Annotated in this window: 55 protein-coding genes and 2 pseudogenes (2 of these 57 running past the window's edge); 28 read left to right on the top strand and 29 right to left on the bottom strand. The window is 72.1% G+C overall.

Annotated features, from left to right (window positions below; all coding sequences use genetic code 11):
* A protein-coding gene (locus tag ACYVPE_RS04380; RefSeq protein ID WP_132815308.1) for an ATP-dependent 6-phosphofructokinase crosses the window boundary here: on the bottom strand, positions 1-110 show its beginning. The gene continues 916 nt to the left of window position 1, outside the view; 110 of the gene's 1026 nt are visible here — the first part of the coding sequence; it begins with the start codon at positions 108-110; its stop codon lies off the left edge, out of view.
* Between the two features lie 251 nt (positions 111-361).
* Here ACYVPE_RS04380 and pta point away from each other — a divergent pair, with 251 nt between their 5' ends.
* Genes pta through pyk form a run of 3 tightly spaced genes read left to right on the top strand, consistent with a single transcriptional unit; the run spans position 362 to position 5183 of the window.
* Positions 362-2503, top strand: a complete 2142-nt coding sequence (pta, locus tag ACYVPE_RS04375) for a phosphate acetyltransferase (RefSeq protein WP_461032028.1) — start codon at positions 362-364, stop codon at positions 2501-2503.
* Positions 2500-3705, top strand: coding sequence for an acetate kinase (locus ACYVPE_RS04370; protein ID WP_461032027.1), 1206 nt, complete (start codon positions 2500-2502; stop codon positions 3703-3705). The genes pta and ACYVPE_RS04370 overlap by 4 nt, the downstream gene beginning before the upstream one ends.
* 47 nt (positions 3706-3752) lie before the next feature.
* Positions 3753-5183 carry a pyruvate kinase gene (pyk, locus tag ACYVPE_RS04365; RefSeq protein WP_461032026.1) on the top strand — a complete coding sequence of 477 codons (1431 nt, stop codon included), beginning with the start codon at positions 3753-3755 and terminating at the stop codon, positions 5181-5183.
* 84 nt (positions 5184-5267) lie between these two features.
* Here pyk and ACYVPE_RS04360 read toward each other — a convergent pair whose 3' ends face one another.
* The 8 genes from ACYVPE_RS04360 to ACYVPE_RS04325 all read right to left on the bottom strand — a co-directional run bounded on the left by ACYVPE_RS04360 (position 5268) and on the right by ACYVPE_RS04325 (position 14683).
* Entirely contained in the window at positions 5268-6653 is a 1386-nt protein-coding gene (locus ACYVPE_RS04360; protein ID WP_461032025.1) for a prolipoprotein diacylglyceryl transferase, read from the bottom strand.
* Complete coding sequence (locus ACYVPE_RS04355; RefSeq protein WP_461032042.1) at positions 6643-7167, bottom strand: DUF6114 domain-containing protein; 525 nt, start codon at positions 7165-7167, stop codon at positions 6643-6645. Before ACYVPE_RS04355 ends, ACYVPE_RS04360 begins: the two co-directional genes overlap by 11 nt.
* A 131-nt stretch (positions 7168-7298) precedes the next feature.
* Entirely contained in the window at positions 7299-7919 is a 621-nt protein-coding gene (locus ACYVPE_RS04350; protein ID WP_461032041.1) for a DUF6230 family protein, read from the bottom strand.
* Positions 7920-8397: 478 nt separating this feature from the next.
* Positions 8398-9375, bottom strand: a complete 978-nt coding sequence (locus tag ACYVPE_RS04345; protein ID WP_461032024.1) for a tetratricopeptide repeat protein — start codon at positions 9373-9375, stop codon at positions 8398-8400.
* 157 nt (positions 9376-9532) lie between these two features.
* Positions 9533-9865 (bottom strand): ankyrin repeat domain-containing protein, encoded by a 333-nt coding sequence (locus ACYVPE_RS04340; RefSeq protein ID WP_461032040.1) that lies wholly within the window; start codon positions 9863-9865, stop codon positions 9533-9535.
* A 5-nt stretch (positions 9866-9870) separates the two neighbouring features.
* The gene (locus tag ACYVPE_RS04335; protein ID WP_461032023.1) at positions 9871-13773 is read right to left on the bottom strand and encodes a deaminase domain-containing protein; all 3903 of its coding nucleotides are present in this window, start codon (positions 13771-13773) and stop codon (positions 9871-9873) included.
* Positions 13774-14132: 359 nt separating this feature from the next.
* A complete protein-coding gene (locus ACYVPE_RS04330; protein ID WP_461032022.1) occupies positions 14133-14465 on the bottom strand; it encodes a DUF7848 domain-containing protein in 333 nt (110 codons plus the stop codon).
* The gene (locus tag ACYVPE_RS04325; RefSeq protein ID WP_461032021.1) at positions 14462-14683 is read right to left on the bottom strand and encodes a hypothetical protein; all 222 of its coding nucleotides are present in this window, start codon (positions 14681-14683) and stop codon (positions 14462-14464) included. Before ACYVPE_RS04325 ends, ACYVPE_RS04330 begins: the two co-directional genes overlap by 4 nt.
* Before the next feature lie 260 nt (positions 14684-14943).
* Here ACYVPE_RS04325 and ACYVPE_RS04320 point away from each other — a divergent pair, with 260 nt between their 5' ends.
* The 3 genes from ACYVPE_RS04320 to ACYVPE_RS04310 are packed head-to-tail and all read left to right on the top strand — an operon-like array spanning position 14944 to position 16642.
* Positions 14944-15594 (top strand): helix-turn-helix domain-containing protein, encoded by a 651-nt coding sequence (locus tag ACYVPE_RS04320; RefSeq protein ID WP_461032020.1) that lies wholly within the window; start codon positions 14944-14946, stop codon positions 15592-15594.
* On the top strand, positions 15594-16130 hold the full coding sequence (locus ACYVPE_RS04315) for a hypothetical protein (RefSeq protein ID WP_461032019.1): 537 nt from the start codon (positions 15594-15596) through the stop codon (positions 16128-16130). The genes ACYVPE_RS04320 and ACYVPE_RS04315 overlap by 1 nt, the downstream gene beginning before the upstream one ends.
* Positions 16127-16642, top strand: coding sequence for an NUDIX domain-containing protein (locus ACYVPE_RS04310; protein WP_461032018.1), 516 nt, complete (start codon positions 16127-16129; stop codon positions 16640-16642). The genes ACYVPE_RS04315 and ACYVPE_RS04310 overlap by 4 nt, the downstream gene beginning before the upstream one ends.
* A 447-nt stretch (positions 16643-17089) precedes the next feature.
* Here the strand turns inward: ACYVPE_RS04310 and ACYVPE_RS04305 are convergent, their stop codons facing one another.
* The 6 genes from ACYVPE_RS04305 to ACYVPE_RS04280 all read right to left on the bottom strand — a co-directional run bounded on the left by ACYVPE_RS04305 (position 17090) and on the right by ACYVPE_RS04280 (position 22791).
* Entirely contained in the window at positions 17090-18343 is a 1254-nt protein-coding gene (locus tag ACYVPE_RS04305) for an ATP-binding protein (RefSeq protein WP_461032017.1), read from the bottom strand.
* Positions 18344-18813: 470 nt separating this feature from the next.
* Entirely contained in the window at positions 18814-19551 is a 738-nt protein-coding gene (locus tag ACYVPE_RS04300) for an SGNH/GDSL hydrolase family protein (protein ID WP_461032016.1), read from the bottom strand.
* Positions 19552-19676: 125 nt separating this feature from the next.
* The gene (locus ACYVPE_RS04295; RefSeq protein ID WP_461032015.1) at positions 19677-21377 is read right to left on the bottom strand and encodes an acyl-CoA mutase large subunit family protein; all 1701 of its coding nucleotides are present in this window, start codon (positions 21375-21377) and stop codon (positions 19677-19679) included.
* A 111-nt stretch (positions 21378-21488) separates the two neighbouring features.
* Entirely contained in the window at positions 21489-21824 is a 336-nt protein-coding gene (locus ACYVPE_RS04290; protein WP_461032014.1) for a DUF3817 domain-containing protein, read from the bottom strand.
* 19 nt (positions 21825-21843) lie between these two features.
* Positions 21844-22404, bottom strand: a complete 561-nt coding sequence (locus ACYVPE_RS04285) for a MarR family winged helix-turn-helix transcriptional regulator (RefSeq protein WP_461032013.1) — start codon at positions 22402-22404, stop codon at positions 21844-21846.
* Positions 22405-22446: 42 nt separating this feature from the next.
* Complete coding sequence (locus tag ACYVPE_RS04280) at positions 22447-22791, bottom strand: DUF3817 domain-containing protein (protein ID WP_461032012.1); 345 nt, start codon at positions 22789-22791, stop codon at positions 22447-22449.
* Positions 22792-22860: 69 nt separating this feature from the next.
* Here ACYVPE_RS04280 and ACYVPE_RS04275 point away from each other — a divergent pair, with 69 nt between their 5' ends.
* Entirely contained in the window at positions 22861-23382 is a 522-nt protein-coding gene (locus ACYVPE_RS04275; RefSeq protein WP_461032011.1) for a MarR family winged helix-turn-helix transcriptional regulator, read from the top strand.
* Between the two features lie 622 nt (positions 23383-24004).
* Here the strand turns inward: ACYVPE_RS04275 and ACYVPE_RS04270 are convergent.
* A complete protein-coding gene (locus tag ACYVPE_RS04270) occupies positions 24005-25462 on the bottom strand; it encodes a sensor histidine kinase (RefSeq protein ID WP_461032010.1) in 1458 nt (485 codons plus the stop codon).
* Complete coding sequence (locus ACYVPE_RS04265; protein ID WP_461032009.1) at positions 25455-26123, bottom strand: response regulator transcription factor; 669 nt, start codon at positions 26121-26123, stop codon at positions 25455-25457. Before ACYVPE_RS04265 ends, ACYVPE_RS04270 begins: the two co-directional genes overlap by 8 nt.
* A gap of 119 nt (positions 26124-26242) precedes the next feature.
* Between ACYVPE_RS04265 and ACYVPE_RS04260 the strand changes: the two genes are divergently transcribed.
* The 3 genes from ACYVPE_RS04260 (at position 26243) to pknB (ending at position 29641) form a co-directional block, all read left to right on the top strand.
* Entirely contained in the window at positions 26243-27016 is a 774-nt protein-coding gene (locus tag ACYVPE_RS04260) for a PepSY domain-containing protein (RefSeq protein ID WP_461032008.1), read from the top strand.
* Between the two features lie 88 nt (positions 27017-27104).
* Complete coding sequence (locus tag ACYVPE_RS04255; protein WP_461032007.1) at positions 27105-27545, top strand: GNAT family N-acetyltransferase; 441 nt, start codon at positions 27105-27107, stop codon at positions 27543-27545.
* Positions 27546-27676: 131 nt separating this feature from the next.
* A complete protein-coding gene (gene pknB / locus ACYVPE_RS04250; RefSeq protein ID WP_461032006.1) occupies positions 27677-29641 on the top strand; it encodes a Stk1 family PASTA domain-containing Ser/Thr kinase in 1965 nt (654 codons plus the stop codon).
* A gap of 31 nt (positions 29642-29672) precedes the next feature.
* On the opposite strand, the gene ACYVPE_RS04245 is transcribed toward pknB, so the two are convergent.
* Together ACYVPE_RS04245 and ACYVPE_RS04240 are read right to left on the bottom strand one after the other, a co-directional pair.
* Entirely contained in the window at positions 29673-29963 is a 291-nt protein-coding gene (locus tag ACYVPE_RS04245) for a YybH family protein (RefSeq protein ID WP_461032005.1), read from the bottom strand.
* Between the two features lie 64 nt (positions 29964-30027).
* On the bottom strand, positions 30028-31476 hold the full coding sequence (locus tag ACYVPE_RS04240) for an ATP-binding protein (RefSeq protein WP_461032039.1): 1449 nt from the start codon (positions 31474-31476) through the stop codon (positions 30028-30030).
* A gap of 268 nt (positions 31477-31744) precedes the next feature.
* Between ACYVPE_RS04240 and ACYVPE_RS04235 the strand changes: the two genes are divergently transcribed.
* Both ACYVPE_RS04235 and ACYVPE_RS04230 read left to right on the top strand, forming a co-directional pair.
* Positions 31745-32308, top strand: coding sequence for a dihydrofolate reductase family protein (locus tag ACYVPE_RS04235; RefSeq protein ID WP_461032004.1), 564 nt, complete (start codon positions 31745-31747; stop codon positions 32306-32308).
* Positions 32309-32334: 26 nt separating this feature from the next.
* On the top strand, positions 32335-32715 hold the full coding sequence (locus ACYVPE_RS04230; RefSeq protein ID WP_461032003.1) for a hypothetical protein: 381 nt from the start codon (positions 32335-32337) through the stop codon (positions 32713-32715).
* Here ACYVPE_RS04230 and ACYVPE_RS04225 read toward each other — a convergent pair.
* The gene (locus ACYVPE_RS04225) at positions 32712-33275 is read right to left on the bottom strand and encodes a helix-turn-helix domain-containing protein (RefSeq protein ID WP_461032002.1); all 564 of its coding nucleotides are present in this window, start codon (positions 33273-33275) and stop codon (positions 32712-32714) included. The genes ACYVPE_RS04230 and ACYVPE_RS04225 overlap by 4 nt on opposite strands.
* A 60-nt stretch (positions 33276-33335) precedes the next feature.
* Between ACYVPE_RS04225 and ACYVPE_RS04220 the strand changes: the two genes are divergently transcribed.
* From ACYVPE_RS04220 to ACYVPE_RS04210, 3 genes are all read left to right on the top strand, one after another.
* A complete protein-coding gene (locus ACYVPE_RS04220; RefSeq protein WP_461032001.1) occupies positions 33336-34244 on the top strand; it encodes an alpha/beta fold hydrolase in 909 nt (302 codons plus the stop codon).
* A 10-nt stretch (positions 34245-34254) separates the two neighbouring features.
* Positions 34255-34968 (top strand): hypothetical protein, encoded by a 714-nt coding sequence (locus tag ACYVPE_RS04215; RefSeq protein WP_461032000.1) that lies wholly within the window; start codon positions 34255-34257, stop codon positions 34966-34968.
* A 176-nt stretch (positions 34969-35144) separates the two neighbouring features.
* Complete coding sequence (locus ACYVPE_RS04210) at positions 35145-35378, top strand: hypothetical protein (protein WP_461031999.1); 234 nt, start codon at positions 35145-35147, stop codon at positions 35376-35378.
* Positions 35379-35392: 14 nt separating this feature from the next.
* Here the strand turns inward: ACYVPE_RS04210 and meaB are convergent, their stop codons facing one another.
* Together meaB and ACYVPE_RS04200 are read right to left on the bottom strand one after the other, a co-directional pair.
* Complete coding sequence (gene meaB, locus ACYVPE_RS04205; protein ID WP_461031998.1) at positions 35393-36373, bottom strand: methylmalonyl Co-A mutase-associated GTPase MeaB; 981 nt, start codon at positions 36371-36373, stop codon at positions 35393-35395.
* Positions 36370-37599: an acetyl-CoA C-acetyltransferase gene (locus ACYVPE_RS04200; protein ID WP_461031997.1), complete on the bottom strand. Its 1230-nt coding sequence runs from the start codon at positions 37597-37599 to the stop codon at positions 36370-36372. Before ACYVPE_RS04200 ends, meaB begins: the two co-directional genes overlap by 4 nt.
* 140 nt (positions 37600-37739) lie before the next feature.
* Here ACYVPE_RS04200 and mce point away from each other — a divergent pair, with 140 nt between their 5' ends.
* The 5 genes from mce (at position 37740) to ACYVPE_RS04175 (ending at position 44774) form a co-directional block, all read left to right on the top strand.
* Complete coding sequence (gene mce / locus ACYVPE_RS04195) at positions 37740-38192, top strand: methylmalonyl-CoA epimerase (protein WP_461031996.1); 453 nt, start codon at positions 37740-37742, stop codon at positions 38190-38192.
* 119 nt (positions 38193-38311) lie between these two features.
* Positions 38312-41635: a hypothetical protein gene (locus ACYVPE_RS04190; protein ID WP_461031995.1), complete on the top strand. Its 3324-nt coding sequence runs from the start codon at positions 38312-38314 to the stop codon at positions 41633-41635.
* Between the two features lie 384 nt (positions 41636-42019).
* Entirely contained in the window at positions 42020-42970 is a 951-nt protein-coding gene (locus ACYVPE_RS04185; protein ID WP_132819773.1) for a coiled-coil domain-containing protein, read from the top strand.
* 105 nt (positions 42971-43075) lie between these two features.
* Positions 43076-44005, top strand: a complete 930-nt coding sequence (locus ACYVPE_RS04180) for an ATP-binding cassette domain-containing protein (RefSeq protein ID WP_461031994.1) — start codon at positions 43076-43078, stop codon at positions 44003-44005.
* Complete coding sequence (locus tag ACYVPE_RS04175) at positions 43992-44774, top strand: ABC transporter permease (RefSeq protein WP_461031993.1); 783 nt, start codon at positions 43992-43994, stop codon at positions 44772-44774. The genes ACYVPE_RS04180 and ACYVPE_RS04175 overlap by 14 nt, the downstream gene beginning before the upstream one ends.
* Here ACYVPE_RS04175 and ACYVPE_RS04170 read toward each other — a convergent pair.
* Complete coding sequence (locus ACYVPE_RS04170; protein ID WP_461031992.1) at positions 44744-45046, bottom strand: ATP/GTP-binding protein; 303 nt, start codon at positions 45044-45046, stop codon at positions 44744-44746. The two genes, ACYVPE_RS04175 and ACYVPE_RS04170, sit on opposite strands and share 31 nt — an antisense overlap.
* Positions 45047-45301: 255 nt before the next feature.
* Here ACYVPE_RS04170 and ACYVPE_RS04165 point away from each other — a divergent pair, with 255 nt between their 5' ends.
* Entirely contained in the window at positions 45302-46408 is a 1107-nt protein-coding gene (locus ACYVPE_RS04165; RefSeq protein WP_461032038.1) for an LLM class flavin-dependent oxidoreductase, read from the top strand.
* Here the strand turns inward: ACYVPE_RS04165 and ACYVPE_RS04160 are convergent.
* From ACYVPE_RS04160 to ACYVPE_RS04150, 3 genes are all read right to left on the bottom strand, one after another.
* Positions 46377-46769, bottom strand: coding sequence for an SCO5389 family protein (locus tag ACYVPE_RS04160; RefSeq protein WP_461031991.1), 393 nt, complete (start codon positions 46767-46769; stop codon positions 46377-46379). The two genes, ACYVPE_RS04165 and ACYVPE_RS04160, sit on opposite strands and share 32 nt — an antisense overlap.
* A gap of 275 nt (positions 46770-47044) precedes the next feature.
* Entirely contained in the window at positions 47045-47740 is a 696-nt protein-coding gene (locus ACYVPE_RS04155) for a response regulator (protein ID WP_461031990.1), read from the bottom strand.
* A complete protein-coding gene (locus ACYVPE_RS04150) occupies positions 47737-49374 on the bottom strand; it encodes a sensor histidine kinase (RefSeq protein WP_461031989.1) in 1638 nt (545 codons plus the stop codon). The genes ACYVPE_RS04155 and ACYVPE_RS04150 overlap by 4 nt, the downstream gene beginning before the upstream one ends.
* Before the next feature lie 241 nt (positions 49375-49615).
* Here ACYVPE_RS04150 and ACYVPE_RS04145 point away from each other — a divergent pair, with 241 nt between their 5' ends.
* On the top strand, positions 49616-51004 hold the full coding sequence (locus tag ACYVPE_RS04145; protein ID WP_461031988.1) for a cation:dicarboxylate symporter family transporter: 1389 nt from the start codon (positions 49616-49618) through the stop codon (positions 51002-51004).
* Between the two features lie 161 nt (positions 51005-51165).
* Here the strand turns inward: ACYVPE_RS04145 and ACYVPE_RS04140 are convergent.
* Positions 51166-51519 (bottom strand): annotated as a pseudogene (locus ACYVPE_RS04140) (ATP-binding protein); the annotation flags it as partial.
* A gap of 174 nt (positions 51520-51693) precedes the next feature.
* Here ACYVPE_RS04140 and ACYVPE_RS04135 point away from each other — a divergent pair.
* From ACYVPE_RS04135 to ACYVPE_RS04110, 6 genes and pseudogenes are all read left to right on the top strand, one after another.
* A complete protein-coding gene (locus ACYVPE_RS04135) occupies positions 51694-52578 on the top strand; it encodes a helix-turn-helix domain-containing protein (RefSeq protein WP_461031987.1) in 885 nt (294 codons plus the stop codon).
* On the top strand, positions 52575-52775 hold the full coding sequence (locus ACYVPE_RS04130; protein WP_461031986.1) for a DUF397 domain-containing protein: 201 nt from the start codon (positions 52575-52577) through the stop codon (positions 52773-52775). Before ACYVPE_RS04135 ends, ACYVPE_RS04130 begins: the two co-directional genes overlap by 4 nt.
* A 245-nt stretch (positions 52776-53020) precedes the next feature.
* Positions 53021-53668 (top strand): class I SAM-dependent methyltransferase, encoded by a 648-nt coding sequence (locus ACYVPE_RS04125; RefSeq protein WP_461031985.1) that lies wholly within the window; start codon positions 53021-53023, stop codon positions 53666-53668.
* 4 nt (positions 53669-53672) lie between these two features.
* Entirely contained in the window at positions 53673-54350 is a 678-nt protein-coding gene (nucS, locus tag ACYVPE_RS04120; RefSeq protein WP_461031984.1) for an endonuclease NucS, read from the top strand.
* A gap of 13 nt (positions 54351-54363) precedes the next feature.
* Positions 54364-54687: pseudogene (locus ACYVPE_RS04115) on the top strand (class I SAM-dependent methyltransferase); the annotation flags it as partial.
* 208 nt (positions 54688-54895) lie between these two features.
* Positions 54896-55018 (top strand): hypothetical protein, encoded by a 123-nt coding sequence (locus ACYVPE_RS04110; protein WP_461032043.1) that lies wholly within the window; start codon positions 54896-54898, stop codon positions 55016-55018.
* Between the two features lie 89 nt (positions 55019-55107).
* On the opposite strand, the gene ACYVPE_RS04105 is transcribed toward ACYVPE_RS04110, so the two are convergent.
* Together ACYVPE_RS04105 and ACYVPE_RS04100 are read right to left on the bottom strand one after the other, a co-directional pair.
* A complete protein-coding gene (locus ACYVPE_RS04105; protein WP_461031983.1) occupies positions 55108-55695 on the bottom strand; it encodes a TetR/AcrR family transcriptional regulator in 588 nt (195 codons plus the stop codon).
* A 32-nt stretch (positions 55696-55727) separates the two neighbouring features.
* Positions 55728-55925, bottom strand: partial view of a TetR/AcrR family transcriptional regulator gene (locus tag ACYVPE_RS04100; RefSeq protein WP_461031982.1) — the 3' portion only. It continues 441 nt past the right edge of the window; only the last 198 of its 639 coding nucleotides appear in the window; its start codon lies beyond the right edge, outside the window — the gene reads right to left on this strand; its stop codon occupies positions 55728-55730.

The raw sequence follows: 55925 nt of genomic DNA, 5'->3' as shown, positions 1-55925 counted from the left end.
AAGCCGATCACCGAGTCGCCGCGGTCCACCACCGCTCGATGCACGACCGACCTGATCACGGCGTTGAGGCCGGGGCAGTCACCGCCCGCGGTCAGTACTCCGATACGCATGATGGGGCGTTCTCCTGCTCGGTTGGACGTTGGTGCGTTTGCCCGACGGCACCGGGACGACTCGGGCGTGACACGGACGATAGGAATTCTTTCACGGGCCCGAGGCACGACCGCAAGGCGCTCAGCGCCCCGGCGCGCGCCCCCTCCCGGCCCCCGGGTACGGTCGGGAGAAAGGCCCACGCGGGCATGCTGCCCGCACCTTGAGCTACGGCGCCAGAGGGGGACCATACAAAGCGACAGGGACGGCTGCTGTGACGCGCAGTGTGTACGTGACCGGCATCGGTCGGGGAGATGGCCGGCAGGTGATCGAGCTGGGCATCATGGAGATGCTGACCCGGCAGGTGGACCGGGTCGGGGTCTTCAGGCCGCTGGACCACGACGCGCCGGACCCGGTCTTCGGGCTGCTGAAGGGCCGCTACCGGCTCGCCCAGCGGGCCGAGGAGGCGCGCGGCATGAGCTATCGGGAGGCCGCCGCGCTCCAGGCCGAGCGCGGCACCGACGAGCTGGTCACCCGGCTGGTCGACCGCTTCCACGCCGTCGCCCGCGCCTACGAGGTGGTGCTGGTGCTCGGCAGCGACTACGCCGACACCCAGCTGCCCGCCGAGCTGGCGCTCAACGCCCGGCTGGCCAACGAGTTCGGCGCCGCCCTGCTGCCGGTGGTCGCCGGCACCGGGCAGAGCGCCGAGTCGATCACCGCCGAGGTACGCAACGCCCACCACGCCTTCACCTCGCTCGGCTGCGACGTGCTCGCCATGGTCGCCAACCGGGTGCGGGACGACGAGGCGGTGCGGGCGGCCCGCGACCTCGGCGCCGGCGGGCTGCCGGTCCCCGTCTTCGTGCTGCCCGAGGACCCGGCGCTCTCCGCGCCCACCGTCAACCAGGTGGCGGCCGCGCTGGGCGCCGAGCCGCTGCTCGGCGACCCGACCGGGCTCGCCAGGGACGTGCGGGGCTTCGTCTTCGGCGGCGCGATGCTGCCGACGTTCCTCGCCGCGCTCACCGAGGGCTGTCTGGTGATCATGCCGGGGGACCGCGAGGACCTGCTGGTGGGCGCGCTGGCCGCGCACTCGGCCGGGGCGCCTCGCATCGCCGGGCTCCTGCTGACCCTGGGCGAGCGCCCTGGCGCGCGCACCATGGCGCTCGCCGAGCAGCTCGCGCCCGGTATCCCGGTGCTCTCCGTGCCGGGCGACTCGTTCTCCACCGCGACCGCGCTCTCCGGACTCGAGGGGAAGCTGACCGCGGCGACCCCGCGGAAGGCGGAGATCGCGCTCGGTCTGTTCGAGGCGCACGTGGACACCACGGCCCTCACCCGGCACCTCTCGGTCGGCAGGAGCGAGCGGGTCACCCCGATGATGTTCGAGCATGAGCTGATCGAGCGGTCCCGGGTGGACCGCCGGCACGTGGTGCTGCCCGAGGGCACCGAGGAGCGGGTGCTGCGCGCCGCCGAGGTGCTGCTGCGCCGCAACGTGTGCGACCTCACGCTGCTCGGCCCGGTGGCCGCGGTGCGCAAGCGGGTCGCCGACCTCGGCCTCGACGTGCGGCTGCTCGACCCGGACGAGCCGGTGGACCCGGCGAGCCCGGTGCCGAGCGCCCGGGTGGTCGACCCGGAGACGTCGCCGCTGCGCGAGCGGTTCGCCGAGCGGTACGCCAGGATCCGCGCCCACCGCGGCGTCTCCTACGAGTTGGCGCACGACGTGGTGGCGGACGTCTCCTACTTCGGCACGCTGATGGTCGAGGAGGGCCTGGCCGACGGCATGGTGTCCGGCGCCGCGCACTCCACGGCGGCGACGATCCGCCCGGCGTTCGAGGTGATCAAGACCAAGCAGGACGCCTCCATCGTCTCCTCGGTGTTCTTCATGTGCCTGGCCGACCGGGTGCTGGTCTACGGCGACTGCGCGGTCAACCCCGACCCGGACGCGACCCAACTGGCCGACATAGCCATCCAGTCGGCGGCCACCGCGGCCGGCTTCGGGGTGACGCCGCGGATCGCGATGCTGTCGTACTCGACCGGCACCTCGGGCTCGGGCGCGGACGTGGACAAGGTGCGGGAGGCCACCGAGCTGGTGCGGCGGCTGCGGCCCGACCTGCTGGTGGAGGGGCCGATCCAGTACGACGCGGCGGTCGAGCCCACCGTGGCGGCGGCGAAGCTGCCCGGCTCGCCGGTGGCCGGCCAGGCCACCGTGCTCGTCTTCCCCGATCTCAACACCGGCAACAACACGTACAAGGCGGTGCAGCGTTCGGCGGGCGCGGTGGCGGTCGGCCCGGTGCTCCAGGGGCTCCGCAAGCCGGTGAACGACCTGTCGCGCGGCGCGCTGGTGCAGGACATCGTCAACACGGTGGCGATCACCGCCATCCAGGCCCAACAGGCCCGAGGCGACAAGGAGTCCGCGGCATGACCGGGGCGACACGGGTGCTGGTGCTCAACTCCGGCTCCTCGTCGGTGAAGTACCAGCTGATCGACATGCGGGACGAGGCCAGGCTGGCCGTCGGCCTGGTGGAGCGGATCGGCGAGCGCGTCGGCCGGCTCACGCACACCCCGGCCGGCGGCGAGCGCCGGGAGCGGGAGCTGCCGGTGCCCGACCACGGCGCCGCGCTCCGCCTCGCCGCCGAGGAGCTGGCCGCGGACGGACAGGGGCTCGACTCCCCCGAACTGGCCGTGGTGGGCCACCGGGTGGTGCACGGCGGGCGGACCTTCACCGAGCCCACGCCGGTGGACGACGCGGTGCTCGCCGAGATCGAGCGCCTTGTGCCGCTCGCCCCGCTGCACAACCCGGCCAACCTGGCCGGCATCCGCACCGCCAGGGCGCTCAACCCGGACGTGCCGCAGGTCGCCGTCTTCGACACCGCGTTCCACACCACCATCCCCGAGCACGCGGCCCGTTACGCGATCGACGTGGAGACCGCGGACCGGCACCTGATCCGCCGCTACGGCTTCCACGGCACCTCGCACGCCTACGTGTCGCGCCGCGCCGCCGCGTTGCTGGGCCGCGACCCGTCCGAGGTCAACGTGATCGTGCTGCACCTGGGCAACGGCGCCTCCGCCTCGGCGGTGGCCGGCGGCCGGTGCGTGGACACCTCGATGGGCCTGACGCCGCTCGAGGGCCTGGTGATGGGCACCCGCTCGGGCGACCTGGACCCGGCGGTGGTCTTCCACCTGGCGCGGGTGGCCGGCATGCCGGTGGACGAGATCGACGCGCTGCTCAACATGCGTTCCGGGCTGCTCGGGCTGTGCGGGGACAACGACATGCGGGAGATCTCGCGCCGGATGGCGGCGGGGGACGCGGCGGCCCGGTTGGCGTTCGACGTCTACGCGTACCGGCTGCGGAAGTACCTGGGCTCCTACGTGGCGGTGCTCGGCCGGGTGGACGCGGTGGCGTTCACGGCCGGCGTCGGGGAGAACTCGGCCGAGGTGCGAGCGGCGGCCGTCGCGGGGCTTTCGGGACTGGGAATCGAGATCGACGAACGGTTGAACTCGGCGCCGGCGAAGGGCCCTCGGGTCATCTCGCCGGAGTACGCTCGGGTCGCGGTCGCCGTGGTGCCCACGGACGAGGAACTGGAGATCGCCACCCAGGCTTTCGCCCTGGCCCGGCCCCGGTAAGACACCACATTATTCCGGCACGGAACAAAACGAGTAGGATCGCCAGCATGCGCCGTTCCAAAATCGTCTGCACCCTGGGCCCAGCCGTCGACTCCTTCGAGAAGCTGAAGGCGCTGATCGAGGCAGGCATGAACGTGGCCCGGTTCAACTTCAGCCACGGCTCGCACGAGGAGCACGAGGAGCGGTACCACCGGGTCCGCAAGGCGAGCGAGGAGACCGGCGTCGCCGTGGGCGTGCTGGCCGACCTCCAGGGCCCCAAGATCCGGCTCGAGACCTTCGCCAACGGTCCCGTGGAGCTCCAGCGGGGCGACGAGTTCACCATCACCACCGAGGACGTGCCGGGCGACCGGTCGATCTGCGGCACCACCTACAAGGGGCTGCCGGGTGACGTCGCCAAGGGCGAGGCCATCCTGATCAACGACGGCAACGTCTCGCTCCAGGTCACCGAGGTGGACGGCCCTCGGGTGAAGACCATCGTGATCGAGGGCGGCGTGATCTCCGACCACAAGGGGATCAACCTGCCGGGCGTCGCGGTCAACGTGCCGGCGCTCTCCGAGAAGGACGTCGAGGACCTGGAGTTCGCGCTGCGGCTCGGCGCCGACATGGTGGCCCTCTCCTTCGTGCGCAACGCGGAGGACGTGCGGGACGTGCACCGGGTGATGGACCGGGTCGGCCGCCGGGTGCCGGTGATCGCCAAGGTCGAGAAGCCGCAGGCGGTCGACAACATGGAGGAGGTCGTCCTGGCCTTCGACGGTGTGATGGTGGCCCGCGGCGACTTGGCGGTGGAGTACCCGCTGGAGAAGGTCCCGATGGTGCAGAAGCGGCTGATCGAGCTGTGCCGCCGGAACGCCAAGCCGGTGATCGTGGCGACCCAGATGATGGAGTCGATGATCACCAACTCCCGTCCCACCCGCGCCGAGGCGTCCGACGTGGCCAACGCCATCCTGGACGGCGCGGACGCGGTGATGCTCTCCGCCGAGTCGTCGGTCGGCCGCTACCCGGTCGAGACGGTCAAGACCATGTCGAAGATCGTGGTCGCCGCCGAGGGCGAGCTGCTCTCCCGCGGCCTCCAGCCGCTGGTGCCGGGCAAGAAGCCGCGCACCCAGGGCGGTTCGGTGGCCCGTGCCGCCTGCGAGATCGCCGACTTCCTGGACGCCAGGGCGCTGGTGGCCTTCACCAAGTCGGGCGACACGGCCCGCCGGCTCTCCCGCTACCGCGCGACCCAGCCGATCCTGGCCTTCACCTCGGAGCCATCCACCCGCAACCAGCTCACGCTGAGCTGGGGCGTGGAGACCACGGTCGTCCCGCACGTGAACCACACGGACGAGATGGTGGAGCTCTGCGACGCCGAGCTGTCCCGCCTCAACCGCTACCAGGCGGGCGACACCATGATCATCACCGCCGGCTCGCCCCCCGGCGTCGCGGGCACCACCAACATGGTCCGCGTCCACCACATCGGTGGCCAGCAGGGCGTCTGAGGGTTTCCCGACTCTCCCGACTCTCCCGGCGGGGCGGCATCACGCCGCCCCGCCTTCTCGTGCCCCGCCTTCCCGCAATAGGGATCAACCCACCGTCGTCGGGCCGTCGTTGGTGGTGAAGTTGGTCATGCCCTGCATCGTCAGCTCGCCGCCGAACTGGCCGGCCTGGGTGACGAGGACGTCGGTGAAGTGGGCGATCGGGAGGTCGAGCGGCGGCTCGTGCTCGGGGTCGAAGACCACCGGGATGATGCCGAAGAGATTGCCCTCCAGGCGCTCGGTGTACATCGTCACCGTGCCGTTCCTGAAGGTGGAGTTGGATCCCGGGTCCGTGCCCACGTGGTAGCGCACCCCGCCCGGCGCGTCCACGATCTGGTGCAGGTCGCCGATGTCGATCAAATCGGCGGTGAACTTCAGCACCTGCTTCACGCTGCCGTTGGCGGTGGTCACGTTGACCACGCCGTGGTAGTCGAGGCCGCGCAGCGTCAGATAGGTGGCGTCCAGGTACCAGGGCTGGTCCGGCAGGACCAGCGGCGTCCGCTCGTCGGTGCCGGGCACCCGGCGCTCCTCGGGGCAGGGGAACGGCAGCCGGCCGAGATCGTCGGGGGCGAACGGGTCGACGGTCTCCACCTCGACCTCGTCCCGCTCCTCGGCGTCGTCCTCGCCGTCGTCAGGCTCGTCGGCCTCCGCCTCGGCCTCGTCCGTCTCCACCGCGTCCGGCTCCCGGGCGGCGTCCTCGGCCTCGCCCTCGTCCGCTGACGCCTCGTCGGTCCCGTCCGACCGGTCCGACTCGTCCTGCTCGGCGGGCGGCGCGGTCGGCTCCGGCTCGTCCGCCGGGTCGCCCTCCGGCTCGTCCGCCGGATCCTCGGGCTCAGCGGGCGGTTCCTCACCGCGGCCCGGGTTGAGGACGTCGCCGATGGCGTTGCCGAGCTCCTCGAGACCGCGCCCGACACCCAGCGGGTCCCACGGGTTCGGCTCCTCCGCCGCGGGTTCCTCGGTCTGCTCGGCGGGCTCCTGGGCCGCGTCCTGGCCCTCGGCCGGCTCCCGCTCGGTGGCCGCAGCGTCTTCCGCCGGATCCCGCGCCGCGTCGGACTCCATCGCCTCGTCCGTCGGCTGCGCGTCCGGCTCCGCGTCCTCGTCGGGCTCCGGTTCCGGCGTCTCCTCGTCCGTCGGCTCCTCGGACGGCTCCTCCGTCGGCTCCTCGGCCGAGTCCTCGGCCTCTGCCTCCGCCTCCGCGTCCGCCTCGTCCGGCATCTCGACGCACGGCGCGTCCTGGAAGGGGTTCTCCGGCTGGCTCGGGTCCGCCTTGGCGAGCGGCGAGGTGAAGCCCATGCCCATCAGCGCGGCGGACGGCATGGCCGCGAGCGCGATCGCCTTTCCCACCGGCATGTGGAGGCGGCGCAGCAGTGGTCTGCGTGGCGCCGCGTGCCGTGATCCCTCACCGTCCGCGGTGGTTATCTCTTCACTCGGCACCTTGGTTTCCCTTCCCCGGATCTTTCCCCCGCTCCGGTGCGGCTCCTTGGAAGGCCTCCAGTGCGCTGCCCGTCCCGGGAACCGGGGCCGGCGGCTCACCATCCGCCGCGGCGTCCCGTGCCGCGGTCGGCTGTGCTTCGCCCGGCATCCAGGCGATGCTCATGGCCCCGCCGACCATGCCGCCGAGGAATCCCACGAGGAAGCCACCGAAGTTGGAGACGACCAGGGAGACCAGCGCCAGCAGAATGGCGGCGACGCCCGCGAATATCCGTACGTGCGGCTGGAACCATATGGTCAGGCCCAGCACGATCAGCAGGACGCCGATCACCAGCGAACCGGCGCCGGCCGTGGTGGCCATGCGAATCGTGAGCTGACCGAACGTCAGGTTGGCATACGGGAAGTAGGCGATGGGCAGTCCTCCGATGAGGACCAGGAGCCCGGCCCAGAACGGCCGCCGCCACCTGAAGTGCCGGAACGCGACGCGCCCTCGGGCCAACAGCGAGATTCTGGGCATTTCCTCGGTCTTGGTGCTCACGGCACGTACTCCCCTGGTGGCGCGTTTCAGTGGCGGGATGCACGATACGGCGCTACGCCCTGGGGCAGAGACGCGCGTCTCCGCTCCCTGCCCCAGGCGTGGTCATGCCGTCAGAAACACTCCTGGCTCGTGCCCCTGTGCAGGCTCAGGCTCATATCGGTCAGCCTGAACGTGCCTGCGGACGTGGCCCAGGCGGTCTGCTCGACGTCGTTCAGCGTCGCATGGTCGGACTGCTGAGCGAACGAGCCGGGCAGCGTGCCCGGCTCGGGGTCGGGCCCCCTGGTGGTGGAATCCACGCTGACGCCGATGTCGATGTTGGTGAAGGTGGCATCGCCGGCGTTCAACTGAGCCAGATCGATGAACAGGTTGTCCGCCTCCACCGGGTTGTTCCGGTCGGACCCGGCACCGATCCGCACGGTGACATCACCGAAGAGCGGAACCGGGATGACCACCGACTGGCAGAGGTTGTTGATGGTGGCGTGATCGAACGCCGAGACGGCGACGGCTCTGGGTGAGCCGCCGGCGGGCGTGACGATCGTGCCGTACTGGACGAATCCCTCGGCATCGAGCCGGTCCACGCTCACCTTGAACTGCTGACCGGACACGGAGAACGAGGCGGCCAGCGCCCCCTGAGCGAGGGCGATACCTATGGCAGCGGTAGCGGCCACGCCCGGCACCATGACGAGGCCGAACCGCCGCCATCTCGTGCCGCCGCGAGCCTGTGACTCCATTGACTTTCCTCCTTCTCGGACGAACAACTCCACGGACTCCGCAAGCCCGTGGTCTGCCAAGCCGTCCGGGGCCCTGGAGAGGAGAAGTGCGTATCCCCGGGCATGCACCCCGGCGACAGCCACTGACCGTCGCCTTGGACGCGGCTGACAGCGAAACAGGTCCCTCCGCCCCTCGCGGGCCGTCGGGAACCCCCCTGTTCCGAGGCCGATGGGTGGCTCCATCGGCTTGGCCGATCGTGGTGCATCTCACGTCCCGGCACAAGGGGTTCGTTACTTGCGAGTAATAACGATGTGGCAAATGAGTGATCATCGCGTGCCGGTCGACACGCAGACGCGACCACGCGAAAGCCGCACCCTCCCTTCAACCAGACGTAACTCCCCAGTAGCCCCCTGCCCTTGTGACCGATTGTGATGACGGCCGCGAGTACCAAGTTTTGGTAAAGCGCGGCCGTCATGAAGTGTAGAAGAGCCGGTTCCCTCAGAAGAGCGCGCGCGAGAGCGCCGCACGCGCGCTGATGACGCGCGGGTCGTCAGGGCCGACGACCTCGAAGAGTTCCAGCAGCCGCACCCGCGCGGCGTCCCGGTCCTCCCCCGCCGTGCGCTGCACCAGGGACACCAACCGGCCGAAGGCGTCCTCGACATGGCCGCCCACCAGGTCCAGGTCGGCGGCGGCGAGCTGCGCGGGGACGTCGGTCGGCTTGTCGGCCGCGGCCTTGCGGACCTTCGCCGGGTCCGCCTCCTGCACCCGCTTGAGCAACCGCGCCTGGCCGAGGCCGATCGAGGCCTCCAGGTTGCCCGGCTCGTCGGCCAGCACGTTCTCGTACGCCTGGATCGCGCCGGCCAGGTCACCGCCGTCCAGCGCGGTGTGCGCCGCCGCCAGCGTCGGGTTGGCCGGCGGCTGCGGCGGGCCGGCCTCCTCCTCGCCCGCGGCCGCGGCCTGCTCCGGGTCGACCGGCGCGCCGACGATCCCGAACCGCTCCTCCGCGGCCTGGATCAACTGGTCGAGCACCTGCCGCACCTGCGGCTCGGGGGCGGCCCCCTGGAACAGCGGCAGGGCCTGCCCGGCGATCACCGCGAACACCGCGGGGATCCCCTGCACGCCGAACTGCTGGAAGAGCATCTGGTTCTGGTCGACGTCGATCTTGGCGAGCACGAACCGGCCGGCGTACTCCTCGGCCAGCCGCTCCAGGATGGGGCTGAGCTGCTTGCACGGCTGGCACCACTCGGCCCAGAAGTCGATGACCACGGGCACCTCGGTGCTGCGCTGCAGTACCTCCTGCTCGAACCCGGCCTCGTCGACGTCGATCACCAGTCGCGTGGCGGCAGCCGCCTGCTGCCCGCCCGGTTGGGCCGCCCGCTGGGCCCGGGCCCGCTCGGCCTTCTGCTTGGCCTCGGCGGCCGCCTTCACCGCGGAGAGGTCAACGGCTCCGCTCATGGACATGTTGCGTGGCTGCATGGCACCAGTCTCCCCCCTTCCGGAACCGTTCGGACACGCACCCGGCACGCGGCGCCAAGCGCGGTGGCCGTGAGGGCCACGGACCACTGGCCAAGCAGTGGCAGGGGGCCGTCCGCAGCGGGACGGCGACCCCCTGCCTGATGACACGAACGTGGTGTCAGACCTTCCGTTCCCGCTTCCACTCTTCGAACAGTTCCAGAGCCAACCAGTGTCCCCGGACGAACGCCATGTGCTCGGCTGAGACCCCGGTGCCGCCGCCCGAGGGGCGGGTAGGATCGGCGCCCCGCGCCAGAAGGAAAGCCGTGGTGTCAACCGTCAGTGGCTCACCTGTCTGGTCGTAACCGTCGATCTCGACGTCCACCGCATGGTGGAGAAGTGTCAGGCCGTGGTGCTCCTCGTGGATATCCGCTCCGGCACCCAGAAGCCTGCCCAGCGTCTCCAGGTCTTCTACCGCAACGGCCTGATGAGCGGGAGAAAACCCCGACTCCATGGTGTTCACCCCCAGGACACGTTGATCTGAACATTGGGGAAATCGCCCCGGAACTGGTTGATCACGGAACTGCATGACCCACATACCTCAAGCTCAGAGTACAAGTCTATGCGCCCGGTGACCGTCGAGGACGACCGCCCGATCTGGTTGGCGATGTAGTTGAGCAGCTTGAACTCTGTGTCGAAGAATCGGGAGTTGTTTGGGTTCTGGTTCGACAATGCCTGCGGGACGTAGCGCTGGGGGTTCCCATGCGCTCCAACGTTGGGAACGGTGTTGGCGCGCTCCGCAGCGCCGCTTACCGAGAGCAACGTTTGGCGGTCCAGCCCCTGGATGTTTACGTCGGCGGCAGCAATGTTGTTTCGTCTGGACACGCTGCCTGTGGCGCGGAGCTGCTCGGCGACGGTCCGTGGGGAGCAGTCGGCTGCGGCGAGCAATGGCTCCGTGATTGCCACCCGAGCCGGCCCGGTTGCTGCGAACGACGCAGCCTGAAACACCGGGCAGAGGCCAGCCCGTAGGCGGACCAGCATGTCGTCGTAGCGATCGAGGGCCCGGCGGGCACGCTGGACAGCGGACCAGTGGTCGGCGACACGCGAGGCCGTCCTGATGGCCGTCCTGACCGCCTCGAAGCCCTTGACCGGCGCCGCGAGGAACAGGCTGGCGATATCAACTAGAGACCACAGGCAACTTTCGACGTTGCCCTGACCAAGGCAACGACGCAGGTCGTTGATGCCGAAGTACTCCAGCAGGATCTCGCCACCGTTGTCGATCAACCAATCGATGACGTCGCGGTCGGCCTGGCTCTGTGCGCCTCTGTACTCGTCGACACAGGTCTGGCCGCACTCCGCGCGAAGCAACGCCTCATCGTCCAGGGCAAGTGGCGGCCCACCGAACCCAGTACCGCCGGTGACGGGGTCCGGAGTGGTCTCGGCCAGCGCAGCGCGCTGGGCTTCCCACTCTCGGCGTGCCTCTTCCTCAGCCCGCTGGGCCGCAGCGTCGGCCTCCTGCGCGAGGTCATCGGCGTTCGTCGCCGCCGCTTCTGCAGCGTTCGCGTCGGTGTCGGCCTGCTGAGCAATCCCACGTGCCTCGCTCGCATCCGCTTCGGCGGCATCGGCATGCTGGTCGGCCCGTTCGGCATCGCGTTCAGCGTCCGTGGCCTCGTTGTCGGCGTGATGCGCCTCGGACTCCGCCTGATTAGCCGCTTGACCCGCCATATAGGCGTCTTCCGCCGCCCGGCTGCCGTGCGCCCGAGCCTGTTCCGCCGCCGATTGCGCGGCGGACGCGGCGCGCGCGGCCTCGCGGGCGGAAGACCGGGCCGCGGCCACCGATTCCAGCGCCGCAGCAGCATCCTCGGCAGCCTCGGCGGCGGCCTCCGCAGCCGCACGGCTGTCGGCATCGGCCTGTTCGGCAAGTCGGCGTGCCTCCGCCGCTGCCGCAGCCGCAGCTCGGGACTTGGCCTCTGCTGCCGCCGCCTGCTGTTCGGCGTGCGACTTTGCGGACTGGCCGGTCAGCACCGCCAAGCCGGCTGCCGGATCGGACTCCTGGTACGGGGTACCCAGGGCGATGGCCTCGTTGGCCGGATTGATGGTCGCCGTGGCCGCGTCACGAGCCGCAGTTGCGGCCAGCGCGGTGGCATAGGCTCCGTTGGTCGTCGCCAGGCTGTCTTCTTGGGCCGCGTTGGCCTCATCCCGCGCCGCGACAGCGTTCTCCCGCGCCTCGGAAGCCGCCTGTGCTGCGATGTCGGCCTGGGCCTGCGCACCGTCAGCCTCCTGAGCGGCTGTTTCCGACGCGTCGATAGCGTTGGCCGCTGCCGATGTGGCCCGATCGGCTGCCGCATAGCTGACGTGAGCGGAGTCCCACGCGGTGGAGGCGTGCGCGCGGGAACGTTCCGCAGCGGCCGTGGCTCGGGTCGCCGCAGCACGGGCCGCAGTGGCCTCAGCTCCCGCTTGGTCGGCTGCTGCGCGGGCTGACGTGGCCGCTGCCGTCGCAGTGTTGGCTTCAGCCTGTGCTTCGTCGGCCGCCGCACGGGCTTCTGCCGCATTCTCCGTGCCCTCGGTGGCAGCGACGGCCGCACGCATCGCGGCCAAGCGAGCCACTGCCTCGTCCCGGTCCCGCTCGGCCCGAACGGCGTCATCCCGTGCCTGGCGGGCACGATCCTCAGCTTCCTCGGCACTTCGGCGCTGTCCCGCAGCCTCAAGCCCGGCTTCTGCGGCCTCATGAGCGGCGGTTCTGGCCACGGTGTGACCATCTTGCGCTCGGCCCAACGCCTCGGCGGCCCCGGTGCGGCGATCGGCAGCCTCAACGCGCGCCGATGCAGCCTCGTCGCGCGCTGCCTCGGCCGCCTCACGCTCAGCGCGGGCGGTGTTCGCGGCTTCCCGCGCCTCGGCCTCAGCGGCTACAGCGGTGGCCTCACCGGTTTGGGCCTCGACAGCCGCTTCTTCAGCACGTTCGGCGTGTTCGGCGGCAGCCTGGGCTGCTGATCGGGCCTGTTCGGCCGCCTCCTCGGCAGCAGCGCGTCGGAACTCGGCCTGGACGGCATGAGCCCGCGTCTGGGCCAAGGACAGCAAGGTCGCGCTGTTCGCCACGCTGGCCTGTGCGGCGCTGCGCGCCGTCTCCGCCGCGTATGCCGCCGCATCGGCGGCTGCGGCGGATGCGGTCACCACCTGCACGGCCTGCTGGGCGTGGGCGAGCCCACGGCCCTCGGGGTAGCCGGCGGCGGCCGCGATGTCCGCCGCTTCCTGCTGGGCGGTCTGCGCGCTGGTGACCTGTTGAGCGGCGGCGTTGGCCGCCGTGCGCGAATAGGCGGCCACCTGTGACACCGTGTTACGTGCCGTCGACAGCTCGCTGGTTGCTCTGGCGAATTCCTGCTGCGTCGGATAGCGCGGATCCGTGGTGGGACGTCCGCTCCAGTACCGCTGCCACCGCAGGAGGTAGTCAGCCCACCATGCCTGGGTGACCGCAACGATCATGCCCTCATGAGCGCGGATCAGCTCGACGAACGCCGCCACCTCGGTGGCACCGATGGCGTCGCGCTGCTCAGCCTGCGAGGCGAGTTCCGTCATCCACTCGTCGTGGGCGACAGAGACCTGCTCGGTCAGCACCCCGCCCACAGCATCGATCAGCGGATCGCCGCTGTCGCAGGAAGCCCACCGCGCTTTCAGCTCCTCCACGCCGAGCTCGAACTCGAGTGTGCCGGGCTCGGGAGCCGTGGTCGGCACCCCGCCGTACAGTAAGAACATCCGAGCGTCGTCTGCGGAACCCGAGAGACGGATCTGCTCAGCCATCCACGTGCTGGCGAAGTCCCCGTTCTCATCCGCGACCTGAGCGACCCTGGCCAGTGCCTCCTGGCTTGGGCGTGGCGAGAGTTGGTCACTCATGCCCGGCACGGCGCCAGAGCCATCAGCCAACGAGAAGAGGAAGTCCTGATACTCGTCGGAGTAGTCCGGTGGCTGGTACCCGAGGGGATCGTCCCCGTTGTAGTACCGCTGAGCCATGCCCTCAAGCTCGGCCACCTGATCCCCGACAAGGGACCGGATGCTCTGCGCGTAGTCGAAGTCGTTCAGCGCCGCTTCGCGCAGCGGACCGCTGATGCTCAGGTATGACAGGACCTCACGCAGTTGGTCCTCAGGCCCCGCCATCAGGCCCTGGGCCGTGATCTTCACGTACGGCCCACCGGCGTGCAGGATGCGCCCGGCCCGGCACTGGTCCATGCGCCACTGGACCTCCGGCGTGATCTCCGCCGCGATCGACGGCGCCGTCTCACCGGCGGGAGTCGTGTCGTCGCCGGCGACTGGCTCGGCCAGCGTGAGCGACAGCGACGTCACAACCAGCAGCGCCGTTGTTTTCAGCAGTGCGGACGCTCGCTGAGCTCCGCGCCATCGATTATCAGGTCTTCGAAAAATCTTGCTCAAGGCATCTCCTCGTTCGTTTGCGATGACATGCTTCGAACGAGGTGTGCCGGAGGGCCACGGGGACACAACGGCCAAGCCATGAGAGCCGCACCGCCAGGCATACGCACCACGACATGCCGCGCGTGCTCGGCCATGGCCGGTTCCCTCCCCATGAACACCAACCAGCCAGAGCGCACGCGACTGGCGCCGCCAGGACGGCGGCGGCTGGCTGAACCCCCGGTGATCAGCCACGCCAGAACTACCCCGGGCAGAGATCGATCAAAACCAATCCGAGTCGATCCGACTCGGAGCGAGCCGCGCGCGCCTCCACGCACCGCTGAAGGCAAGTGAAGGCGCGAGCCGGCCGTCAGGATCCGACGTCAGGCAGAACGCCCCTCTCCGCCGCCCGCGTTCCATTCGGCTGGTGGGCCGGGGACATCGCGGTTCAGCCCACTCTCCAAGGCGGCGTAAGGGTTGCCCGGCGAGGGGATAACGCGCCAGTGCCACTCGGTGGTGAGCTTGAACTGCCAATGAGAGGTGTTCAGCCCGGTGTGTCGCAGCGCCCACGTCTCCACCGGGTCCGGCTGATTGTCGACGGCCTCGGATTCGGCCCCGCAGGTGACACAGGCGACGTGGAAGATCGCCCGAGGCACGCCCTCGGCTGCCTCTTCTGTCAATGTCCACTCGGCCGCCTTGATGATCAAGCGGGTCACAGCGCCTCCCCGGAAGGGCGGCTCGCCTCGGCAACGGCAGGGCCCAGCGGCTCACTCGTACCGACCGACACCGCCTCTTCCGCGCGGACGTCCCACTCTCGGCCACCGCCCACCGGTCGGAGCCAGACCCGGCCGGCTTCGCGATCCATGACCCGGCCGACCACCCCGCGCACGTCACGCGCCAGTTCGCCGACCTCGGGCACGTCCCGTTCAGCCATGGGACCGCCTCCCTCCCGCGAAGGCCCGGTGACGACCGGACGCGGGCAGCAACAGTGCAAGCGATCGCGCCGCGACGCGGGCGATACCCTTCCTCATCGTTGATGCTCCTGTTCAGCGTTGGCCACGCCCCCGGGCCGCCTGCCAGCGGTCGCGGGGGTCCCCTGTCGGGGGAGTTCCCATCGAACTCCGCCCGCCGCGCGGAAGGGGGAGCCAGACTGGGGGCCAGGGAGAGGCCAGCCTTGAGGGGACAGGGGGCCAGGTGACGACGCGACGCCAGGAGTTCGGCGCGTATCTCGCGCGCCTACGCCGTGCGGGCAGAAGGAGCCAACGGCAGCTCGCCGAACGGCTGTGCGCGCTGTCCGGAGTCACGTCGCTGACCCGCAACGAGGTCTCCCGCTGGGAGCGTGGCGAACGGATCCCCGACTCCTGGCTCCCTTTCCTCGCGCAGGCAGTGGGCGTACCCCTGGACGAACTGGAGCGAGCGGCGGCACGGGCACGCGGTGAGCCGGATGCGCCGGCCACGTTGCCCGGCCCACCACACACGGGCCAGCATGCCGACCGGGCGGCCGTGGACTCCTTCCGCATGGCGGATCGCCAACTCGGCGGCGGTCATCTCTACGGTGCCGTGCTCCACTACCTGACCGCCGAAGTGGCACCAAGGCTCTTCGGGGCCGCCAGTGTGAGCAGCACGCCGGAGACGTTTCGCGCCGCCGCCGCGCTCACGGAGATGGCCGGGTGGATGGCGCACGACTCGGGTCGGGACGACCGAGCTCAGCAGCATTTCGCCCATGCCCTGCCGCTCGCCCGAGCCGGTTCGGACGGCGCGCTCGCGGCCAACATCCTGGCCAGCATGAGCCACCTCGCGCTGGACGAAGTGAAGTCGACACCGGCCCTTTCCTCCCGACGCTGATGGCCCGCCTGCACACGATGGAAGGCCGCGCTCTGGCGCGGGCAGGGGAGGAAACTACGGCCAACCGGGCCATCGAGACGGCGACGGAGTGTTTGAGTCGTGACGCCGACGGGCCGTCCTCCGTGTGGATCAGCCACTTCGACGAGGCGTCTCTCGCCAGCGAAACGGCCCTGTGTCTGCGAGACCTCGGACGGCTTCCAGCGGCGGCGGAGAGCGCAGAGCGAGCCGTGAGTCTCCGCACCGGAGATCGGGCGCGCAGCCGGGTGTTCGGGCAGATCTCGCTGGCCGTCATTCGCACGGAGATGGGCGAGTTGGAGGCGGCGTGCCAGGTCGGCGGTCAGCTCATCGCATCCTGCCGCACACTGGGCTCGCTGCGGATCAACCAGCAACTCGACGAGCTGGCACGGGCGTTGCAGCCGTTCGGGGCGGAACGCCGGGTGGCTCAGCTTCTCGAATCGCTCACCGTGGTCAACCAACAGAGGAATCTGCTGCTGGCCGGAATCCAGTCCTCTCATGCCGGGGGAGTTTCGTCGTGACCTCTCGCCCACAGCCGGGAACCGCCGAGTGGGACGCCTACCTCGCGGAGGGCAATGCCAGGCAGGCCCGCAAGCGTGTCGCCGCGGACGTGATCCTGCGCGACGTCACGGGAAGGGTGCTCCTCGTCAAGCCGACCTACAAGGAAGGGTGGGATCTTCCGGGAGGGATGGTCGAGGCGAACGAGTCCCCGCTTGACGGTGCCATGCGCGAGTTGTGGGAAGAGCTGGGCGTTCGGCCACACATCCGTGGCGTCCTCACGATGGACTGGGACCCCGCGCACGGGCCCTGGGACGACCAGCTCGTGTTGATCTTCGACGGCGGGGAGTTGGCGCCGGAAGTGGCCGCGACCCTGGCTCCCCACGATGAGGAGCTGTCCGCCTGCGTGTTCTTCACCCAGGAAGACGCGATAGCCGCCCTGCGCCCCCGCATCCGGCGCCGACTCGTCCAGGCCCTCGAGGCGCTGAAGGCGAACGAGGCCCGCTACCTGGAGTCAGGGCACCAACCATGGTGACCCGCCCAGGCCCCCGCTAGGCCGCGTTCGTCAGCGCGCCCGCGCCCGCGGCGGTGGCGCCGGGGACGGCCGCGTTGAACGCCCGCACGCCGGCGTCGATGGCCGGCAGCGGGGTGATGGTGGCCAGGAACAGGTAAGTCTGCGGCAGCTGCCGGTGATGCGGTTGACGAGGGTGCGCAGTCGGGCAGGCGCGCCGCCCGAGTCGGAGCCGTTGATGTCGTTGGTGCCGGTGTGCAGCAGTACCGTGTGGGGGCGCGTAGAGGTGGCGCTCAGGCGTCTTCGACCGCTTGGCGGGCGAGCTTCGGCCGCTGTAGCCCCTCCGGGGCGGCTCGCGCCCGGCGCCGCGTCAGCGCCCCAGGCGGACGGCCCCTGCACGACCTGGGAGTTCGAACCTGGACGCGACTCCACCCGGCCACGCGCGCAGCGTGGCACGCAGGTCTGTCGTCGTCAGGGCGCGAGCCGCCAGAGGGCATCCAGCGGCAGGGCGCGAATGCGGCCACCGAAGGGCAGGGTCTGCTGGCCGGTGTAAAGGACGTATCCGGCGATGAAGCGTTCGCCGAGCAAGCCAGCGAGATTGCGCAGTCCCGTGAGGTCCTCGGTGCGTACGGTGGCACCGGCCTTGACCTCGATGCCGATCACGTCGCCACGCGGCGTCTCGATGACCGCGTCCACTTCGACCTTGTCCTTGGTGCGGTAGTGATAGAGGCGCCCCTGCTGCTCGGACCAGGTCAGCTGACGGGCGAGCTCCATGGCGACGAAGTTCTCGAGGACGGAACCAGCCGCGCCATCGGGTTCGGCGAGCCGAGCGGCGTCCTGGCCAAGCAGATAGCAGGCGATCCCGGTGTCGACGAAGGCCAGTTTGCCGGTGCCCACGGCCCGCCCCGTACGGCCCGCGGTCCAGGCCGGGATGGTCTTGACGAGGAAAACCGAGGAGAGCAGTTCCAGGTAACGCACCAGCGTGGTGCGGGGGATGCCGGAGGCGCCGGCGAGCGCAGCCGGGACGAGGAGCCCGCCGGTGCGACCAGCCAGGAGTCCGAGGAGCTTGAGCAACTCACCATGGCGTTCGATGCTGGCGAGTTCCATGACGTCGCGTTCGATCAAGGTGGACAGGTAGGCGTTGAAGAACGCGGAGCGACGGCGCGGTGTGCGCCTCACCGCCTCGGGGAACCCGCCGACCACCGCCCGATCGAGGTAGTCGCGTTTGCGTAGATCGGAGGTGTGGCTAAGACCGGGGCCGTGAGTGAAGGCCGCGTCGATGAACCGGTCCGATCCACCGTGCAGCTCTCCCTGGGAGAACGGCCACAGCTCGATGATCTCCATCCGGCCGGGCAGCGCGTCCGGCAGTGTCCGCATGGCTAGGACGCGAGAGGAGCCGGTGAGCAGGAAGCGCCCTGGTACCGGGTTGAGGTCGACGGCCACCTTGATGGCACTGAGCAGCTCGGGAGCGAGCTGGATCTCGTCAATGACCATCAAGGGGTCGTGCTCGACGAAGCCGGTGGGATCGTCCTTGGCGGCACGCAACGTCGCCGCATCGTCGAGAAGGCGCATGACCGTGCCCTCCCTGCCCGCCGCGGTCAGCCTGGTCAGGGTCGACTTGCCAGCTTGCCGCGCCCCGTTGACGAGGACGACGCGGGTGTCTCCAAGCGCCTCCGTGACCAGCGTCTCGGCACGTCGGGGGATCAGTTCGCGGTGGTTCGCCATGTCCGTCATCATGCCTGTCAAATCCCAGATCTGCGGTCATCTGGACGGTTACTTTGTGGTCAATCAGCCGAATGAGCGATGACCATTCGGTCGGTCACTCGATGGCCGAACAGCCGGTTCATCTTCCCGCGTCACACCAACCTTCGGCGCCGCGCTGGAGGCGATGTACGAACGCTCCGACGAGCGGCTGCACACGCCGGCGCTGACGCTCGGCCAGCAGCTCACCGCGGCCGGTAGGACCGGCCGCACGAGGGGGCGATGACGGCCGCGGTGAGGCTGTTCAGTCCGGGGTGCCCATTGCCGGTGCGCCGCAGCGGAGACCAGGCGTACGGCGGTGTGGGGTTGACTGGCAGGACCGAGGGGCGCCGGGGACCTCCGGCAGGGGCACGTCGGCGGGCAGCAGCGAAAGCGGGGTGGCTCCGCCAGAACTTCGGTGAGAAGTCGCCGTCTCCGGCCCAGGATCGTCTCGGCTACGCCGCGTTCGTCAGCGCGCCGGCGCCCGCGCCGGTCGCGCCCGGCACGGCCCGCAGCGCGTTGTACCAGGCGACGGCCATCTTGCCGTAGCCGGTGGCGTTGGGGTGGACGCCGTCGGCGATGTCGGCGTTGGTCAACGCGGCGTACATGTCGACCAGATGGACCCGGCGGCCGGCATTGGCCTGGTCGCGGACGATGCCGGGGACGGCCGCGTTGAACGCCCGCACGCCGGCGTCGAAGGCCGGCAGCGGGGTGATGGTGGCCAGGAAGAGATGGGTCGCGGGCAGCTGGGTGGTGATCCGGTTGACGAGGGTGCGGAGCCGGGCCGGGGCGCCGCCCGGGTCGGAGCCGTAGATGTCGTTGGTGCCGATGTGCAGCAGGATCGTCTGGGGCGTGTAGGTGGTGAGCCAGCGGGACACGTTGGCGTCGATCCCGGCGATCGTCCAGCCGGAGTGGCCCTCGTGGTCGCGGTCCCCGAGGTTGCCAGGGCCGTTGGACATCGAGCCGACGAAGTCCACGGTCTGGCCGCCGGCCACCAGCCGCTCCCACAGCCCGATCCGGTAGCCGCCCGGCACGTTGAAGCCGTCGGTGATCGAGTCGCCGAGCGGCATCACCCGCACCCCGGCGGCGGCCCGGGGGTCGGACGACGCGGCGTGCGCGGTGGTGGCGCCGATCGCGGTGGGGGCGACGGCCAGGGCGAACGCGCCGGCGAGTAACTGTCTCCTGCTTGCCATGGGGGATCCCTTCATCGGAGCGGCGATTTGGGAGCGCTCCCAGAATGCGCCCGCCGAAACCCGCGCGCAATAACTCGCGCGCGGGCTCGTCGCGTTGGCCGTTTTCCGCCGCTGCGCGGCGGGCGTCAGAAGCCGGCCGGCTCCACGTACACGCCCCACTCGGCCCGCAGCGCGTCGCAGATCTCGCCCAGGGTGGCCTCCGCCCGGACGGCGGTCAGCATGGGTTCGATCATGTTGCGGTCGCTCCGCGCCGCGTCGACGAGGGCGGCCAGGCCGGTGCGGACCGCCGCCTCGTCGCGGGCGGCGCGGCGCTCGCCCAGCGTGCGGGACTGCTCGCGCTCCACCTCGTGGCTGACCCGCAGGATCTCCAGATCGCCGGTGACGGAACCGGGGTGGCAGTTGACGCCGACGACCTTCTTCTCACCCTTCTCCAGCGACTGCTGGTAGCGGAAGGCGGCGTCGGCGGTGAGCCCGGTGAACCAGCCGTCCTCGATGCCGGCCAGCAGCCCCGAGGTGATGGGACCGATCGGATGCTGCCCGTCCGGCACGGCGCGGGCGCCGAGTTCCCTGATCCGGTCGAAGATCTTCTCGGCGTCGGCCTCGATCCGGTCGGTCAGCTGCTCCACGTACCAGGAGCCGCCGAGCGGGTCGGCGACGTTGGCGACGCCCGTCTCCTCCATGAGCACCTGCTGGGTGCGGAGCGCGATCTCGGCGGCCTGCTCGCTCGGCAGGGCCAGGGTCTCGTCCAGCGCGTTGGTGTGCAGCGAGTTGGTGCCGCCGAGGACAGCGGACAGCGCCTCGACGGCGGTGCGCACCACGTTGTTGTACGGCTGCTGCGCGGTCAGCGAGACGCCGGCGGTCTGGGTGTGGAAGCGCAGCCACTGGGCGCGCTCGCTGGTGGCGCCGTAGACGTCGCGCATCCAGCGGGCCCAGATCCGGCGCGCGGCGCGGAACTTGGCGATCTCCTCGAAGAAGTCGACGTGCGCGTCGAAGAAGAACGAGAGCCCGGGCGCGAACATGTTGACGTCGAGGCCGCGGGAGAGCCCGAGTTCGACGTAGCCGAAGCCGTCGGCGAGGGTGAAGGCCAGCTCCTGCGCCGCCGTGGAGCCGGCCTCCCTGATGTGGTAGCCGGAGACGGAGAGCGGCTTGTAGGCCGGGATGTGCTGGACGCAGTACTCCATGAGGTCGCCGATGAGCCGCAAATGCGGCTCGGGCTCGAAGAGCCACTCCTTCTGGGCGATGTACTCCTTGAAGATGTCGGTCTGGAGCGTGCCGTTGAGCGTGCCGGGGTCGACGCCCTGGCGCTCGGCCGCGACGACGTACATGCAGAAGAGCGGCACGGCCGGGCCGCTGATGGTCATGGAGGTGGTGATCTCGCCCAGCGGGATGCCGCCGAACAGTATGTCCATGTCGGCGACCGAGTCGATGGCGACGCCGCAGTGGCCCACCTCGCCGAGCGAGCGGGGGTCGTCGGAGTCCCGCCCCATCAGCGTCGGCATGTCGAAGGCCACCGAGAGCCCGCCGCCGCCGTTGGCGAGGATGGAGCGGTAGCGCTCGTTGGTCTGCGCGGCGTTCCCGAAGCCGGCGAACTGCCGGATCGTCCAGGCCCTGCCGCGGTAGCCGGAGGCGTACAGGCCGCGGGTGAAGGGGAACTCGCCGGGCCAGCCGATGCGCTCGAAGCCCTCGTAGGTGTCGCCCGGGCGAGGGCCGTACACGGGCTCCACGGGGTCACCGGAGAGCGTGGTGAAGTCGGCGTCCCGGATCCGGGACGCCTCGAAGCGGGCCTGCCAGCGTGCGCGGCCCGCCGAGATGGCGTCAGCGTCCATGAGGCCAATTTACTTGGACGCCCAACTAAAAGTCGACCAATCGGCCCCCGGACGAAACCGGGGGCCTGACGGTGCGGTGCGGTGCGGTGCGGTGCGGTTCGGAGGAGGCGGTCAGACCTTGACCGGCTCCGCCTCGTCGTCCGACTCGATCAGGGGCTCCGTCTCGGCCGCGATCCGCCGCTCCACGAAGAACGCGGCGAACGGGATGGTGCCGGAGAGCAGGACCCACAGCAGCTTGCCGAACGGCCAGCGGGCCTTCTGCCCGAGGTCGAAGGCGAAGACCAGGTAGACGATGTACAGCAGCCCGTGCACCTGGGACACCATCAGGGTGACGTCCTCGCCGGTGTCGAAGCCGTACTTGAACACCATGGAGGTGGACAGGACCAGCAGCATCACCGCGGTGACATACGCCATGGTCCGATACCGGGTGAGCACACTCCGCTTCATGGCTCCAGAGCCTAACGGGTCATTCGGGGCGATCTTCCCGGGGGGCCCGGTCCCGCTCGGAGCCGCCGGGCACGGTGTCGGCGAAGTCCTGGGCGGCGACCCGCAGCGGGCGGAGCAGCGCGAAGATCTCCTGGCACTCCTCGCCGTCGTAGACGCCGAGGCCGAAGTCCATGGCCATCAGGTCGCGGGTGGCGGCGTCGCACACGGCGCGGCCCTCGTCGGTGATGGAGGCGAGGGTGCCGCGGCCGTCGTTGGGGTTGGGGCGCTTGGTCACCAGGCCCGAGCGGACCAGCCGGTCGACGGTGTTGGTGACCGAGGTCGGGTGCACCATCAGCCGCTCGCCGATCTTGGACATGGGCAGTTCACCCTTTTTGCTGAAGGTGAGCAGCACCAGTGCCTCGTAACGCGCGAAGGTCAGCCCGTAGGGCTTGACCACGGCGTCCACCTCGGCCAGCAGGATCTGGTGCGCCCGCATGATCGAGGTGATGGCGCCCATCGCCGGCACGGCTCCCCAGCGCCGCTGCCAGAGTTCGTCGGCGCGCGCGATCGGGTCGAAGGGAAGGCTGAGCGGTTTCGACACGCCTGTGACCCTACCGGCTGGTCACCTGACGCCGCCGGGGCATCAGGCGTTGACGACGCCCTCGCGACGGGCGCGGGCCGCGATCACCGCGTCGTCCTGCGCGCGGCGCAGCCGACGCTCGGCGAAGAAGCCACCGGTGGGCAGCACCGACATCAGGAAGAACCAGGCGGCGGTCGGCAGCGGCCACTTCGTACGGTTCCAGGCGTCCAGCCAGAACAGCACGTAGCCGATGAACAGCACGCCGTGGATCATGCCCATCACGGGAACGGCGTCGAAGTCGGTGGTGCGCTTGAGCACGGAGCACACCAGCAGCACCAGGAAGGAGACCGCCTCGGGGGCGGACACCAGCCGGAGCCGACGCAGGGAGCTAGCGGTCTTGAGGTCCATGCCGGCCATTCTCTCAGGGGTGCCACCGACCCCTCCGGGGCGGGGTGGGCGGTTGGTTAGAGTCGAAGCATGGACACCGACACCGCCCCCGCCACCAAGGAGACCCGCTGGCTGAGCGAGGCGGAACAGCGCGCCTGGCGCACCCATCTGGAGGTGACCAAGCTGCTGACCCACCAGCTGGAGCGTGACCTCCAGCCGTTCGGGCTGACCATGAACGACTACGAGATCCTGGTGAACCTCTCGGAGTCGGACGAGCGCCGGATGCGGATGAGCGACCTCGCCGCCGCGACCCTCCAGTCCAAGAGCCGGCTCTCCCACCAGATCACCCGCATGGAACGGGCCGGTCTCGTCCGCCGCGAGCACTGCGACTCCGACAAGCGCGGCCTCTTCGCGGTGCTCACCGACGAGGGCTGGGAGACGATGCGGGAGGTCGCCCCCCACCACGTGGCCTCGGTCCGCCGCCACTTCGTCGACCTGCTCTCGCCGGATGACCTGGCCACCCTGCTCCGGGCGCTCGGCCCGGTGGCCGAGCATCTGCACGCGGAGCGAGGCCGCGAGCCCTCGGCGCGGGGGCGCGAGCGGACCGCGTAAGCGGGCCACCCCGCAGCCCCGCCGCGCCTCGCGCGGCGGCCAAGGCCGCCGGTGCGCGGCCGAAGGTCGCCCCGGTGCGGGCCCGCGCCGGGGCGTGCGACGGGCCGATGGCCCGGGGGCTGCGCTGCCGGCAGCGGCACGGATGTCCCCGGCGCGAGGACAGCGCGGCGCGACCGCCACGCACCACGGCCGCTGGCTGGACAGCCATGGCGGCGGAGCCGCCGAGCCCGGCGCACCGCTGCTACGGCCGAGCGGCGCGGCCGCCATGCGTTCGCGCCCTGGGGCGGCCCAGTCGCACCAGCCACGCCTTGGCGGCACGCTCACGCGGCGAAGCCGCACGGCACCGCGCGCAGCGCGCAGCGCGCAGCGCGCAGCGCGCAGCGCGCAGCGCGCCGGAGCCTCACACGGCCGACCCACCGGCCCGGGGCACCGGGCACCGTCAGGCCCGCCCCGCCGGAGAAGCAGCGAAGCCGCATGGAGCGACCTCGGAGGCCGCGCCAAGCGAGGGGCCTCGCGTAGCGGGCCCCAGCCCCGCCACGCGGCGGAGCCGCGAGGCGCGCAGGCAGCGCGGCCCGGCCGGGCGCACGAGCCGGTAAGCCAAGCGGCCGCGACGCCGCGGGGGTCAGGGGGTCGGGCCCGGACCCGCCGGTAGGCGGAGGGTGAAGAGGGCGCCGCCCTCCGGGGCCGGGGAGACGGTGAGGGTGCCGCCGTGTCGGGTGGCCACGTCGCGGGCGATGGCCAGGCCGAGGCCGGCGCCGCCCTCGTCGCGGCTGCGGGCGTCGTCGAGGCGGACGAAGCGTTCGAAGATCCGCTCCCGGTCCTCGGCCGGCACGCCCGTGCCGTCGTCCGCGACCTCGAGCACCGCCTCGTCGCCCTCGCCGCGCAGCGTGACCCTGACCCGCTCCGTCGCGTGCCGCTGCGCGTTGTCCAGCAGGTTGCCGAGCACCCTGACCAGTTGGCCGCGCGAGCCGGCGACGGTCAGCTCCGGCAGGTCGCCGACGTCGATGGGGAGCCGGTCGCCGGTTCGCTGCCGCAGCTCGTCGGCGACCAGCCGGTCGATCCTGACCGCCCCGGTCACCGGCCGCTCCCCCGCGTCGAGCCTGGCCAGCAGCAGCAGGTCGGCGGCGAGCACCTGGAGCCGGACGGTGTCCTGGACGGCGCCTGGCACGTCGAGCAGTTCCGGATGGGCCTCGCCCACCTCCAGCTGGGTGCGGAGCGAGGCGATCGGGCTGCGCAGCTCGTGCGAGGCGTCGGCGACGAAGCGGCGCTGCCGTTCCACGGAGCTCTCCAGGGCGGCGAGCGTCTCGTTGGTGGTCCTGGCGAGCCGCCCGATCTCGTCCCTGCTGGCCGGCTCGGGCACCCGCCGGGACAGGTCCTCGGAGTGGGTGATAGCGGCCATCTCGCGGCGGATCCCCTCCACCGGGCCGAGGGCGCGGCGGGTCACCAGCCAGGTGACGACGGCCACCAGGGCCAGCACGAGCGGGAAGCCGACCAGCATGGAGCCGCGGGCGCCGGAGACGGCGGCCTGCTCGACGTCGAGCGGCGCGCCGGCGAAGACGACGGCGGAGACGCCCGTGTCACCGACCACCTCGACGCGGGCGAACCGGTAGTCGTCGGTGTCGCCGTCGATGGTGGCCGTGCCGGTGGACATGGTGGCGTGCTCCGACACCTCGCCGTTCTCGGGCTCGCCACCGGCACCGTCGTCATCGTCGCCGTCGTCGTCGCCGAAGGCACCGTCGTCGTCATCGTCGAAGGCGACGGTGCGCGGCGCGGCGCCGAGCGACAGCACGTCGGAATGGCCGGTGCCGGTGATGGCCTCCAGGTCGTCGCTGACGGCGCGCACCACACCGTTGCCGTCGAGTACCTGGACGGGGGTGTCGGAGTCCAGGTTGAGCTCGTCGAACGGGGTACCGGCGGCCAGCTCCGTGGCCACGCCGCGGGCCGAGACCTCGGCCTCGACGCCGATCTGCTGGGTGACGTTGGCGCGCAGCGTGTTGAGGAGCAGCAGGCCGGCGGCGAGCAGCGCCACCGCCACCACGGCCGTGGCGCCCAGCGTGGCACGGGCGCGGACGCTAGCCACGGGTGCCGACCAGCCGGTAGCCGGCGCCGCGCACCGTGACGATCAGGCCGGGGCCCAGCTTGCGGCGCAGGGCGGAGACGTAGACCTCGACGATGTTGGGGTCTCCGTCGTAGGCGAAGTCCCAGCCGTGTTCCAGGATCTCCGCCTTGGAGACGATCTCCCCGGCCCTGGTGGCCAGGTGCTCGAGCACGGCGAACTCCTTCGCGGTGAGCGTGACGTCGGTGTCGCCCCTGGTGACCCGGCGGGTGACGCGGTCGATGGTGAGGTCGCCGACCCGCAGTTCGGGCGCGGCGCCCCGGCCGCCCCGGCGGCGCAGCAGCGCGCGCACCCTGGCCACGAGGACGACGTAGGAGAACGGTTTGGTGAGGTAGTCGTCGGCGCCGGTGTCCAGGCCCTCGGCCTCGTCGTACTCGCCGTCCTTGGCGGTGAGCATCAGGATCGGGGTGTCGTCACCGGCGGCGCGGAGCGCGGCGCACACCCGGTAGCCGTTGAGTCCTGGCAGCATGATGTCGAGGATGATCAGGTCGTAGGCGTTCTGGGTGGCCTGGTGCAGGCCGTCGGTGCCGGTGTGCACCACGTCCACGGCGAAGCCCTCGGCGGTCAGTCCCTGGGCGAGGGAGCGGGCGAGGCGTCGCTCGTCCTCCACGATCAGCACGCGCATGCGCTACAGCTTGGCAAACCTTTCCTGAAGACGTCTTCAGGCGGCTTCAGCTCCCCTTCAGCAACGATCAGCGAGGGTCGGGATCGTTCGCGCAAGCCAACCGGGGAGGAATCCCGCACATGAAGCGCAAGGTCATTCTCACCACCGTGGTAGCCAGTGCCGTGATCGGCGGTGGCGCCCTCACCGCCGCCGCGGCGAGCGGCTCGTCCAGCCCGTCCGACACCGCCGGTTCCGGCGGCGGCGCCTCGACGTCGGTCGCGAACTCCTCGACCCCGTCGTCGGGCGACGACTCCCGGGACCGCGGTCCTGAGGGCGGCTCCGGGTCCGCGGCCCAGCAGGCCGTGGGCACGGCGCTCGACGCGCAGGCCGGCGTGGTCGCCGAGGTCGACTTCAACGACGACGACGGCGGCAACGCGGGCGGCTGGGAGATCGAGATCATCGGCGAGGACGGCCAGTGGTACAAGGTCCAGGTCAACGCGGACGGTACCCAGGTCGTCGACAGCCAGGTCGAGAACGAGAGCGACACCGACGACGATGACGCCGCGGTGGCCGACGCCCTCAGGTCCGCCGACAACCAGGTGGACGCGGCGCAGGCTATCGACATCGCGCTCGGCCAGGTGTCCGGCAACCTGGACGGCGTCGACTTCGAGGACGGCCACTGGGACGTCGAGGTCAACGCGGACGACGGCACCGAGCACGAGCTGTCGATCGACCCGGCCTCCGGCGACGTCACGGACGCCACCCAGGACGACCAGGGTGAGGACGCCTCCGACGACTCGGACGACCAGTCCGACGACGAGTCCGACGACCAGTCCGACGGCGAGGCGGACGACGACGGCCAGAACCAGCACGACGACGACGGTGGCCAGCACGAGGACGGCGACGACGACTGAGTCGTGCCGCTGAGGCTCCACTGACCGGGCGGTGCGGGTCGGGGAAATCCCCGACCCGCACCGCTCTCATACCTATACAATACTCGGCATGTTTATAGAGCAGCGCGCCGCGGAGGACCTCGACCTGATCAGGCTGCTCGACGCGGCCTTCGCCGAGCTGGTGGCCCGCTACGGCCTGGAAGGCCGCTCGGGGATCGGCCCTGGCGCCCACTACCTGGTGGCCGTGGTGGACGGCGAGACCGTGGGCTGCGTCGCCGTCCAGACCACCGGGGTCGCCGGCACCGGGGAGGTCAAGCGGATGTACGTGGCGCCGGCCGCCCGCGGCCAGGGCATCGCCCGCGCGCTGCTCAAGGAGGTCGAGCGGCAGGCGGCCGAGCTGGGCTACACCCGGCTGCGCCTGGTCACCGGCCACCTCCAGCCGGCCGCCATCGCCCTCTACGAGTCCGCCGGCTACCAGCCCACCGACCCGTGGGGCTCGTACGCCACCCGCCCCGGCACCTTCTGCTACGCGAAACCCCTCACCGCCTGATCCCACCCCGCCGGGGCCCGCGCCAAACCCCGATGCCCGGTTCTTAGCGGCTGCGACCGGAGTCGCGAACACTCGGCTCCAATTCCCGCTAGGCTCACGGGACTTCGCCTGCCCCGGGGAGACCAGACGACATGGACGCGCCGCCGCGCTTCGCCGATCGCTACGAGCTGCGCCAGGTGCTTGGCCGGGGCGGCATGGCCGAGGTGTATCTGGCCCATGACGGCCGTCTCGGCCGCACGGTGGCCGTCAAGACGCTGCTCGGCGACCTCGCCCGTGACCCCACCTTCCAGGCCAGGTTCCGCCGCGAGGCGCAGTCCGCCGGCTCGCTGAACCATCCGGCGATCACCGCCATCTACGACACCGGCGAGGACCAGGTCAACGGCGTCGCGATGCCGTACATCGTGATGGAGTACGTGGAGGGCTCCACGCTGCGCGACCTGCTGCACGCCGGCCGCGGCCTGCTGCCCGAGCGGGTGCTGGAGATCTGCGCCGGCGTGCTCCAGGCGCTCGAGTACTCGCACGGCGCCGGCATCGTCCACCGGGACATCAAACCGGCCAATGTGATGCTCACCCCGGCCGGCCAGGTCAAGGTGATGGACTTCGGCATCGCCCGCGCCTCGGGCGACTCCGGCATGACGATGACGCAGACGGCGGCCGTCATCGGCACGGCGCACTACATGTCGCCCGAGCAGGCCAGGGGCGAGAAGGTCGACGCCCGCTCCGACCTGTACTCGACCGGCTGCATGCTCTACGAACTCCTCACCGGCCGGCCGCCGTTCGTCGGCGACAGCCCGGTCGCCGTCGCCTACCAGCACGTCAGCGAGGAGCCGACGCCGCCGAGCGCGTTCGCCGAGGGGATCTCGCCGAGCGCCGACGCCGTCGTCCTCCGGGCCCTGGCCAAGGACCGCGAGTGGCGGTACCAGTCGGCCGCCGAGATGCGGGCCGACCTGGAGGCCGTGCTCGACGGCCGCAACATGACGGTGTTCTCCCCGCCGCCCGAGTCGGGCCCCTCGACCGCCCCGATGTCCGCCACCGGGGCCGCCGCCAGGACCACGGTGGCGCCCGCCGTCTCCGAGGGCGGCGGCCGGCGGGCCAACCGGCGGCCGCCGCAGCGGCGTTCGTCCCAGCGGTCGACGATCCTGCTCGCCGTGGGCGCCGTGCTGGTGCTGATCGGGGCCGTCGCGATCGGCCGGCTCTTCTTCGCGGACCAGGGCGACGGCGGCGGAGGCGGAGCCACGGTGACCGTGCCCGACCTGACAGGACTGACCTTCGAGGACGCCAGGGCGCGCGCGGCCAACCAGAACCTGGTGGTCGCGGAGGGCACCAGCCGGCCCTGCGTCGAGGAGGCGGACACCGTCTGCGAGACCAGCCCGTCCGCCGACGAGGAGATCGAGCGGGGCGCGACCGTCACCCTGGTCATGTCCTCGGGCCCGGAGCCGGTCGAGGTCCCCGACGTCGTCGGCGACCCGTTCCAGGAGGCCCTGGCCGAGCTCCAGGACTCGGGCTTCCGGGTGGCGCAGGAGTCGCAGGAGGACGGGAGCGCCGAGCCGGGCACGGTGCTGACGCAGGACCCGGCGGCCGGCGAGGAGGCCGAGCCGGGCGAGACCGTCACCCTGGTCGTGGCCGACGCGCCGGAGTCCGAATCCGAGCCGGAGCCCGACCCGGACGGTTCGGAGAACCAGGCGACCGTGGCCGTTCCAGGCGTCGTCGGGCAGGAGTTCAACGCCGCGGCCCAGGCGCTGCGGAACACCGGCTTCGAGCCCGTGCTGTTCGAGGAGGAGAACCCGTCGATCCCGGCGGGCACCGTCATCCGGCAGTCCCCGGAGGCCGGCGCGCAGGTCGCGCCCGGCTCGTCCGTCGAGATCGTCTACGCCGTCGGCCCCGGCCAGGGCCAGAACCCGGACCAGCCGGGCACGCCGGAGGAGACCCCGAACGTCCTCGGCCAGCAGTTCGACCAGGCCAGGCCGGCACTGGAGGCGCAGGGCTTCTCCGTCTCCCGCGAGGACCGGGCGGACGGCCGCTTCCAGCAGGGCACGGTCATCGAACAGCGGCGCTCCGGCGACTCCATGACCCTGGTGGTGGCCATCCCCGGGTGACGGGCGCCGGTCACCGGCCCCCGACTCCCGGTCACTCCGAGGTGTCGGGGAACGAGTGGTGCTCGTGGGCGACGACGCCGGCCCCCGCGGTGACGTCGAGCGAGACGATCTCGAACGACGCGCCCCGCGCCTGCCACTCGAAGAACGGCGGCCAGACGTCGCGGTACGCCGCGATCCCCCGCACCCCCTCGTAGGGCGGCGGCACGTCGAACATCACGATGTCGTCGGCGTGATCCGCCGACACGCCTGCCAGGTCGCCGGCGTGCACCGCCGCCGCCCACCGCTCGACCAGGCTCCTGATCCGCGCCTCGTCCTCCGTCATGACCTCGACTCCCGATCTTCTGGGTCACCTGTTCCGGAGGACGGACCGGCGGCGGCCCCCGAACTCATCGACCGGGTGCCCAGGACTCCATCAGTCGGTCCGGGTCGTAGGAGGCCGCGAGCCCGTCGACCGCGAAGCCGGCCCTGGACACGGCGACCAGCGGCGTCTCGTCCGTCGCCCCCGGCACGGCGGACGCGTCCCGCGCCAGCGCGGCCAGCGCGCGCCGGTCGAACGGCGCCTGCTCGTGCCACTTGATCGACCCGACGAACCCGATCTCCCGGGCCGGCGCCTCCCGGTCGGCGCCCACCAGGTCGACCTCGGGCCGGTTGGTGCGGGGCCACCAGCCGCCCACCTCGCGCACGGTCGGCCACTGCTCGTCGGGCAGCGCCCTCGCCAGCGCCTCCCGCACCAGCGGCTCGATCGCCCGGCCCCGCCAGGAGGTCCAGCCGCGCTCCACCTCCTCGGCCACCACCCGCCCCCGGCCCCGCTCGATCGCGGCGATGCCGTTCTCCAGGAACGTCAGCCAGAAGCGGAGGTAGGGGTCGGCGACCCGATACCGCCGGTCGCGATCGCCCGGCCGGCTCGACAGCGGGACGTCGACGGCGATCAGCCGCCGGTCGACGAGGGTCCTGAGGATCGGATTCAACGTCCCCGGCAGGAGCGGCCGGGCGATCCCGCCGGCCGCGGCGGCGATGGTGCCGAACGCCCGCTCCCCACTGCCGACCACGGACAGCACGTGCCTGGCCTGCAACGCGGTCGGGAACTCGGCGGCCAGGGTGCGCTCGCCCGACACCAGCAGCGGGGACGTCGGATCCTCCAGGCAGCGGGCGAGGAAGCCGGCGCGGCTCTCGCCTTCCCGCCACTCCTGGCAGAGGAGCGGCAGTCCCCCGGTGATCAGGTACGCGTCGAAGGCGTCCCTGGCGGGCAGCCCGGTCATCGTCATGACCTCGTGCGGCGACAGCGCGCGGAGCACCATCTCCACGCCGCGCTGGTAGAAGGGGCGCCCGTACTCCGAGAGGCGTTCCATCATCGCGAGATCGCTGCCGATGAGGACGAGGAGCACCGGCTTGCGACTGAGCACCCGGTCCCAGACGGTCTGGAGGGTCCCCTCAAGCACGGGATCCCGCTCGATCATCCAGGGCAGCTCGTCCAGCACGACGACGCTCGGCCGGTCGTCCGGGAGCACCAGCGCGAGCTGCCGCAGCGCCGCGTCCCAGTCGGCCACGGCGGAGATGCCGGCCAGCAGCTCGGTGTTCGGCAGCGACGACTCCCGCACCTCGGTGAGGAAGCGGAGCCGCTCGCGCTCGGCGTCCTCGCCCCTGGTCGCCTGGTGCACGACGTAGGGCACGCCGGCCAGCTCGCAGAAGCGATCCACCAGCCGCGACTTCCCGACGCGACGGCGCCCGCGCAGCAGCAGGGCCCGCCCCGGCAGGTCACCACGCCCCTCCCGCACCCAGTCCAGGTGCCGGCGCAGCGTCTCCAGCTCCGACTCACGCCCGACGAAACCGGCCATCGACGCCTCCCAGACTCGCATTGACCATAGTCGATTCGAGCATACTATGACCAAACATAGTAAGTAAGGGTTACGGGAGATCGCACTCGGCCCAGACCGCGTCTTGCCGACGATCAGCGGGCCCCCGGCCGTGCTCGCCGTCCTCGACCGGCACGACGGGCGCCGCCGGCGGCAACCGTTCGCCACGCGCCGCGAGCAGCGATGAGCCCTGCGGCCTTCGGCGGTCGAACTGTCGAACTGTCGAACCGGCTACCCAGGAGGACTCCCGATGCGCAGCGTGACCTATTCGATGACCGTGTCGCTGGACGGCTACGTCGTCGCCCCGGACGGCTCCATCAACTGGACCACACCCGACCAGGAGGTCTTCGACCTCGCCACCGACGAGGTACGCAACGTCGGCGTCCATCTGCTGGGGCGGCGGCTGTACGAGGACATGCTGTACTGGGAGACCACCGACCAGAGCCCGTCGCTGGACCACTCCACACGCGAGTTCGCCGCGATCTGGCGGGCGCTCCCGAAAGTCGTGTTCTCCACCACGCTCTCGGCGGTGCAGGGCAACGCCCGCCTGGCCTCCGGCGGCCTGGCCGAGGAGATCGAGCGGTTGCGCGCCGAGCCGGGGGACGGCGACATCGCGATCGGCGGTGCGGCGCTCGCCGCCGAAGTCGCCGCGTTGGATCTGATCGACGAGTACCGGGCCAGGGTCTGTCCCGTGCTGCTCGGCGGCGGTGTTCCGTTCTTCCCCCGGCACGAGCGCCGGGTGGACCTCGAACTCGCCGAGGCCCGCACCCTTGACTCGGGGATCGTCTACCTCCGCCACCGCGTGGTGCGCTAGCCGAACGAGGAGCGGCGCAGGGCAGGATGGCGGACACGCTGGAGGCCCACATAACCGTCAGCTGTCCGCCCGACGAGGTCTCGCGGCTGGCCGCCTGGGCGGCCGGCCGTCGGCTCGGGTTCACGCATATCGAGCTGGCTCGCGGGCGGGCCCGCTCGCAGCCGATGGTGAACGTGCGCGGCGGCGACGCCGTCGCCGAGACGGTGCGCGATCTCGCGGCGGACGGGTTCGGGGTCGTGCGGGCGTTGTCGGGGCGGGAGAACCTCGGGCCTGAGGCCGCGCTGCGCGCCGTCGTCGCCGGGAACGAGGACGCGTGGACGTTCCTGCGGGCGCGTCCCGAGCCGCGGGCCCGGGTGCTGGCGATGGTGGCGGACGACGAGGGCCCGGCCGACGGGACCGGCAGCTAGCGTCGGTCGACGTCCTCGGCGGCCGGCGGCTCCGCCGTCGGGAAGAGGATGGGGCTCAGCAGGTGCGGGCTGCGGTCCTGGGTGGGCGCGTTGTCCCGGTGGGCCACGATGACGCGGGTGATCTCCCTGACCACCTCGGCCAGTTCGTCCTCGGAGAGCCAGAGCGGGAACTGCGTGTAGGCGACGGAGTCGGCGAACGGGTCGGCGTCGCCCCGGTCCAGGTAGGCGTTGAACTCGGCGAGCAGCACGGCCATGCCGGCGGGGAAGGCGCGCCGGTGCTCGTCGAGTGACATGCCGGCCGCCGTCTCCCGATCGATCCTGGCCCGGGCGCGGCGCAGCCGGTAGCTGCGCTCGACGGCGCCGTGCACCCGCTGTTCGCCCGCCACCTCGAGCACGCCCGCCGCGGCCAGCAGGCCGACGTGCCGGTAGACGGTGGTCTTGGGGATGTCCCGCAGGGTGGCGCACAGGTCGGCGGTGGTGCGCGTGCGGTCGCCCGACATGGCGTGCACGATCCGCAGCCGGACCGGGTGAAGGAGCAGGTCGAGGGAGTCCACGGGCATACGTTCCCACATCTGGTACCGTTCCCAAAAATGGGAATGCAACGCCAGGGAGCAGCAGCCATGCCGGATCAACCATCACCCCCGCTGGGTCGGTTCCACGAGGTGGGCGGCCGCCGGCTGCTCCTGCACCGGGCCGGCGCGGGGAGCCCGTCGGTGGTGTTCCTGGCCGGCGGCGGCACCGTCGGCCTCGACTACTGGGGCGTCCAGGAGCGGGCGGCGAAGCTGACCACCAGCGTGCTCTACGACCGGTCGGGCACCGGGTGGAGCGAGGGGGCCGGGTCGCAGCCGAGCCTGGCCGAGGTGACGGACGAGTTGCGCGAGCTGTTGCGGGTCGCCGCGGTGCCGGGTCCCTACGTGCTGGTCGGGCACTCGCTCGGCGGTCTGCACGCGCGGCTCTTCGCGACCCGCTTCCCCGGCGAGGTGGCCGGGCTGCTGCTGATGGAGACCGACCACGAGGAGTACGACGCCCACATGCCACGGGAGTTGACCGAACGGTGGGCGGCCTTCGACCCGGACGAGGCGATGCCGGACGAGCTGCCGGCGGAGGCGGTCGCGCTCTACCGGGAGCTGTTCGGGAGGATGACGGCGGACTGGCCGGCCGGGATGCGCGAACCGCTGATCGACCGGCACGTCAGCCCCGAGTGGATCCGGGCCGGCTTCGCGGTGGCGGCCCACCGGAGCCGGTTCCTCGACGAGATCCGCCGGGCCGGCCCGCTGCCCGACGTGCCGCTGATCGTGCTCACCGCCACCGGCGTCGACGACTTCAAGCGGGCCGTGTCGACCGGCGAGTCCGAGGAACTGCTCCGCGCGGAGATCGACGGCAAGCGGCGGCTCTACGACACGCTCGCCGCCTCGGTGCCGCGCGGCGAGAACCGCCTGGTGGCGGGCGCCGGGCACGCCTCCCTCCACTGGACCCACCGCGAGGCGGTGCTGGACGCGATCCGGGACCTGCTGGGGGCGGGCACCTAGATTGGGCCGCATGGCGTCCTTCCGGGAAGAGCAGATCGAGCGGCTGGCCGGCTCAGGTTGGGCCGGGTGTCCGTCGATCGCCGAGCACGTGGCGGCCGTCGGGCTGCCGGCCGTCGACCGGGAGTACCTGGCGGGCGCGTTCCCGGCCGAGCGGTGGGCGGCCGCCGAGGCCGCCGTCGCCGCGCTGCGCGACCACTTCGCGGCCGCCAGGTTCGCGGCGGACGTCGAGTACGGCGTGCTGCTCGTGCCCGACCCGGCGCGGCTCGACACGCGCGGGGCGCTGCCGGCCGCGGTGCGGCGCGACCAGCTCGGCGGGCCCGCGGAGGACGTGGTGGACGAACGACTTCCCGCCGGCACGCTCGGCTTCCCGGCCGGCGGCGCCGCGTGGAGCATGGTCGCCACCGTGACCGGCGCCTACGGGCCGTCGCTCGGCAGCCACGAGCGGGTGACGGCCGCCCCGGCGGCCGAGTTCACGGCCGCCGGGGTCGACACCCGCCGGCTGATGCTCCGCCAACTCTGGGGCGCCCGCGTCCTCCAGCGCGGCGCGACGCCGCCGGACTGCGAGGCGAACGACCGCTGGACGTTCACTCTCTTCCCCGGCGAACCCATGACCGACGGCCTGGCGGAGAACGGCACGGTCCTCAAGGGCCACGTCCGGTTCCGCCTCGGCAAACCCGACCGCGGCATCGGCTCCGCCCGGCTGGCCCCGGCCATCGTGGTCTGAGACCCCGCCAGGGGCTGCTCGGTCGAGGCGGTTCCGGGTGTCGCACAGCGGGCGATGGACGCCCTGTGGGCAAGCGATCATGACACCGCCACCCGGAGGTGGCCCGGCCGGCTGACGGTTGACGAGGCCGGACAGCGGTGGTGGCCGGACAGGTGGACGAGCACGGAGGAGTGGCCGTGAACCCGCATCAGCAAATCCTGGACACGCCCGACGAGTTGGGCAGCGTCCCTCCGCATGCCGCCGAAGACTCGGAAGACGCGGAAGACGCCGAAGACGCCTGGCTCAATCGGCTGGCCGACGAGGCGGAGGCGGAGGCCGATGCCCGTGGCGGCTGGGTCTCGCTCGACGAGATGGCCGCCATGGTGAACGCGGCGGGCCGCATCGCTCCGAACGTCGCCGGCACTCGCTGACCGCCGGCGGGAGGTCACCCCTCCCCCGCCACCACCCCGGCCACCAGTTCGTCGGACGCCGCGTAGGGGTCGAGGGTGCCGGCCAGGATGCGGTCGGCCAGGGCGGCGAGCCGCCGGTCGCCGCGGAGGTCGGCGATGCGTTCGCGAAGGGCCGTGACCGCGATGGTCTCGACCTCGCGGGCCGCGCGGCGGTGGCGGCGGGCGGCGAGTTCGCCGTGCTCGTCGAGCCAGGCGCGGTGCTTGTCGAGCGCGGCGACGACGTCGTCCACGCCCTCGCCGCGGGCGGCGACCGTCTTCACCACCGAGGGGCGCCAGTCGCCGACGGCGCGCGCCTCGCCGAGGCCCAGCATGTGGTTGAGCTCCCGGACCGTCGCGTCCGCGCCGTCCCGGTCGGCCTTGTTGACCACGAAGACGTCGCCGACCTCCAGGATCCCGGCCTTGGCGGCCTGGACGCCGTCGCCCATGCCGGGGGCGAGCAGCACCACCGTGGTGTCGGCCTGGGAGGCGATCTCCACCTCGGACTGGCCGACGCCGACCGTCTCGACCAGGACCACGTCGCAGCCGGCCGCGTCCAGCACCCGGACGGCCTGCGGGGCCGCCCAGGCCAGGCCGCCCAGGTGGCCGCGGGTGGCCATGGAGCGGATGTAGACGCCGGGGTCCGAGGCGTGTTCGCCCATCCGGATCCGGTCGCCGAGCAGCGCGCCGCCGGAGAACGGCGACGACGGGTCGACGGCCAGCACCCCGACCCGGCGGCCGGCCCGCCGGTAGGCGGTGACCAGGGCCGAGGTGGAGGTGGACTTGCCGACCCCGGGGGCGCCGGTGAGGCCCACCACGTAGGCGTGGCCGGTGTGCGGGGCGAGCGCGGCCATCACCTCGCGCAGCAGCGGGGAGGCGCCCTCGACCAGGGAGATCAGCCGGGCGACCGCCCGGGGCGCGCCCTCCCTGGCCTGGGCGACCAGCCGCGCCACGTCCTGGGGAGCCGGCCGAGCCGTCACGAGCGCGGGACGCGCAGGATCAGCGCGTCGCCCTGACCGCCGCCGCCGCACAGCGCGGCCGCGCCGACGCCGCCGCCACGGCGGCCGAGCTCCAGCGAGAGGTGCAGGGCGAGCCGGGCGCCCGACATGCCGATGGGGTGGCCGAGGGCGATGGCGCCACCGTTCACGTTCACCCTTTCGGGGCCGACTCCGAGGTCCTTCATTGACTGCACGGCGACGGCCGCGAACGCCTCGTTGATCTCGATCAGATCGAGGTCGTCGACGGTCAGCCCCTCCCGCTCCAGCGCGCGCCGGATGGCGTTCGCGGGCTGCGACTGCAACGAGTTGTCGGGCCCCGCGACGTTGCCGTGCGCGCCGATCTCGGCGATCCAGGGGAGGCCGAGCTCCTCGGCCCGCGCGCGGGACATCACGACGACGGCCGCGGCGCCGTCGGAGATCTGCGAGGAGGAGCCGGCGGTGATGGTGCCCTCGCCGGCGAAGGCCGGCGCGAGCCGTGCGAGGGACTCCGCGGTGGTGGCCGGCCTGATGCCCTCGTCCTGGGCGAAGGGCACCGGGGCGCCCCGGCGCTGCGGGATGGCCACCGGGGTGATCTCGGCGTCGAACAGGCCGGCCTCGCGGGCGGCGGCGGCCCGCTGGTGGGAGGCGGCGGCGACGGCGTCCTGCTCCTCCCTGGTGATGCCCAGCTTGGCGTTGTACCGCTCGGTGGACTCGCCCATCGCGATCCCGTCGAACGGGTCGGTGAGCCCGTCGTGCGCCATCGCGTCGAGCAACTGGACCGAGCCGTACTTGACGCCCTCGCGGCCCTTCGGCAGCAGGTGCGGCGCGTTGGTCATCGACTCCTGGCCGCCCGCCACGACCACGTCGAACTCGCCGGCCCTGATCAGCTGGTCGGCCAGCGCGATGGCGTCGAGCCCGGAGAGACACACCTTGTTGACGGTGAGCGCCGGGACCGACATCGGGATGCCGGCCCGCACGGCGGCCTGCCTGGCGGGGATCTGGCCGGCGCCGGCCTGGAGCACCTGGCCCATGATCACGTACTCGACCTGCTCGGGCGCCACGCCCGCCCGGCTCAGCGCGGCCTCGATCGCGAAGCCGCCGAGCTCGGCGCCGGAGAACGACTTCAGGGAGCCGAGCAGCCGCCCCATCGGGGTCCTGGCGCCGGCGAGGATCACCGAACCGCCGCCGGAGGACCGCCCTCGCGAGGATGTCGAGGATGTCATGGTCATGGGTCCCTCCACAAAAGACTTCCAGCGGGAGTGAACGATCGTTTACCTCAATGTACAGAGCGTGACCGGGAAGGTCACCGCCGCGTACCTGTGACGGTGGGCACGTTGCACCGCTGCCCCAAGAGCGGTGCACTAGGGGAATGTTGACTCGAATCGATCACATCGGGATCGCCTGCTTCGATCTCGACGCCACCGTCGAGTTCTACCGCGCCACCTACGGCTTCGAGGTCCACCACTCCGAGATCAACGAGGAACAGGGCGTCCGCGAGGCCATGCTCCGGATCAACGGCACGGACGACGGGGCGGCCTCCTACCTCCAGCTGCTGGAACCCATGAGAGAGGACTCGCCGGTCGGAAAATGGCTGGCCAAGAACGGTGAGGGCGTGCATCACATCGCCTTCGGCACCGCCGACGTGGACACCGACTCCGAGGGGATCAGGGAGAAGGGCGTCCGGGTGCTCTACGACAAGCCACGACGTGGCTCGATGGACTCGCGTATCACTTTCCTCCACCCCAAGGACTGTCACGGAGTGCTCACGGAAATCGTGACCGCCGCGTCCGCTCAGGCACCAGGAGACGCCTCGGGCCACTGACGTGAGCTGCCCCGGCCGGTAGAGTGGCCCCGCCGGGGCAGTGAGCGTCTTTCTCGTCCCGAGTTCGGCCGATGACCGGATCTGCTACACCACGACCAGGGGACGGATGGGACCGCGCGGTGCCTGGCTACGACACCTACCAGGCTGACGACCAGCTCTCGCAGCTCGAAGCCGAGATGGGACGGCTGAAGAAGGAGCGCGACAAGGCGGTCGATCACGCTGACGACCTCGGCTATCAGGTCGAGGTGCTGCGTGCCAAGCTGCACGAGGTGCGCCGCGCCCTTGCCCTGCGCCCCGTCTACGGCGACGCCCAGGCCCACGCCGAGCAGGTCCTGCGCGGCGCGCACCACCAGGCCGACCAGATGCGCGTGGAGGCCGAGCGCGAGCTGCGCGACGCCAGGACCAGGTCGCAGCGGGTGATCCAGGAGCAGGCCGAGCAGCGCGCCCGGATGGAGGCGGAGCTGCACGCCGAGGCGGTCGGCCGCCGGCAGCGCCTCGACGAGGAGCTGGCGCAGCGCCGCTCGACCGTCGAGTCCCACGTCAACGAGAACGTCGCCTGGGCCGAGCAGGTGCGGGCCCGCAGCGAGGCGCAGGCCCAGCGGCTGCTCCAGGAGACCAGGACCGAGTCGGAGCGCACCGTCAGCCAGGCGCGGGCCGAGGCGGTGCGGCTGACCGAGGAGACCAGGCAGCGGCTCGCCGTGGACGCCGAGCAGGCGCGGGCCGAGGCCGACGAGCTGGTGCGGCGGGCCCGTACCGACGCCGAGCGGCTGCTGACCGCCGCCTCCTCCCAGGCCCAGGAGGCCACCGAGCACGCCGAGCGGCTGCGCACCTCGACGGCGCAGGAGGCCGACTCGGGGCGGCGCGAGGCCGCGGCGCTGGTCCGCAAGGCCGAGGAGCGGGCGGCGGCCACCGAGACCGAGCTGCGCGCGGCCCGCGAGGAGGCCGAGCGGCTGGTCGCCGAGGCCACCGCGGAGGCCGAGAAGCGCAAGGCGGCGGCCGAGTCCCTGTACGAGCAGCGCGCGGCGACCGCCAAGGCGGAGATCGCGCGGATGGTCTCCGAGGCCACCACGGACGCGGAGAACCGCCGCACCGAGGCGCAGCACGCGCTGGACGCGGCACGGGCCCAGGCCGAGCAGGTGCTGGCCGGGGCGGCGGACGAGGCGCGGTCCAAGTCGGCCGAGGAGTACGCGGCGCAGCTCGCCGAGGCGGCCCGCACCGCCGAGGAGGTGCTGACCAAGGCCGCGGCCGACGCGCAGGCCACCACCAGGGCGGCCACCGAGGAGGCCGAGCGGCTGCGGGCCGAGGCCGAGGCGGAGGCGGACCGGCTGCGGGCCGAGGCGCACGACGTCGCCGAGCAGCTGAAGGGCACCGCGCAGGACGACACCAAGGAGTACCGGGCCAAGACGGTCGAGCTCCAGGAGGAGGCCCGCCGGCTGCGCGGCGAGGCCGAGCAGCTGCTGGCCGAGGCCGCCGAGGAGGGCGAGCGGACCAGGGCCGAGGCGCGCCGGGAGTCCGTCCAGCAGATCCAGGAGGCAGCCGGCCGGGCCGAGGAGCTGCTGGCCCAGGCGAAGGCCGACGCCGAGGAGATGCGGGGCTCCGCCACCACGGAGAGCGAGCGGGTCCGCACCGAGGCCATCGAGCGGGCCACCACGCTGCGGAACCAGGCCGAGCAGTCGCTGCGGAAGGCGCGGGGCGAGGCGGAGCAGCTGCGGGCCGAGGCCGCGGAGCACGCCGAGCGCACCACCCAGGAGGCGGAGGAGACGGCCCGCCGGGTGCGGGCCGAGGCAAGGGACGCGTCCCGTGCCGAGCGTGACGCGGCCACCGCGGAGCTGGAGCGGCTGCGGGTGGAGGCCGAGCGGCGGGTCGCGGCCGCCGAGGAGGCGCTGGCCGAGGCGCGGGTGGAGGCCGAGCGGCTGCGGGTCGAGGCGAGCGCCGAACTGGAGCGGCTGCGGGCCGAGGCGGCGGAGCGGATCAGGAGCCTCACCGAGCAGGCGGAGCGGGCCGCGCAGGAGGTGCGGGACGAGGCCCTGACGGACGCGGCGCGGTTCCGCACCGAGGGCGAGGAGTTGGCCGTCCGGCTGCGCGGCGAGGCGATCGCCGAGGGCGACCGGCTGCGGGACGAGGCCAGGGAGGCCGCGGACCGGGTGCGGTCCGACTCGGGCGCGGCGGCCGAGCGCACCGCGGCCGAGGCCGCCGAGGCGCTGTCGGCCGCGCAGGACGGGTCGGCCAGGCTGCGCCCCGAGGCGCACGCGCTCCTGGCGGACGCGCGGGACGCGGCGCACGCCGAGCGCGCGCAGGCGCGCGAGCAGGGCGACGCGTTGCTGGCGCAGGCGCGCGCCAGGCTGGACGAGGCGGAGCGGCGCGCCGAGACGCTGGTGGCGGCGGCCGAGCACAAGGCCCAGCAGGAGCGGGACTCGGTCTCCGGGCTCCGCGAGGCGGCCGAGGCGGCGATCGCCACCCACCGTGCGGAGGCGGAGCGCGAGGCCGCCAGGGTGCTGCGCGAGTCGGCGGAGGAGAAGGAGGCCGCGTCCGCGCTGGCCGAACGCACCGTCAAGGACGCGATCGCGGAGGCCGAGCGGCGCCGCACCGAGGCGACCCAGCAGGCCGAGCGGACGCGGGCCGAGGCGGACGAGCTCCAGGACCGGGCGCGCCGGGAGGCGTCCCGCAAGCGCAGCGAAGCCGCGGCGCAGGCCGACGAGTTGCTGGCGAAGGCCCAGGAGGAGTCGCTGCGGATCGCGGCCACCGCCGAGGAGCAGTCGGACACGATGGTCGCGGCGGCCCGCAAGGAGTCCAACCGGCTCATCGCGGACAGCCAGGAGGCGGGCTCCGAGCTGGTCGAGACGTCCCGCAGGGACGCCAACCAGCTGCTGGACGAGGCCCGTCGGGACGCGGCGGCGATAAGGGACCGGGCGGAGGAGCTGCGGTCCAGGATCGAGTCCGAGGTCGAGGAGCTGCACGACCGGGCCAGGCGCGAGTCCGCCGAGCAGGCGCGGGCGGCCGGCGAGCGCGTCGACAAGCTGATGAAGGCCGCCGAGGATCAGCGCGCCGAGGCGCGGACCACCGCTGAGCGGCTGGTCTCGGAGGCCAACTCCGAGGCGGGCAAGGTGCGGATCGCCGCCGTGAAGAAGGCGGAGTCGCTGCTCAAGGAGGCGGAGCAGCAGCGGGCCAGGATGGTGCGCGAGGCACAGCAGACCAGGGCCGACGCGGAGCGCGACGCCAAGCGGATGGTCGAGGAGGGCAGGCGTGAGCTGGACCGGCTCACTCGCCGGCGCGAGGACATCAACGCGGAGATCTCGCGGGTGCAGGACGTGTTGGAGGCGCTGGAGTCTTTCGAGGCGCCCAAGCCCAGTGGGAAGAACGGCAGTCGGGGCGGCAAGCCGCCGGGCAGCGTCGCCGCCGCGGGCGGCCCGCCGCGCCCGGGCGGTCGACGCGGCGGGGGCTGACGTCGGCCACCCGACCGCCCGCCGCGTGGAATCTCGCAGCGGAGCCCGTCGTGCTTTCGCCGCGAAGCGGCAGGTCACCGGCGGCGCCACCGGCCACCGGCCGGTGGTGGCACGCGGCCTGGCTGTGGATCGTCCGTCAAGCCGGCCCGGCAAGGGCCCGGCCAGGGCCCGTTGTCCATATGGCCACTCGATTGAGCGGATGGGGCGAACATTCTCCACACAGATACCTGATCCGCTCGAAGACACGCCGGTTTGCCCCCTAGGATGATGGCCCCGAGGGCTTGGACCGTCCGGACCGTAGGCTTAGGAGCTCGACCTCGAAGCGCTGAACGCCCAGGCCCCACACCCCAACTCACTGAACCCGTCTGAATCGACAGGAACCCCATGAGCGAAACTTCCTCCCCCTTCGGCTTCGAGCTCGTGCGGCGTGGATACGACCGCGGGCAGGTGGACGACCGCATCTCGAAGCTCGTCGCCGACCGCGACAGCGCACTCGCTCGGATCACCTCGCTGGAGAAGCGGATCGAGGAGCTCCACCTCGAGACGCAGAACGCGCAGGCGGCCATCACGGACGCCGAACCGTCCTACGCCGGTCTCGGCGCCCGCGTCGAGAAGATCCTTCGCCTCGCCGAGGAAGAGGCCAAGGACCTGCGTGAGGAGGCCCGTCGGGCCGCCGAGCAGCACCGCGAGCTGGCCGAGGGCGCCGCGCAGCAGGTGCGCAACGACGCCGAGGCGTACGCGGCCGAGCGCAAGGCCAAGGCCGAGGACGAGGGCGCCCGGATCGTCGACAAGGCGCAGAGCGACGCCGCGGCGACCCGCGCCGAGGCCGAGAAGGACGCGCAGAACAAGCGCGAGGAGGCGGACGCCCTCTTCGAGGACACCCGCGCCAAGGCCGCCCAGGCCGCCGCCGACTTCGAGACCAACCTGGCCAAGCGGCGGGAGCAGTCGGAGCGCGACCTGGCCTCGCGTCAGGCGAAGGCCGAGAAGCGTCTCGCGGAGATCGAGCACCGGGCGGAGCAGCTGCGCCTGGAGGCCGAGAAGATGCGCACGGACGCCGAGCGCCGGGCCCGCCAGACGGTGGAGACCGCGCAGCGGCAGGCCGAGGACATCGTGGCCGACGCCAACGCCAAGGCCGACCGGATCCGCAGCGAGTCGGAGCGTGAGCTCGCCGCGCTGACGAACCGTCGCGACAGCATCAACGCCCAGCTGACCAACGTCCGCGAGATGCTGGCCACGCTGACCGGCGCTCAGGTCGCCGCCGTCTCCTTCGACGATGACGACGACAAGGCGGGCGACAGCCTGACCAAGGGAGTGCCGGCCCAGCAGTCGCGCTGAGCCAGCGGGCCCCGGCTCGCCTCACTCGCCTCACGTCTCACTCGATCGGCGCAGGGACCGCCGCCCCACCGGGCGGCGGTCCCTGCGCCGTCTTAGCGTCGAGGCGTGATCGAGCTGTCGGACCTGACCAAGCGGTACGGCGCCAAGACGGCGGTGGAGGGGCTGACGTTCTCGGTGCGTCCCGGCGTGGTCACCGGCTTCCTCGGGCCGAACGGCGCCGGCAAGTCGACGACGATGCGGATGATGCTGGGGCTCGACCACCCCACGGGCGGCGAGGTGCGGATCGACGGCCGGCGGTACGCGGAGCTGCGGGATCCGCTCACCTTCATCGGGGCGCTGCTGGAGGCGCGCTCGGTGCATCCGGGGCGCACCGCCTACCACCATCTGCAGTGCCTGGCGCAGAGCAACGGGATCCCGCGGCGGCGGATCGACGAGGTGCTCGATCTGGTGGGGCTCGCGGCGGTGGCCAGGAAGCGGCCCAAGGGGTTCTCGCTCGGTATGGGGCAGCGGCTCGGCATCGCGAGCGCGATGCTGGGCGATCCGCGGATCCTGATGTTCGACGAGCCGGTGAACGGGCTCGACCCGGAGGGCATCCACTGGATCCGCAACCTGATGAAGCGGCTGGCGGCCGAGGGGCGGACGGTGTTCGTCTCCAGTCATCTGATGAGCGAGATGGCGCTGACCGCCGAGCACCTGGTGGTGATCGGGCGGGGCCGGCTGCTGGCCGACACCTCGATGGCGCGGTTCATCGAGGAGAACGCGCGGACGTCCGTCCGGGTGCGCTCCCCGGAGCCCGAGCGGCTGCGGGAGGCGCTGGAGGGCGCGGGGCTCGCGCCGGCGCGGCAGCCGGACGGCGGCTTCGAGGTGGAGGGCGGGGACGCGGCCCGGGTCGGCGAGCTGGCGGCCGAGCACCGGGTGACGTTGCACGAGTTGCGCGTGGAGCGCGCCTCGTTGGAGGAGGCGTTCATGCGGCTGACCCACGGGACCGTCGAGTACCAGGCGCACGACGGGGGCGACGACGTTGAACCGCGGTGACCGGGCTGAGACGCGTCGGGTGCTGCTCTCGGAGTGGACCAAGATCCGGTCGGTGCGGTCCACGGTGTGGACGCTGGCGGCGGCGGTCGTGGTGACGGTGGCGTTCGGCATGCTGATCTGCCTGCTGGTCAGGAACACCTTCAACGAGCTGTCGTCGCACGAGCGGATGACGTTCGATCCGACGCTGACCAGCTTCTCGGGCACGATGCTCGGGCAGCTCGCGATGATCGCGTTCGGCATCCTGGTGGTCGGGGGCGAGTACAGCACGGGGATGATCAGGTCCTCGCTCACCGCGGTGCCGCGGCGTGGCCTGCTGATGTTCGCGAAGGTGTCGGTGGCGACGGCGCTGGCGCTCGCGGTGGGGATGGTGACCAGCTTCCTGGCGTTCGTGCTCGGCCAGGCGCTGCTCGGCGACCACCGCACGAACCTCGGCGAACCGAACGTGCTGCGGGCGGTGTTCGGCGCCGGCCTCTACATGGGCCTGATCGCGCTGTTCGCGATGGGGGTGGCGTGGATGCTGCGGAGCCCGATGCTGTCGTTCGGGGTGCTGATCCCGTTCTTCTTCATGATCTCCAGCATCCTGGCGAACGTGTCGGCCACCAGGAAGCTGGGCCGCTACCTGCCGGACCAGGCCGGCTCCTGGATCATGTCGGTGGTGAACACCGGCGACCGACCCTACGGCCCGTGGGCGGGTCTTGGCATCATGGTGTTGTGGGTCGCGGCGGCGCTCCTCGGCGGCTACCTGGTGCTGCGGCGGCGGGACGCCTGACGGGCGGTGCGCCGGTCCCTCGCGGTCCAGCAGGGTGCGTGCCAGTGGCGGCGGTCGTCGACGGCGCCGAGCTGGGGCCAGGTGACGACGTGCGGCACGCCGGGCGGGATCTCCTGGTCGCAGCCGGGGCAGCGGTAGTGCTTGGCGGCGGCGGCGCCGGTGATCCGCCGAACCACCCATTCCTCGCCCTGCCAGCTCTCGGTGCTGTCCGTGCCGTAGACGCGCTGGCTCGGCTGGGGGCGGGCGGCGGGCCGGTTGCGACGCGGGGACACGGGACACCTCGGTTCGTCGGGGCGGCGGACTCTGCCGGCTCTGCGGGCTCGGCGGCGAACAGGCCGGTGGGTCGATTTTACGCAGCGCTCCCGAGGACCCTCAGGACCGCACGAATCCGACATCCAACCGATCATCAGAAAAAAATGCCGCAGGACCGTGCCTTTGGCACGTGTCACCCGTTGTTCCGGGAGGGCACCCGTTCACCCGACGGCGTACCGCACAGCTTGGCGAGAGGGGCGAGGGTGATGGACACCCTGCGAATTGGGACATTTGTGCTGGCCGGTCAGTACCCGGGCCAGAGCCACCGGGAGGCACTCCACCGGGCGATCCGCTCGGCCGATGTCGCCGACGAGGTCGGCCTCGACTCCGTCTGGCTGGCGGAGCACCACTTCGTGCCCTACGGCGTCTGCCCGTCCGCCACCACCCTCGCCGGACTACTGCTCGGCCGCACCCGGCGGATCCGGGTCGGCACCGCGATCTCCGTGCTGAGCACCGCCCACCCGGTGGCGCTCGGCGAACAGACGGCGCTGCTGCACCTCGCCTCGGGCGGCCGGTTCTCGCTGGGCGTCGGGCGCGGCGGCCCCTGGGTCGACCTGGAGGTCTTCGGCGGCGGCGCGGCGGCCTTCGAGCGCGGCTTCCCCGAGTCCCTCGATCTGCTGCTGCGCTGGCTGCGCGAGCCGCGGGTCGCCGCCGGCGGCGAGCGCTACCTGTTCCGGGAGGTGCCGGTGGTACCGAGACCGGCCGAGCCCCCCGAGGTGGTCGTCGCCTGCACCTCGCCGGGGACCGTGCGGACGGCGGCGGAGCGCGGGCTGCCGATGCTGCTCGGCATGCACGTGGGGGACGAGGAGAAGGCGGAGATGGTCGGCATGTGGCGCGCCTGGGCGCGGGCCGCCGGCCATCCGCCGGAGGAGGTCGCCGGCGCCGGGCACGTGTCGGCCGGCGTGGCACAGGTGGCGGACAGCCACACCGAGGCCGTCGAGACGCTGCGCCGGGCGCTGCCAGGCTGGCTGCGCAAGGGCCTTTCCGCGCACCAGACGCTGGACGGCGGGCCGCGCCGGATGCGCGACCCGCTCGAGTACACCGAGTTGCTGTGCGAACTCCACCCGGTCGGCGATCCACAGCTGTGTGCCGACCGGCTTGCCGCCACGGCCGAGCGGACCGGGATCACCCGGTTCGCGCTGCTGGTCGAGGGTTCGGGAGAGACGGTCACCACCGAACTGAACGTCCGGCGGCTCGGGGACGAGGTGCTGCCGCTCCTGCCCCATCCGGCGGCGGGGGCGGCGGCACTCGGCGGGTTGGCGGCCGAGGCGGCCGGCCCGGCTCAGCCCGTCAGCAGTCCCGCAGCTCCGGGGACTGGTTGAGTATCTGGCTCCGGACGGAGGTGAACCTGGCCATGGCATCCTCGGAGGCGGCGTCGAGGGGGAACACCGCCACCCGGTGGCAGTTCTGGAAGGCCAGCTTCACCCCGAAGTGCCGCTCGAGCGCGCCCCGGATGGCGTCGCTGGCGAGCGCGCGCAGCAGCTGGCCGCGGGCCTGTTCGCTGGGCGGGGGTGTGGTGTTGTCGGCGAAGTCACCGCCGTCGACCTTCAGCCTGGCGACCAGATCACTGATCATGTCCCAGGCGAAGGGTAGGGATGTTCGGACGCAGTCGACGAACTCCTTCTCGTCGACCTCGCCTCGCTCGGCCTGCTCCAGCAGCACCGGTGAGACGTCGAGCGACATCGGATTCTCCTCTCGGACCCCTGGCGAGGGGATCTGACGGACGGGCCACGGGAACCGCGCCGCCCGCCACCGCGTCAAACCCTCAGGCGGTGAATGAGCGGCGACGCCCCCGTGGCCAACGGTAGGCGTCCTGGCCCGCGCATGTCAGGGGAACGGGCAGATAACTGGCCATCACCGAACCCCACCATTCCCTTCCATACCGGCGTCCCCTCGGTTCCCGTACCTTCACGGGCCCGGCGCGCGCTGTGGAACGGCGGAGCCGGCCCGAGCGGAGGCTACCGTTCCGCCAGCCAGCGGTAGCAGAGCTCCGGGCGCCCGACGTGCCCGTACTGCGGGCTGCGCTCGGCCCGCCCGGTCTCGACCAGGTGCTCCAGGTAGCGCCGCGCCGTGATCCGCGAGATACCGACGGCCGCCGCGGCCGCCGCGGCGGTGACGCCGGCCGGGCCGGCGTCCCGCAGGGCCCGGGTCACGGCCGACAGCGTCGGGCCGCTCATCCCCTTCGGCAGCGCCGCCGGCTGCGGCGCGCGCAGCGCGCCGAGGGCCCGGTCCACCTCCTCCTGACCGCCGGCCTCGCCGACCGCCGCCCGGAACTCGGCGTACCGCACCAGCCGGTCGCGAAGCGTCGCGAACGTGAACGGCTTGAGCACGTACTGCACCACGCCGAGCGAGACACCCTCCCGCACCACGGCCAGATCGCGCGCCGAGGTCACCGCGATCACGTCGGCGCCGTGGCCGGCCGCCCGCAGCGAGCGGACCAGCCGCAGCCCGTGCCCGTCCGGCAGGTAGAGGTCGAGCAGCAGCAGGTCAACCGGCCGCTGTTCGAGCAGCCGCTGCGCCTCGGCGCCCGAGTGGGCCGTGCCGCGCACCGCGAAGCCCGGCACCCGGTCCACGTACCTGCCGTGCGCCTCGGCGGCCAGCGGGTCGTCCTCGACGACCAGCACCCCGATCTCGTTCACGCCGCCCCCGCTCACGCCGTCACCACGCCGGCCCGCAGCGGCAGCCGCACGGCGCACAGCGCCCCGCCCGCCGGGGCCCGGGAGATCTCGACGCTCCCCCGGTTCCGCCGCACCGCCTGCCGCACCAGCGCCAGGCCGAGCCCGCGGCCGACGCCCTGGTTCCCCGGCTTGGTCGACCAGCCGCGCCGGAACGCGTCCTCGACGGCCTCGGGCGCGATCCCGGCGCCGGTGTCCGCGACGCTCAGCAGCAGCTCGCCGTCCTCGGCGCGCACCGTCACGCCGATCCGGCCGGGGGCCGCGCCGTCCCCGCAGGCGTCGATCGCGTTGTCGATCAGGTTGCCGAGGATGGTCACCAGATCGCGGGCCGCCAGGTCGGGCGGCAGCACCCCGTCGTCCATCCGGCTCTCGGGGGTGAGCACCAGCTCGACGCCCCGCTCGTTGGCCTCGGCGGCCTTGCCGAGCAGCAGCGCCGCCAGCACCGGCTCGCCGACCGCGCCCACCACCTGGTCGGTGAGGGCCTGGGCCAGCTCCAGCTCGGCGGTGGCGAACTCGACGGCCTCCTCGGCCCGCCCCAGTTCGATCAGCGAGACGACGGCGTGCAGCCGGTTGGCCGCCTCGTGCGCCTGGGAGCGCAGCGCCTCGGCGAAGCCGCGCACCGAGTCCAGCTCGCCGGCCAGCGCCTGGAGCTCCGTGTGGTCGCGCAGCGTGACCACCGTGCCGTGCCGTTCGCCGCCCGAGACCGGCGACGAGTTGAGCACCACGATCCGCTCGTCCGTCACGTGCACCTCGTCCACCCGGGGCTCGGCGGACAGCAGCGCCTCGGTGAGCGGGCGCGGCAGGCCGAGGCGGTCGGCCGGCCGGCCGAGCTGCTCGCCGGTGAGGCCGAGCAGCTCCCGGCCCGCGTCGTTGATCAGCGCGATCCGGCCCTCGGCGTCGAGCAGCAGCAGGCCCTCGCGGACGGCGTGCAGGGTGGCCTGGTGGTAGTCGTGCAGCCGGCTGAGCTCGGCCGCGTTCATGCCGTGCGTGTGGCGGCGGAGCCGGGCGTTGACCACGTAGGTGCCGACGCCGCCGAGCAGCAGCGCGCCGGCCGCCATCGCGAGCAGCGCGACGACCTGGCCGGCCAGCCGCTCGCTGATCTCGTCCACCGTGATGCCGGCGCTGACCAGCGCGACCACCTGCCCGTCGGCGTCCTGGACGGGGGTGACCACGCGGACCGAGCGGCCCAGGGTGCCGGTGTAGGTCTCGGTGAAGGTCTGGCCGCGGAGCGCGGACTCGGTGTGCCCAAGAAAGGTCTCGCCGATCTGGGCCGGATCGCGGTGCGTCCACCGCTCGCCGTCCGGGGCCATGATCGTGACGAAGGCGATGCCGCTCTCGTCCATGACGCGCTCGGCGTAGGGCTGGAGCACCGTCGAAGGATCGGGACCGGTCGCCGCCTCGAGGACCGCGGGCGACTCGGCGACGGCCACCGCCGCCGCGGTCACCTCGCCGATGGCCGCGTCCTCGGCCTGGGAGCGGTCGGTGACGTAGGCGAAGACCGCGCATCCGGCCACCACGGCGGCCACCAGCACCACCTGCATGGCGAAGAGCTGGCCGGCCAGGCTGCGCGGCCTTGGCAGACGTGGCAGGCGGAGCGGTCGGGGCAGTCGCATGCCGCCAGTGTGCCCGGATGATGACGATGGCCGAAACCGGCCCGTCACACCCGCTCCGCCGCTGTTCATGAACATGACCGTGAACGTAATGAACGTAAGCGTGACCGGGGTCACAGGGGGGTGCATATTCACGGAGGCGTCAAGACGACGCCTTCCCCTTGTAACCACCCCCTTCATCACCAGCTCAGCCGGCGACCACCACGAGAGCCGCACACTCCACGAGGACGAGGAGACGAGAACCGTGGCTGCGCAGACCCCCACCGCGCCCGACCAGGGCGGCAAGACCAGACGGGACCGGACCCACTACCTCTACATCGCCGTCATCGCGGCGGTGGTCGCCGGCATCGCGGTGGGCCTGGCGGCCCCCGACTTCGCCGTCGAGCTCAAGCCCCTGGGCGCCGGGTTCGTCAACCTGATCAAGATGATGATCTCCCCGGTCATCTTCTGCACGATCGTGCTCGGCATCGGCTCGGTCAGGAAGGCCGCCAAGGTCGGCGCGGTCGGCGGCCTGGCACTCGGCTACTTCCTGGCGATGTCCACGCTGGCGCTGGCCATCGGCCTGGTCGTCGGCAACATCCTGGAGCCCGGCTCGGGCCTGCACATCACCGAGGCCACCGCGGACGTCGGCGCCTCGCAGGCCGAGGGCGCCTCGGAGTCGACCACGGACTTCCTGCTCGGGATCATCCCGACCACCATGGTCTCCGCCTTCACCGAGGGCGAGGTCCTGCAGACGCTGCTGGTCGCGCTGCTTGCCGGCTTCGCGCTCCAGGCCATGGGCTCGACCGGCGAGCCGGTGCTCCGCGGCATCGAGCACATCCAGCGGCTGGTCTTCCGCGTGCTGGCCATGATCATGTGGGCCGCCCCCGTCGGCGCGTTCGGCGCCATCGCGGCGGTGGTCGGCGAAACCGGCGTGGACGCGCTGCGCTCGCTGGCCGTCATCATGATCGGCTTCTACCTGACCTGCATGATCTTCGTCTTCGGCATCCTCGGCCTGCTGCTGCGGGTGGTCGCCGGCGTCAACATCTTCTCGCTGCTGCGCTACCTGGGACGTGAGTTCCTGCTGATCCTCTCCACCTCCTCCTCCGAGTCGGCGCTGCCGCGCCTGATCGCGAAGATGGAGCACGCGGGCGTCAGCAAGCCGGTCGTCGGCATCACCGTGCCGACCGGCTACTCGTTCAACCTGGACGGCACGGCGATCTACCTCACCATGGCCTCGCTGTTCATCGCCGAGGCGATGGGCGAGCCGCTGGCGATCGGCGAACAGCTCTCGCTGCTCGGCTTCATGATCATCGCCTCCAAGGGCGCGGCGGGCGTCACCGGCGCCGGCCTGGCCACCCTGGCCGGCGGCCTCCAGTCGCACCGCCCCGAACTCCTGGACGGCGTCGGCCTGATCGTCGGCATCGACCGCTTCATGAGCGAGGCCCGCGCCCTCACCAACTACGCGGGCAACGCGGTGGCCACGGTCATCATCGGCACCTGGACCAAGGAGATCGACAAGGAGCGGATGTCCCAGGTCCTCAAGGGGGACATCCCGTTCGACGAGGCGACCATGGTCGACGACGTCCACGCGGGCCCGGCGACACCACCGGCCCCCGACCTGTCCAAGCCCAAGGAACCGGCCGGCGTCTGACGCCCCGCCACGACGGCGCGCCCTCCCCACCATCGTGGTGGGGAGGGCGCGCCGTCGTCCGTTCCGGCCTGGATGAGGCGGCGCCGATACCAGACGTCGCGAACCGTCAGCGGCTCGTCGGCCCGTAGCCGGAGCACCGGCCCCTCGAAGCCCCAGCGGTGGGCCAACGCGTCGACCAGCAGGAGCCCCCGCCCGCCGGTCTCGTCCTCGCGCGGAATCCGCATCGCCGGAACGCCGCTCCCCGCGTCGCTGACCTCCAGCCGCAACAGCCCGTCGGCGCCGGCCCGCACGATCCGGAGCCCCACCTGCCGATCCGGCGGCGCCGGCACCTTCAGCGCGTTGGTCATGAGCTCCGACAGCACCAACTCGGCACTCTCCAGGACGTCCTGGTCGACACCCCAGTCCCGCAACACCGCGTCCAACAGGGCCCGAGCGCGGGGAACGCCGCTGCGACGGCGAGCGAGGCGGACGGCGACTTCGGACGAGTTGGCGTACGAGTTGGAGTACCCAGCCATGGCAACCCCCAGCGAGTCGGGCTTCGTCCGCCGCCTCGGGCGCCGGATCCATGCCAGCAGGATGGACATGGGCCACGCGAATCTGCAACGTTGCAGACGGGCATCAACCCATTCTTCGCTCTTACGAGTTAATCCCGCAGCCCTGCCGAAGCTGTTTCTGCTAGAGGTGTTGCCATGAGCGCGAAAAGCACGACGCCCACCCCGTCGACTGTCCTGGGACGACAACTCGGCGACGAACTCCGCCGTTTGCGCGACCATGCCGGCCTCACCACCGCCGAGGCAGCCGACGCTCTCGACTGCACGAAGGGCAAGATCAGCCGGATCGAAAACGGCCGCGTCGCCGTCCGGCTACCCGATCTGACCGCGATGTTGCACGCCTACCGCGTCGCGGACTCCGAGCTGCGTGACCGGCTGACCGCGCTGGCGCGCAAAGCCAACCGGCGTCGCAGACAGGGATGGTGGAACCAGTACGCGACGGTTCTCGCCGACACGTACCGCGACTACATCTCCCTGGAGGCCATGGCTGAGACGATCCGCACCTTCCAACCGCAGCTGATTCCCGGCCTGCTCCAGACACCTGAGTACATCCGGGCCGTGACCGTCGCCTCACGGCAGTGGCAGACCGCCGACGAACTGGAGCAGTTCGTCCAAGTCCGTGTTACGCGTCAAGCGCGGCTCGCGGAAGTTCACCAACTACAGCTGTGGGCTGTGCTCTCCGAGGCGGTGCTCCTCCAACGGGTCGGCGGAGCCGAGGTCATGAAGGCACAGCTCGAACACCTGCTGGCAGCCTCCGAGCGACCGAACGTCACCGTGCAGGTCCTGCCATTCGCCCAGGGCGCCCATGCGAGTATGTTCGGCCCGTACGTACTCCTCGGCTTTCCCGAGGAGGGGGCACTCGACGTGGTGCTCGCCGACAACCCGACCGGTTCCGTGTGGTTGGAGCGCGAGGCGGAGGTCGCCCGCTACCAGGAGCTGTTCGACGCGGCCCGCACGACCGCACTCTCGCCCACGGAGTCACGTTCGCTGATCGCTCGCGCGACGAAGGAGCACGGATCATGAGCCCTGCGCACAACACGCCACCACTTATGGGCGCGGCATGGCGCAGCAGCAGCTACAGCGGTGGCAACAACGAGTGCGTCGAGATCGCCGACAACGTGCCCGGCCTCATACCCGTCCGGGACAGCAAGCGGCCGAACGCCGACATACTCCGGTTCGGGCGGACCGCATGGCGGACCTTCCTCCGTAGCCTGGATTGAGCCTGTCCAGGGTCCTGCGGTCAGCGCCGTCTACCGGCAGCGCGCGCGGCACGACGCCGCCCTGGCGAACTCGCCCGCGCAGGCAGCGCCTTTCGGGCGACGGTAGGGCCATGAAACGCCCAGGGAAGAGGGCCTAACGTCACAGCCCGCGAGCATCCGCCGACACAAGAAGCCACGGCCGCACTCATGCCCTGGCCTCTGGCGAGGCGTGATCGGCTTGGCGACCCCACGCCTAGGCTGGGGCGATGAGCAGGAGCGCCACGCTGGCCGCGAGCTTCGACGAGGTGGCCGAGAGCTACGACCACACGTACCACGAGGAGATCGCCCGGGCCCTGGTGGCCTGGGTGGGAGCGCCGGGTGCGGGCGAGGCCGTCGCGGACGTGGCATGCGGGGCGGGGGCCGTCGCCCGGTATCTCGCCCGCGGCCGCCCGATGACGGCCCGGCCCGTGCTGGCCGTCGACCTGTCGCCCGGGATGATCGCCGTGGGGCGGGCCCGGGCCGCCGCCCTCGAAGCGGCGATCGAGTGGCGCGTCGGGGACGCCGTGCCGCTGCCAGTCGGGGACCGGTCGCTCGACGCCGTGTTCTGCGCCTCCTCGCTGCACTTCCTCGGGCGCCGGGCCCTGGCCGACTGGCGGCGCGCGCTGCGCCCGGGTGGCCGGGTGGGGTTCACGCTGCCGCTGGCCACGCACTTCCGCCCGTCGGGTCGGTTCTCCCAACTCCTCGCCCCTGACCTGCCGTTGCCCCGCTCGGCGCGGGAGGCCGACGAACTGGTGGCGGTCGCCGGGTTCACGGAGGCCGACTCCCGCGTCCTCGCCATCGGCACCCGCCGGGCGGTGCTGACCTCCGCGACCAACCCGCGTGGCACGGGCCCCCTCCCCCGGCCCTTAGGCTGAGGGCATGCGTCTCGTCATCGCCCGCTGCTCGGTCGACTACGCCGGCCGCCTCACCGCACACCTGCCCTCCGCGCCTCGGCTGATCCTCGTCAAGGCCGACGGCTCGGTCTCGATCCACGCGGACGACCGGGCCTACAAGCCGCTCAACTGGATGTCCCCGCCGTGCGTCCTGAAGGAGGCCGAGGGCGAGGGGGACGCCAAGGCGGTGTGGACCGTCGAGAACAAGGGCGGCGAGAAGCTGATCATCACGATGGAGGAGATCCTGCACGACTCCTCCCACGAACTCGGCGTGGACCCGGGCCTGATCAAGGACGGCGTGGAGGCGCACCTCCAGGAGCTGCTGGCCGACCGGATGGAGACGCTCGGCGACGGCTGGTCGTTGATCCGCCGCGAGTACCCGACGGCGATCGGTCCTGTGGACATCCTGGGCCGGGACTCGGACGGCGCGACGATCGCGATCGAGATCAAGCGCCGCGGCGAGATCGACGGCGTCGAACAGCTCACCCGCTACCTGGAGTTGCTCAACCGCGATCCGCACCTGGCCCCGGTGCAGGGCGTGTTCGCGGCGCAGGAGATCAAGCCGCAGGCCCGCACCCTCGCCACGGACCGCGGCATCCGCTGCGTCACCCTGGACTACAACGCGCTGCGCGGCATCGAGGACGACAAGCTGCGGCTCTTCTGAGGGCCGACGGCCGATGCCACGGTCCGACCCGGCCCCGTACCGGAACACCAACGTCGCCCGGCACCCGGACCTCCTCCGGGCGGTCCCCGAGGGGTGCGGGGACGCGCTGGACGTCGGGTGCGGTGACGGCCTGTCGGCGCGGAAGCCGGCCGGGCGGGCGAAGCGGGTGACCGGGATCGACAGCTCGCCCGAGATGGTCGCGCTGGCCCGCGAGCAGGCGGGCCGACGGCCGGAACTCACCTTCGTCGAAGGGGACTTCCGCACCGCCGAGCTGCCGGTCGGCAGCTTCGACTTCGTCTGCTCGGTGGCCACCGTCCACCACCTCGGCTTCGAGGCGGCCGTGACGCGCATGCGCATCAACGCCACGAACAGCGGGGCGATCGCGAGGAACGCCCCGCCCCGCAGGCGGTGTGCGAGGACAGGCATCGGCAACAGCAGGTCGGGCGTGCGGAGTTCCGCAGCGGCGAGGCCGGCGGTGCTCAGCAGCGCGCCTGGCACGTCGAGCCGCCCGCCGCCGCGCCACCTGGGCGCTCTACAACCACGCCATGGGATCGGCGTCCGGCGAGGTGGCCCTGCGCATCACGGACGAGGAACGCCGCCTCGGCCAGGAGCAGTTGCTGGCCCAGGGTGAGCGGTACCCGACCCTCGCCGCCAACGGTTACCTCTAACGACGACGACTGGGACGGCAGCTTCACCACCGGCCTGCGCTACCTGCTCGACGGGCTCCAGGCGCAGGGGCAGGCGGTCGCCGGTTCCGTCACTCCGCGCGGTAGTAGAGCCGTAGGAACTCCTCCATCGCCGCGTCGACGCCGGCACGGTCGTCGGTGGCGAGCAGGTCGAGCAGCAGGCCGCGGACGGTGGCGAGCGCGAGCCTGGCTCGGTTCCCGGCCGTGGTGGGGTCCGCGCCCGCCGCGACCTCGGCGGCGGCCAGCGGCTCGAGCCAGTCGGCCACGAGTCCGTCCAGGATCGGGACGGCCTCGGGGCGGCCCCGGAGCGCCTGCCCGCAGATCTCGAAGAAGAGCCGCCCCTGACCGGCGAGCCCCGGGTCCGTCAACTGCCGCCAGAGCAGCCGCGCGACGTCGGCGGGCGAGCGTCCCGGCTCGGCGCGGAGCCGGGACAGCAGCTCGCGTTGGCGGCGCTCGGACGCCCTGACGATCTCGACGAGCAGTTGCTCCTTGGTGCCGAAGTAGTGGATCAGCATGCGATGACTGACCCCGATCGCGGCGCCCAGGCGGCGCAGGCTCAGGTCCGCGATGCCGTGCGCCGCGACGTGGTCGACGGCCGCGGCCACCAGCCGCGCGCGCCGGTCCCCGTCCTGGCGGGTCGAGTCGTCCGTGTTCACCACCCCGCGAGTGTACCGATCGGTACACGCCGGCCTCACCGCGGTCGCGGCGCGCTGGCCAGCCAGGGCGGGAGGGCGGCCGAGGCGGCGGAGACGAAGAGCCGGCGGTCGCGGGGGGCCGGCAGGGAGAGCCAGGCCTCGACGAGCCCGGTCTCGCCGTGCGCCAGGAAGTCGCTGTGGGCCGCCACGCGCCAGCTCGCCGGGCCCTCGCCCGCCGGGAGCAGCCCGGGGTG

The sequence above is a fragment of the Streptomyces mayteni genome, assembly GCF_054783955.1.
This window is presented reverse-complemented; position numbering and strand designations above follow the sequence as displayed.

Bases quoted from the DNA above. Each gene is read 5' to 3' on its own strand.
- nucS (WP_461031984.1), top strand. From the start codon at position 53,673: ATGCGTCTCGTCATCGCCCGCTGCTCGGTCGACTACGCCGGCCGCCTC.
- ACYVPE_RS04275 (WP_461032011.1), top strand. From the start codon at position 22,861: ATGGACACCGACACCGCCCCCGCCACCAAGGAGACCCGCTGGCTGAGC.
- ACYVPE_RS04345 (WP_461032024.1), bottom strand. From the start codon at position 9,375: ATGCAGCCACGCAACATGTCCATGAGCGGAGCCGTTGACCTCTCCGCG.
- ACYVPE_RS04370 (WP_461032027.1), top strand. From the start codon at position 2,500: ATGACCGGGGCGACACGGGTGCTGGTGCTCAACTCCGGCTCCTCGTCG.
- ACYVPE_RS04130 (WP_461031986.1), top strand. From the start codon at position 52,575: ATGAGCCCTGCGCACAACACGCCACCACTTATGGGCGCGGCATGGCGC.
- pknB (WP_461032006.1), top strand. From the start codon at position 27,677: ATGGACGCGCCGCCGCGCTTCGCCGATCGCTACGAGCTGCGCCAGGTG.
- ACYVPE_RS04290 (WP_461032014.1), bottom strand. From the start codon at position 21,824: ATGAAGCGGAGTGTGCTCACCCGGTATCGGACCATGGCGTATGTCACC.
- ACYVPE_RS04220 (WP_461032001.1), top strand. From the start codon at position 33,336: ATGCCGGATCAACCATCACCCCCGCTGGGTCGGTTCCACGAGGTGGGC.
- ACYVPE_RS04235 (WP_461032004.1), top strand. From the start codon at position 31,745: ATGCGCAGCGTGACCTATTCGATGACCGTGTCGCTGGACGGCTACGTC.
- ACYVPE_RS04325 (WP_461032021.1), bottom strand. From the start codon at position 14,683: ATGGCTGAACGGGACGTGCCCGAGGTCGGCGAACTGGCGCGTGACGTG.
- ACYVPE_RS04315 (WP_461032019.1), top strand. From the start codon at position 15,594: ATGGCCCGCCTGCACACGATGGAAGGCCGCGCTCTGGCGCGGGCAGGG.
- ACYVPE_RS04305 (WP_461032017.1), bottom strand. From the start codon at position 18,343: ATGGCGAACCACCGCGAACTGATCCCCCGACGTGCCGAGACGCTGGTC.
- ACYVPE_RS04110 (WP_461032043.1), top strand. From the start codon at position 54,896: ATGGGATCGGCGTCCGGCGAGGTGGCCCTGCGCATCACGGACGAGGAA.
- ACYVPE_RS04240 (WP_461032039.1), bottom strand. From the start codon at position 31,476: ATGGCCGGTTTCGTCGGGCGTGAGTCGGAGCTGGAGACGCTGCGCCGG.
- ACYVPE_RS04200 (WP_461031997.1), bottom strand. From the start codon at position 37,599: ATGACCATGACATCCTCGACATCCTCGCGAGGGCGGTCCTCCGGCGGC.
- ACYVPE_RS04300 (WP_461032016.1), bottom strand. From the start codon at position 19,551: ATGGCAAGCAGGAGACAGTTACTCGCCGGCGCGTTCGCCCTGGCCGTC.
- mce (WP_461031996.1), top strand. From the start codon at position 37,740: ATGTTGACTCGAATCGATCACATCGGGATCGCCTGCTTCGATCTCGAC.
- ACYVPE_RS04255 (WP_461032007.1), top strand. From the start codon at position 27,105: ATGTTTATAGAGCAGCGCGCCGCGGAGGACCTCGACCTGATCAGGCTG.
- ACYVPE_RS04265 (WP_461032009.1), bottom strand. From the start codon at position 26,123: ATGCGCGTGCTGATCGTGGAGGACGAGCGACGCCTCGCCCGCTCCCTC.
- ACYVPE_RS04350 (WP_461032041.1), bottom strand. From the start codon at position 7,919: ATGGAGTCACAGGCTCGCGGCGGCACGAGATGGCGGCGGTTCGGCCTC.
- ACYVPE_RS04295 (WP_461032015.1), bottom strand. From the start codon at position 21,377: ATGGACGCTGACGCCATCTCGGCGGGCCGCGCACGCTGGCAGGCCCGC.
- ACYVPE_RS04340 (WP_461032040.1), bottom strand. From the start codon at position 9,865: ATGGAGTCGGGGTTTTCTCCCGCTCATCAGGCCGTTGCGGTAGAAGAC.
- ACYVPE_RS04160 (WP_461031991.1), bottom strand. From the start codon at position 46,769: ATGTCGCTCGACGTCTCACCGGTGCTGCTGGAGCAGGCCGAGCGAGGC.
- ACYVPE_RS04185 (WP_132819773.1), top strand. From the start codon at position 42,020: ATGAGCGAAACTTCCTCCCCCTTCGGCTTCGAGCTCGTGCGGCGTGGA.
- ACYVPE_RS04215 (WP_461032000.1), top strand. From the start codon at position 34,255: ATGGCGTCCTTCCGGGAAGAGCAGATCGAGCGGCTGGCCGGCTCAGGT.
- ACYVPE_RS04260 (WP_461032008.1), top strand. From the start codon at position 26,243: ATGAAGCGCAAGGTCATTCTCACCACCGTGGTAGCCAGTGCCGTGATC.
- ACYVPE_RS04150 (WP_461031989.1), bottom strand. From the start codon at position 49,374: ATGCGACTGCCCCGACCGCTCCGCCTGCCACGTCTGCCAAGGCCGCGC.
- ACYVPE_RS04230 (WP_461032003.1), top strand. From the start codon at position 32,335: ATGGCGGACACGCTGGAGGCCCACATAACCGTCAGCTGTCCGCCCGAC.
- pyk (WP_461032026.1), top strand. From the start codon at position 3,753: ATGCGCCGTTCCAAAATCGTCTGCACCCTGGGCCCAGCCGTCGACTCC.
- ACYVPE_RS04125 (WP_461031985.1), top strand. From the start codon at position 53,021: ATGAGCAGGAGCGCCACGCTGGCCGCGAGCTTCGACGAGGTGGCCGAG.
- ACYVPE_RS04355 (WP_461032042.1), bottom strand. From the start codon at position 7,167: ATGCCCAGAATCTCGCTGTTGGCCCGAGGGCGCGTCGCGTTCCGGCAC.
- ACYVPE_RS04245 (WP_461032005.1), bottom strand. From the start codon at position 29,963: ATGACGGAGGACGAGGCGCGGATCAGGAGCCTGGTCGAGCGGTGGGCG.
- ACYVPE_RS04225 (WP_461032002.1), bottom strand. From the start codon at position 33,275: ATGCCCGTGGACTCCCTCGACCTGCTCCTTCACCCGGTCCGGCTGCGG.
- ACYVPE_RS04280 (WP_461032012.1), bottom strand. From the start codon at position 22,791: ATGGACCTCAAGACCGCTAGCTCCCTGCGTCGGCTCCGGCTGGTGTCC.
- ACYVPE_RS04135 (WP_461031987.1), top strand. From the start codon at position 51,694: ATGAGCGCGAAAAGCACGACGCCCACCCCGTCGACTGTCCTGGGACGA.